Source organism: Streptomyces sp. NPDC002773, assembly GCF_040295605.1.
GTDB lineage: Bacteria > Actinomycetota > Actinomycetes > Streptomycetales > Streptomycetaceae > Streptomyces.
Map to the genome: position 1 here is coordinate 1 of NZ_JBEOVO010000031.1, position 56585 is coordinate 56585.

The following is a 56585-nucleotide window of genomic DNA, read 5'->3' on the forward strand; positions in this document are numbered from 1 at the left end:
CTCATAGCGGAGCTATTCGGGCGTTTCGGCAACGCGGCGAGGTGCCGTGCCAGGCGTCGCGACCCCGGCCATGATCCGCCGGACACGCCCTAGGGCCCTAGGACGCGCGTCCGCCCGGGCGGCGCGAGGCTGCCCGGGCGGAGGTGGCCCTGTGGGGGGGCCGGGCCTCAGGTGCTGTCCGCCGCGCCGGCCATCCTCGTGTGACGGACCACCGCCGTGCCGGTCAGGAGGACGACGGCCACGGCACTCAGCAGCGCCAGGGCCTTGGCCCAGGCGAAGGTGGTGCCCAGGCTGCTGCTCAACAGGTCGACGGTGCGGGCGCTCGCCACTCCGTGGAGCGCTATGACGACGATGGCGAGGCCCGCGACGGCGGCCCAGACGAGCAGGGTGTCCCGTGCGGCGAGCCACACCGCGGCCACCACGCAGAGCACGGTGACGACCACGGACACGGTCTCCGCGTCGCCGCCCGAGCGCAGACCCGCGAGGTCCGTCGGCAGGTGGAGGAGGCCGCAGACGAACAGCGCGACGGCTGTCGGCCAGCGCAGCGCCGACCGCAGCGCCGGGGAGCTGCTGTGGCTGCCGGGCCCCGTGGCGAGGCCGCCGTCCAGCGTCGACTTCGGCTGCTCGGCGGCGCCCCGGCCGCGCTTCGGGCCGGTGGCGGCCGCGGCCGCGGTTCCGGCGGCCTGGCCGGGCGCGGCCTTCCGCTCACCGGGGGGCTGCCAGTCGCTGCTGTCGGTCCCGAGGATGCCGACGAGCCGCACCACGTCCTCGATCGGCCGGCCCACCGCCGCGGCGCGCAGCGTGGTCTCGGCCTGGTGGAGGTCGTACCCCGAGGCGTTCAGGAGCGCGAGCAGCTGCCGTACCTCGTCCAGGGGGCGGGTGACGGCGGCCGCGCGGAGCGCCACGTCGGCGGGGCTGGACACGGCGCCGGTCTCCTGGAGCCGGGCGACGAGTGCGGCGACCTCGGCCACCGGGCGCTCGGTCGCGGCCGTCCGCAGGAGCGTGTGGACCGCCTCGTCACCGTTCTCGTCCTGGGCCTGGGACTCCTCGACCGGGGGCTCCGCCTTGAGCTGGGGCTCCATGACCGGAGGCGCCTCCTTGGCCGGGGGCTCCTCCTTGGCCGGGGACGCTTCCTTGGCCGGACGCTCCACCGCGGCCGGAGGCGCCTCCCCGGCCGGAGGCGCCGTGACCGGCGGCTCCACCGTGACCGGATACGCCGCCCTGGCCGGGTACGGCTGCCTGGCCGGAGTCTCCGTGACCAGAGGCTCCGCCTTGACCTGGGGCTCCATGACCGGAGGCTCCACCTTGGCCGGCGGCTCCTCCTTGACCGGGGTCGCCGTCAGGACCGGGACCGCCGGCACGGTGGGGGGCACCGTCGGCCGGGCGGGGATGGGCGGCGCCCCGGGTGCCGGGGGCGGGGAGACAGCCGAGTGGAGGGTCGGACCTCGGGCGGGCCCTGCGGTCGGTTCTATCTCGTCTTCCGCCGGGCGGGTGGGGGGAAGGTCGGTGGTCATGTCACAGGCTCCATTCGTGAACATTCCGTAGGCGTTCACCGTGGCTGTCTCGTGATGCGCCAGAAACGCACGCTTGAGCACGATTAGCCCCCATCCTGTGACACTGCGCCATCAGGGCGCGGCTTCCTTACGCCGACGGAGCGAACACGGCTGCTAGCCGATCACCGAGAGGCAGGTGGTCGGGGTCGCGCGGGCCGGGTCGAGGGCGTTGGCGACCTCGTGGAAGGTGACCCGGTCGACCGTGCCGATCGCCACGTGCTCGGACAGGTCGAGCGCGCACTTGTCCTGGATGAGGACGTTCGTGACGTTCGGCCCCGACAGGAACTGCGAGCGGTACGGGGTGACGACCTCGTCGTACCGGGTCGCGATGACGTGGTAGCGGACGCCCGCGACGGTGTCGCCGCCCTCGTTGAGCTTGGTCATGAAGGGCGAGCCGGCGATCTGGTCGGCGAGGCCCGGGGTGGTGGCGCTGATCAGGTCCTCGGCGCCGGGGAAGTGCGGGAGCAACTTGGTGAGTCCGAGGAGGGTGGTGCCGTGGTTGTCGGGGGCGATGCCGACGAGCGCGTTCACCTTCTCGGCCCCGCCGAGGAACTTGAGGTACCAGCGGGGCATCATGCCGCCCTGCGAGTGTCCGACGAGGTCCGCCTCGGGGGCGCCGGTGGCGGCGAGAACCCGGTCGACGTAGGCGTCGAGCTGCTCGGCCGACTTCTCGATGGGGCCGAGGCCGTGGAAGAACGGCACGTTGGGCAGCTGGCCGTAGTCGAGCGAGAAGACGCAGTAGCCGCGGTTGACCAGGTACGGCGCGAGGACGAGCCAGTTGTCGACGGAGTTCCCGAAGGTGCCGTGGACGAGGACGACGGGGCGCGGGTGAGCGGCGGAGGGCTTGCAGGAGAAGTCGTTCCAGCCCCGGCTGGTGGCGGTCGCGGAGGCCGTGGCGGTCTCGGCCTGGGCCGAGGCGGCGGCGGTCGGGGCGAGCGTGGCGGCGGCGGTGAGGAACAGGACGGACAGCGCTCTGGCAGCGTGCTTCCAGGGGTTCCAGGGCAGCATCGGGCGATCTCCTTGCGGCTCAAGGGAGAGGTGGGGTGTGACGCCCTGCGGTCCGGACCACAAGTGGGGATGCGCTTCAGCCAAGCTACGCACGAGTAGCCATGGCTGGGAAGTTACGCGTCGGTAAAAAGTGATACGTCATCAAGAAGGCCTAGCGGCAAGGCTGTTAGGCCGCCAGCGAGCCCGGGACGATCGCTCGCGGGCCGTATTTCGCCCGTGCCCGGTCGGCCACCGCCTCGATCCGCCGGGCCTTCTCGTCCGCCGGGTCCAGGGACAGCTGGTGCGCGGCTCCCTCGGCGCCCGCCAGTCCCTCGGCGCGCAGGGCGATGCCCCGTACCCGGGCCCGCTGGAGGCCGAAGGAGTCGTGGACGGCGTACGCGAGGGTGGTGAGCGCGGCGGAGTGGGCGGTGGGTTCGGGCAGGGTACGGCTCCGGGTGGTCGTGGTCCGGTCCGCGTACCGCACGGTGACGGCGAGCCCGCGGCACACCTGTCCCTCCGTCCGCAGCCGGGCGCCCAGCTCCTCGGCGAGCGAGAGGAGGGCCCTGCGCTGTTCCGTCCGGTCGGTCTCGTCGCGCGGGAAGGCGCGTTCGGCCGCGACCGACCGTGAGGCGGCGTGCGGGACGACGGGGGTGCGGTCGATGCCCCGGGCCCGTTCCCACACCTCGCGGCCGGCCTTCGCGCCGATGAGCCGCTGGAGGACGGCGAGCGGTGCGTCCGCGACGCGTCCCGCGGAGTCGAGTCCGTAGCCGCAGAGGGTACGCGCGGTGGTCCGGCCGACGCCGTCGAGTGCGACGACCGGCCGGTCGCGCAGGAAGGCGGCGGGGTCGTCGACGACGAGGGTGGCGCCGGGCCGGGCCTCGCGGGCGGCCATCCGGGCCAGCATCGGGTTGGGTCCGGCGCCGATGACGCAGTCGACGCCGTAGAGGGCGAGTGCCCTGACCCGGATCACGGAGGCGAGCTCGGCCGGGGTCCGGTCGAAGTAGCGCAGCGCGCCGCGCACGTCGGCGAGCGCCTCGCCGGGCGGTGCGGCCTCGACGGTAGGGGTGAACTCGCCGAGGAGGTCGCAGAGTTGGGGGAAGAGCACTTCCCACATCGGTTCGAGTCGGAACCGTACACAGAGGATCATCCCGCGCTCCCCGGACTGCTGTGCCACAGCTTCCTTCCGCTTGGGGCCCCTTCGCCCGCCGGCTTGAGGTCGGCCCAGGGGTTCAGTTCGTAGCCGGTGGGCAGGGTGATGCGGCGGCCGGAGTCGCCGTTTCCGCCGGAAGGACCGGGTTCGGCGAGGCGTGCCCCGACCGCGTCGAGACCGCCGGACGCCCGCAGTTCGACCAGTTCGGCGAGGTTCCAGGCGGCGGCGCCGACCACGCTGACGCTGCGGGGGCCGCGCCGCTGCACCACTCCCCGGACCAGGAGCAGCCAGGAGTGGAAGACGGTGTGGGCGCAGCGCTCGTGGGCGTCGTCGAAGAAGGCGAGGTCGACCAGTCCTGTGCCGTCGTCGAGGGTGGTGAAGATGACCCGTTTGCCGGAACGGATCGGCGGGGTCTGGGTGGCGGCCTTGGCGCCCGCGACGAGGACGGTCCTGCCGTGCGGGGTCTCGCGGAGGCGCTGGGCGGAGACGACGCCGAGCTCTTCGAGGAAGGCGTGGTGGTCGCCCATGAGGTGGCGGGAGGCGTCCATGCCGAGGATGCCGAGTTCGGCGCTGAGGCGTTCCGTCTCGTCGAGGTCGGGCAGGCCGACGGGGGCGGTCCTGCCGCCCTGGGCGAGCGGGAGCTGTCCGCCGTGGGAGGCGGCTCCCCGGTGGACGCGCCGGAGTTCGGTGAGGTGGAGGAGGAGGTCGCGGCGGTTGGCGCCGAAGGCGTCCAACGCACCCACCTGGGCGAGCCGTTCGGCGACGGGGGTGCGGGGGCGGGCGCGTTCCCAGAAGTCGAGGAGGGAGGCGTAGGGCTGTCCGGCCTCGATGCGGGCGCTCTCGGTCCCGCCGATGCCGTGGACGTCGCCGAGGCCGAGCCGGAGTCCCCACCGGGCTCCGGACGGAGAATCAGACACCAGTTCGATACGGTGAGCGACCGCCGACCGGTTCACGTCGAGCGGCAGCACCGGCACCCCGCGCCGCCGCGCGTCCGCGAGCAGCAGCCGCTTGGGGTACATGCCGGGGTCGTGGGTGAGCAGCCCGGCGTAGAAGGCGGCCGGGTGGTGCGCCTTGAGCCAGGCCGACTGGTACGTCGGCACGGCGAAGGCCACCGCGTGCGCCTTGCAGAAGCCGTACGAACCGAAGGCTTCCACGATCTCCCAGGTCCGGGCGACGACCTCGTCCGCGTATCCGCGCGCCGAGGCCTGCCGGGCGAACCAGAGCCTGATCCGGCCCTGCGACTCGGGGTCGGAGAGCCCGCGCCGGACCTGGTCGGCCTCGTCGCGGCGGCAGCCGGTCATGATCCGTACGATCTCGATGATCTGCTCGTGGAAGACGACCACGCCGTACGTCTCCTTCAGGGTCTCCTCCAGGTCGGGGTGCGGGTAGCGGACGGGGGCGCGGCCGTGCCGGGCCTCGATGAAGGGGCGGACCATGTCGGCGGCGACCGGCCCCGGCCGGAAGAGCGAGATGTCGACGACGAGGTCGTGGAAGGTGGCGGGCTGGAGCCGGCCGACCAGGTCGCGCTGGCCAGGCGACTCGATCTGGAAGCAGCCGAGGGTCTCGGTGGAGCGGATGAGCCGGTACGTCTCGGGGTCGCCCTCCGGGATCGCGTCGATGTCCGGCCGGATGCCCGTGGCCCGTTCGACCTCGGTGACGGCATGGGCCATCGCGGACTGCATCCGCACCCCGAGGACGTCCAGCTTGAGCAGCCCGAGGTCCTCCACGTCCTCCTTGTCGAACTGGGACATGGGGAACCCCTCGCCACTGGTGGGCACCACGGGGGTACGGGTGAGCAGCGAGGCGTCCGAGAGCAGTACCCCGCAGGGGTGCATGGCGGTGCCGCGGGGCAGCGCGTCGAGCGCCTCGACCAGCTCCCAGAGCTTCCCGTACTTCTCCTTCTCCCCCGCGAGTTCGCGCAGCTCGGGCAGTTCGTCGAGGGCGGCGAGCGCGTCCCGGGCGCGGATGTGCGGGAAGGCCTTGGCGATCCGGTCGATCTCGGCCGGGTCCATGGAGAGGGCCGCGCCCACGTCCCGTACCGCGTGGCGGACCCGGTAGGTCTCGGGCATGGCGACGGTGGCGACGCGCGCGGTGCCGAAGCGGTCGATGATCGCCCGGTAGACCTCCAGGCGGCGGGCGGACTCCACGTCGATGTCGATGTCGGGCAGGGCGGTGCGGCGCTTGGAGAGGAAGCGTTCCATCAGCAGGCCGTGCTCGACCGGGTCGGCGTGGGCGATGCCGAGGAGGTGGTTGACGAGGGAGCCTGCGCCGGAGCCGCGGGCGGCGACCCGGATGCCCATGTCCCGGACGTCATCGACGACCTGAGCGACCGTCAGGAAGTAGGTGGCGAAGTGGTGGTGGGCGATGACGTCCAGCTCGCGGTGCATCCGGTCCCAGTAGTCGCCCCGCTTCTCGTACCCCTTCAGGACCATGCCGGCGGCGGCCCGGGAGGCGAGGACGCGCTGGGCGGTGCGGTGCTCGGCGCCGACGAGGTGGGGTTCGGGGAAGTGGGCGGAGCCGATGCCGAGGTCGTCCTCGGGGTCGACCTGGCAGGCGGCGGCGACCGCCGCGGTCTGTTCGAGGAGCCGGTGGGCGGTGTCCCGGCGGAAGCCCGCGGCCTCGACGATCCGCTCGGCGGCGGCCAGCATGCCGTCGGGTCCTCCGAGGCCCTTGAGCCAGGCCTCGCCGCTGTCGAGCTCCTTGCGGGGGTCGATCGGGACCAGGCGGCGGGCGGAGTCGAGGACGTCGGCGACCGGGCCCTGGCCGGCGTCGGCGTAGCGGACGGCGTTGCCGAGGACGGGCCGGACGCCCTGCTCGGCGGCGAAGCCGACGGTACGGGCGGCGAGCCGCAGGGAGCCGGGCCCGGCGCCGGTACGGCCGTGGTCGACGGCCATGAGCCGCAGCGCGTCGCCGCACCGCTCGCGCCAGGGGGCGAGCAGCCGGGCGGCCCGGTCGGGGCGTCCTGCGGCGAGGGCGCGGCCGACGTCGGACGCGGGGCCGAGCAGCACGAACACGTCGTCGTCGCGCAGGGCGGACCAGGGCAGCAGGGGCTGCTCCCCGCCACCGGCGTGGGCGGCGGTGACCATCGCGCAGAGGGAGGCCCAGCCGGTACGGGAGCGGGCGAGGAAGAGGGCGCGGGGCGCGGACTCGTCGACGAAGGCCCCACCCCGGACGGGCACCCGCCGGGCGGAGGCGGAATCGGCCGCGGATCTGGAGGCGGCCGCGAATCCGGAGGCGGCTGCGGACCCGGAGGCGGCTGCGGACCCGGGGACGCCCAGGACACCGGGAACACCCGTGACACCCGTGACACCCGAGGCCCCGGGGGTTCCAGCCGCCTCATACGCCAGATCCACGCCGAACAGGGGACGGACGCCCTCCTTCGCGCAGGCCTTGGCGAAGCGGATCGTGCCCGCGAGGGTGTCGCGGTCGGTCAGGGCGAGCGCGTCCATGCCGCGCTCGGCGGCGCGGGCGGCGAGCCGCTGGGGGTGCGAGGCGCCGTATCGCAGGGAGTAGCCCGACGCGGTGTGCAGGTGCGTGAATCCCGGCATGGCGCACCTCCCGCACTCCCGCATCGATTCGTACGTACGTTCCCACCCCCCCGTTCTTCACCATAACCCATTTCGAACGTCCGTACGATAAGCCGTGCGGGGCCACCTCCCGTCAGCCATTCGGGCGTACCCCACCTGCGGAAACATCCCCTCCCCCGGAGCGTGAGGGCATGAGCCTCGTCGACGAACTGAAAAGCGCCGTCACGCCCCGAGCCGCCCTCCTGGTCGTCGGTGTCCTCGCCCTCCAGCTCCTGTTCATCGCCTCGTACGTCGGGGCCCTGCACCACCCCAAGCCGAGAGACGTGCCCTTCGGCGTCGTCGCGCCGCAGCAGGTCTCCGCCCAGCTCCTCGGGCAGCTGGAGAAGCTCCCCGGCGACCCGCTCGACCCCCGTACGACCGCCGACGAGGCCGAGGCGCGGAAGCAGATCCTGAACCGGGACCTCGACGGCGCCCTGATCGTCGACCCCGGCGGCCGCACCGACACCCTGCTCGTCGCCTCCGGCGGCGGCACCGTGCTCTCCTCGGCCCTGGAGACGATCTTCACCCAGGTGGAGGGGGCCCAGCAGCGGACCGTACGGACGGTCGACGTGGCCCCCGCATCGAAGGGCGACTTCGACGGGCTCTCCGCCTTCTACCTCGTCGTCGGCTGGTGCGTCGGCGGCTACATCTGCGCCGCGATCCTGGCGATCAGCGCGGGCTCCCGGCCCGCGAACCGCGAGCGCGCGATCATCCGCCTCGGCGTCCTCGCGCTCTACTCGGTCCTCGGCGGCCTCGGCGGCGCGGTCATCGTCGGCCCGATCCTGAACGCCCTGCCCGGCAGCGTCGCCGCCCTGTGGGGACTCGGCGCCCTGGTCGTCTTCGCCGTCGGCGCCGCCACCCTCGCCCTGCAGTCGGTCTTCGGGATCGTCGGCATCGGCCTGGCGATCCTGCTCATCGTGGTCGCGGGCAACCCCAGCGCGGGCGGCGCCTTCCCGCTGCCGATGCTGCCGCCGTTCTGGAACGCGATCGGCCCCGCCCTGCCGCCGGGCGCGGGCACCTGGGCGGCGCGCTCGATCGCGTATTTCAAGGGCAACGACATGACCGGCTCGATGCTGGTCCTCGCGGCCTGGGCGGTCGTCGGCGCGGCGGTCACCCTGGTGATGTCCTCGCTGAAGCGCGGGCCCGAGCGGGCGGAACCGATCGCCGGGGAGATGGGCGGGGTCCGCGCGTAGGCCCGCCGCGCGTGCCGAAGGCTCCCGTCACTGCGGGGGCCTTCGGCGGGCCTGGTCTCCGCGCTTCCTCCCGCGTGCCGCCTAGTAGAGGCTGACCCGGTACTTGGCGAGGGCCTCCGGCACCGGCTGGTAGAACGTGGTGCCGCCGGTGGAGCAGTTGCCGCTGCCGCCCGAGGTGATGCCGAGCGCCTTGGTGCCGTCGTAGAGCGCGCCGCCGGAGTCGCCGGGTTCGGCGCAGACATTGGTCTGGATCATGCCCCGGACGGTGCCGCCGCCGGAGTAGTGGACGGTGGCGTCCAGGCCGGTGACGGTGCCGCTGCGGGTGCCGGTGGTGGAGCCGGAGCGCCTGACGGGCTCTCCCACGTAGGCGTTGGCCGCGGTGAAGCCGCCCGGGTGGGTCAGCGAGGCGTTGTCGTAGCGGACGAGCGCGTAGTCGTTGCCGGGGAAGCTGGACCCGGTGGTGGCGCCGATCAGGGTGGACTGCGCCGAGTTGGCGTACCAGGTGTTCACGACGTTGCCGCAGTGGCCGGCGGTGAGGAAGTAGTACGTGCTGCCGCTGCGGACGTTGAAGCCGAGCGAGCAGCGGTAGCCGTTGCCGTAGATGGCGTCACCCGCGCCGAGCAGGGGCTTGAAGACGCCGGGCGTGTGCTGGACGCGGAGGGCTCCGGCGTCGGCGCCGGCCGCCTCGCGGATCTTCGCGATCCCCGCGTCGGTGACGGTCGCGTCGGCGGTGACGACGACCCGGCCGGCCGCTCTGTCCACGTACCAGGCGGTGCCGCCGACCCCCGCGGCGTCGACGGCGGCGTCGGCGCGGGCGAGCTGGGCGGCTCCGGCCGGGCCGGGGGCGGGGGCGGCCTGGGCGCCGGGGAGTCCGACGGCGGTCACGGCCGCGATTCCGGCGACGAGGGCGAGCAGACGGGTGCGGGTGTTCCTCACTGTGCTCCTCACGATTCTCCTTCTGGGAAAAGCGGAGGGGCCCGTGGATGGCGGGCCCATGAGGCGCCATCAGGTGACGTGTTCCTGACATGCACCGTCAGCGATAGTGGCCCTCCCTGAGCGGACGCACAAGACCGCCGACCGGACGGGTACCCCCGCCGTCATGGCCGGGGGCACCCGTCATCCGTCATGTCTCCCGTCGAAGCCCTGGTCAGGAGGGGTTCAGCCGCCGCTCCCCCGCCGGGACGGCGGTGTCGAGGGTGTTGCCGGGCGGCGGGAAGGGGCAGATGAAGTGGTCGGCGAAGGCGCACGGCGGGAGCAGCGCGCGGTTGAAGTCCACCGTCACCGAACCGTCCGCCGCCGGGGCCGCCGGGCGCAGGAAACGGAAGCGGTAGCTGTCCCGGCCGCTGGTCGCGTCCGCGAAGACCGCCCACAGGGAACCGTCGTCCTCGACGGCCACCTGGAGGGTGTGCTCGGCGCCGTGCAGGTCGAAGACCAGCTCACCGGTGAGCCCGAGACCGCGCTCCCTGCCGTCGGCGTTCTCGACCCGTACGCTGCGGGTCTCCCCGTACGGGCGGAAGACGCCGGGCACCACCCAGCGCGCGTCGTACGCGGTGGCCTCGATGCCCCGGAAGGCGCGGCGCGCCTCCGAGCCGGGGTCGAAGTCCCGTACGGCCCAGAGCCCTTCGCGTCGAAGGACCACGAGCCGCCGGCCGGCCGACTCGACCCGGGACTCGTGGATCGGGCCGTGGTCGGCGGTGAGCCGGACCGTGCCGGTGAAGGGCTTGCCGTCGACGGTGAGGGCGTCCTCGGCACCCGCCGACAGGAGCACCTCGTCACCGTCCTCCCGCCACTCGCCGGGAACGGCCGGAAGCCGCCCCTCCGGAAAGTCCGCGAGCCAGTGGGTGCCCGAGAGGGAGAGCGGGCCGTACGAGGAGGAGACCGCGGCCTCGCGCTGTTCGTGCCAGTGCTGCCAGTCCTGCTGGGGATCCGTGCTCATGGTGTTCCACCCTTCCATACGGGTTCGGGAAGCCCGAGGTGTGCCCGGAGCGTCGTGCCGGAGTACTCCGTACGGAACACTCCGCGCTCCTGGAGCAGCGGGACGACCCGGTCGACGAAGTCGTCGAGGCCGCCGGGGGTGAGGTGCGGGACGAGGATGAAGCCGTCGGCGGCGTCCTTGGCGACGAACTCCTCCAGGGCCGCCGCCACCGTCGCCGGACTGCCGACGAAGGACTGGCGGGCGGAGGACTCGACCACCGTCTGACGGATCGACAGACCCTTCGCCTCGGAGAGCGCCCGCCACTTCTCGGCCACCGCCAGCGGGTCGGCGACCCGCACCCGGCCCTGCACGAGCGTCGAATCGGGGTCGGGGTCGATGTCCGGGAGCGGCCCGTCGGGGTCGTAGCCGGACAGGTCGCGGCCCCAGATCTGCTCCAGGGCGAGGATCGCGTTCTGCGGGGAGACCTGCTGGTGGCGGATCTCGGCGGCCCGCTCCCGTGCCTCGGCGTCGGTGTCCCCGAGGACGTAGGTCACCCCGGGCATGATCTTCAGGTCGGCCGGCTCCCTCCCGTACCGGGCGAGCCGTCCCTTGACGTCGGCGTAGAACTCCCGGCCGGCCTCCAGGGTGGAGTGACGGGTGAAGATCACATCGGCGGCCGACGCGGCGAACTCCCGCCCCTCGGCGGAGTCTCCCGCCTGGATGACGACCGGGTGTCCCTGCGGGGAGCGCGGGACGGTGAACTCGCCCTCGATCCCGAACTGCGGCCCGCTGTGGGTGAAGGGCCGCGGGGTGCCGTCCGGGGTCCAGGAGTCCCACAGTTCCCGGGCGGTGGCGAGGAACTCGGCGGCCCTGCCGTACCGGTCGGCCCGGTCGAGGTAGCCGCCGCGCCGGAAGTTCTCGCCGGTGAAGGCGTCCGACGAGGTGACGACGTTCCAGGCGGCCCGGCCCGCGCTGAGGTGGTCGAGCGAGGCGAACCGCCGGGCCAGTTCGTACGGCTCGTTGAAGGTGGCGTTGACCGTGGCGGCCAGGCCGAGCCGGTCGGTGACGGCGGCCAGCGCGCCCAGGACGGTGATCGACTCGGGCCTGCCGACGACGTCGAGGTCGTGGATGCGCCCGTTGTGCTCGCGCAGCCGCAGCCCCTCGGCCAGGAAGAAGAAGTCGAACAGACCGCGCTCCGCGGTCCTCGCGAGGTGCTCGAACGAGGAGAAGTCGATCTGTGATCCGGAGCGCGGATCGGCCCAGACGGTGGTGGAGTTGACGCCGGGGAAGTGCGCGGCGAGATGGATCCGCTTCCGGCCCCCGGGGCTGCTCACGCGCCTGCTCCCGTCGTCGCGTACTGGCTGGCGGGGCGGGTGAGCCCCAGGTGGTCGCGGAGGGTGGCGCCCTCGTAGGCGGTACGGAAGAGGCCCCGGTCCCTGAGCCGGGTGACGGTGTCGGCGGTGAACCGCGCCAGGTCCCGTTCGGGCACGGCCGGTACGAGGTGGAAGCCGTCGACCGCGCCGCCGCCGTGCCAGCCGGCGATCAGTTCGGCGAGCGCCGCCGGCCCGCCCTCGTACGTGTCGAGGTCGACGGTCGCGGAGAGCAGGACGCGCAGTTGCCCGGGGTCCCGGCCGTGCGCGCGGGCGCCCTGCCGCAGTTCGGCGCGGAGGGCCGCGGCCTCCTCTGCGGACGATGCCCTGATCAGGGCCACGTCGGCGTGGTGGGCGGCGGTGTCCCGGGCGGCGGGGCGGGTGGCGTCGACGACGGTCACCGGGTTGCCCTGCGGGGGCCGGGGCACGATCGAGGGGCCCTTGACCGAGAAGGTCGCGCCCTGGAAGTTCACGTGGTGCAGCTTGCGGCGGTCGACGAACCGCCCGGTCGCCGCGTCACGTATCTCGGCGTCGTCCTCCCAGCTGTCCCACAGTCTGCGGGACACCTCGGCGACCTCGCCCGCCTCCTGCCAGAGCGCGTCGGTGGGCGGGGCTTCGCGGCGGCCGAAGAGCCGGGCCTCGGCCCCGGTCGGGGAGACCGCGATCCGCCAGCCCGCCCGGCCCCGGCTGACCCAGTCGAGGGTGGCGACGGCGGCCTGGACGTGGAAGGGCTCGGTGTGGGTGGTGGTCACGGTCGGGACGAGGCCGACGGCACGGGTCTCGGGCGCGACCCGGGCGAGGACGGCGAGCGCGTCGAGGCCGGGCCGGGCGAAGGAGTCGTCGTGGGTGAGGAAGTCGAGCGCGGCGGCCTCGGCGAGCCGGGCGAGCGCGACCGTACGCGCGGCGGCGGTCGAAGGGGCGATGCCCGGGGCGCCGGCGGGGGCCGGGGCGCCGGGGCCCGAGGCGCCAAGGCCCGGGGCGCCGGGCCCCGGGGCGAGTTCGGCGGCGAGGTGGAGGGGACGGGTGCTGGTACGGGTACCGATGCTGGTCATGCGGTCTCTCTCGGGACGGAGCGGAGGAGGCGTCAGTTCTTGGTGCGGGGAAGGCCCGGCGGGTTGATCTCCGACTTCTTCACGGCCTCGCCGTCCAGGCCCCACCGCTTGAGGACCTGGCCGTAGGTGCCGTTCTCGATGACGTGGTCGAGGGCGGCCGCGTAGGCGGCGACGAGACCGCTGTCCTTCTTCGTGGTGGCCGCGATCTTGCCCTGGAGTCCGGCGCCCGCCCCGGAGAACCTGCCGACGATCTCGGTCTGTCCGGCGGAGAGCACGTGGTAGGCGGCGACGGGGTTGGGGCCGAGGTAGCCGTCGATCCGGCCGGACTGGAGCGCCAGGTAGTAGTCCGAGGTGTTCTGGTAGTACGTGATGTCGACCGGCTCGCGGCCGGCCTTCTCGTTCTGCGCGGACCAGTCGACGAGGATCTTCTCCTGGTTGGTGCCGGAGCCGACGGCGATCTTCTTCCCGGCCACGTCCTCGGGGCCCTTCACCTTCCAACCGGAGCCCTTCTTCGCCTCGAAGGCGAGGTCGTCCAGGCGGTAGGTGGCGAAGTCGTACTTGTCCTTGCGCTCCTCGGTGACGGTGACGTTGGAGAAGACGGCGTCGTACTTGCCGCTGTCCAGGCCGACGAAGAGGTTCTCCCAGGAGACCCGGTGGAACTCGGGCTTCAGGCCGAGGGCGTCGGCGACCAGGGTGGCGAGGTCGACCTCGACGCCGATCAGGGTCTTGTCGTCGGTGGCGTGGAAGACGAGCGGTGGATTGCCGGTCGCGGAGACGCCGAGGACGAGGCTGCCTCTCGCGCGGACGGCCTCGGGCAGCTGCGCGGCGAGGGCGGCGACCTTGGGGGTGCGGACGCGGTTCTGCTCCGGGCTCAGGTTGATGCCGGGGCCCTTCTGTCCCGCCGGCGTGAGCGTCTCGACGGCGGCGTCACCCGCGCCGCAGGCGGTGAGGGCCCCGAGGGCGGTGAGCGAGGCGAGGGCGGTGAGAACGGTACGGGCGGTACGACGGGTCTTCATCGCGATGCTCCTGGGAGAGAAGGAAAAAGAGCGAAGGGAAAAAGGGGGAGAGTCAGAGGACCTTGGAGAGGAAGGCACGAGTCCGTTCGTGGCGCGGGCTTTCGAGCACCTCGGCCGGCGGTCCCTGCTCGACGATCCGGCCCTCGTCCATGAAGACCACGGTGTCGGCGACCTCGCGTGCGAAGCCGATCTCGTGGGTGACGACGATCATGGTGGTGCCGGAGGCGGCCAGGTCCTTGATGACGTCGAGGACCTCACCGACCAGTTCGGGGTCGAGCGCGGAGGTCGGCTCGTCGAAGAGGAGCAGGCCGGGTTCGAGGGCGAGCGCGCGGGCGATGGCGACCCGCTGCTGCTGCCCGCCGGAGAGCTGCTTGGGGTACGCCTCCGCCTTGTCGGCGAGTCCGACGCGCGTGAGCAGCTGCCGGGCCGCGGCCTCGGCTTCCTTGCGGGGTCGCTTCAGGGCCGAGACGGGGGCCTCGACGATGTTCTCCAGGACCGTCAGGTGCGGGAAGAGGTGGAAGTTCTGGAAGACGAAGCCGATCCGGGTGCGCTGCTTGAGGACGTCCCGCTCGCGCAGCTCGTAGAGCTTGTTCCCGGAGCGGCGGTAGCCGACGAGGGTGCCGTCGACGCTCACGGTGCCGCTGTCGACCTTCTCCAGGTGGTTGATGGTGCGCAGGAGGGTGGACTTGCCGGAGCCGGAGGGGCCGAGGACGACGGTGACCTCGCCGGCGCGGACGTCGAGGTCGATGCCGCGCAGGACGTGGAGCGGGCCGAAGTTCTTGTGGACGGCCCGGATCTCGACCTTGGCGGTGGCCGTCCTCGGGTCCTTGGTGGTGGTGACGGAGCTCATCGGACGCTCCCCTTCGCGTAGTGGCGTTCGACGTAGTGCTGGACGACGGAGAGCGCGGTGGTGAGCAGGACGTACCAGGCGGTGGCGACCATCAGGAGCGGGACGACCCGCCCGTTGCGGCCGTAGACGACCTGCACCTGGTAGAAGAGTTCGCCGATCGCCATGACGGAGACGATCGAGGTGCCTTTGAAGAGCGAGATGATCTCGTTGGCGGCGTTGGGCAGGATCGAGCGCATCGCCTGCGGCAGCACGATCCGCCGCACCTGCCGGAGCTTCGGGATGCCGAGGGAGGCCGCGGCCTCCGACTGGCCCTCGTCCACGGCGAGTACGCCACCGCGGACGATCTCCGCCGCGTAGGCCGCCTGGTGCAGGGCGAGGCCGAGGACGGCGGCGCTCATCTCGCCGACCAGGCCCGTCGTGTCGAAGGAGAGGAAGCTCGGCCCGAAGGGGATGCCGATGCTCAGCTCCTGGTAGAGGTAGGCGAGGTTGAACCAGAAGAGCAGCTGGACGATGAGCGGGATGGAACGGAAGGCCCAGATGTAGCCGAAGGCGACGGACCGCAGGAACGGGCTGGCCGACAGGCGCATGAAGGCGAGCACGATGCCGATGGCGAAGCCGAGCGCGGTGCCGTGGAAGGTGAGCTGGAGGGTGACCCAGACGGCCTGGAGGATCGTCTCCGTGGTGAAGAACGCGGCGAAGACGTCCCATTCCCAGCCGGGGTTGGTGACCAGGCCGTGGGCGAACTGGGTGAGCAGGACGGCGGTGGCGGCGACGGCCACCCAGCGCCAGGGGTGGCGTACGGGGACGACCACGAGTGCGGCGGGGGCGGCGGAGGGTGGGGTGGTGGGGTCTTTCACGCCGACGTCGGCGCTGGTGAGAGACATGGCGGTTCCTCGGAGACGGGTCGGACGGCGGGAGGAGCGGCGCGGACGCCAGGCGAGCGCGCGCGGGGTCAGGCGCTCAGTGGGACCGGGCCTGCAAGCGGGGTCAGGCGCTCAGCGGGACCGGGCGCCGACACTCCCGGTCCTCGCGCAGGAAGGTCAGCGCGGCCCGTGCGGTGACGTCGTTCTGGCCGAAGGCGGCCCCGCCGGTCCGGGGCCGGGTGAAGGCCCCGCCGGTCCGGGCGGTGGTGTGCGGGCCGAGGGCGAAGCGGCGCGGGTGCGGGCGTCCGTCGCGCTCCAGGACCCGGCCGTCGGCGGGGTCGACGACGAGCAGACCGCCGGCGGTGGCCCGCGCCCCGTCCTCGTACAGGGCGCGGAGGAGCGGGCTGCCGGTGCGTTCGAGGGTGGGCTCGGGCAGTCGGGCCTCGACCAGGGCGCGGGCCTCGGTCCACTCCCCCGGCAGCGCGGCGGACGCGGCCCGGAAGAGCCCGTGTTCCTCGTCGGTCCCGACGGTGAGCCCCGGTCCGAGGAAGCGCACCACGCCGGCCCGCGAGAGGGCGAGGAGCTGGTGCAGCCGGGGCCCGGGCGGGCCGGAGGCGAGATAGCTGAAGAAGCCGTGCCACCAGGGGCCGGGGTCGAGGCGCTTGCCGAGCCGCAGGAGCTGGCCGTAGACGGAGAGGAGACCGGCGAAGACGGCGGCGTCGGGGCTGTGGGCGGGGTCGTGGCGGCGGGTCAGGTCGTCGGTGATGTGGTCGCGCAGGCCCTGCTGGAGGGCTTCGGCGGAGGCGAACCGGATCCCGTCCAAGGGGTGGTCGAGGGCGTCGAGGTCGAGCCGGTCGGCGGGGTCGGGGACGGCTGCGGCGACCACGGCGGCGAGTTCGGCCCCGCGCGGCAGCGCTTCCTCGTACGCCCGCTCGAAGTCGCTCCAGGCGAGTGAGGTCCGCTCGGGGTGGGCGGAGAAGAGCCGGTGGTAGTGGGCCCAGCCGAGTTCCTTGTCGACGAGGGGCCACACATCGCGCCGGAAGTCGAGCGGCCCGGTCCGCTTCAGCAGGTCGTCGGTCTGCTCGGTCCCGAAGAACCGTGGCAGCGGGGGCCGTTCGCCGTCGAGGCGGTAGCCGATCTTCGAGTGGTACGGGACTCCCCGCCGCGATCCGACGTGCAGCACCGGCTCCTCGCCCGACGGTACGTAGACGAGCGCGTCGCCCTCGCCCTCGTACCGTCCGCCGCGGCCCTCGGTGAGCAGCACCATCAGGTCGACGAAGGCGAGTCCGAGGCCGCGGACGAGGACGGGTTCCCGGGCGGGCAGTACGGCGAGGTCGGTGTCGGCGGTGAAGCCGGGCGGCAGGTGGACGAGCCGGTGGCGGGCGGCGAAGCCGGCCAGGGCCCGCTGCTCCGGGTCGGGTTCGGCGTCGAGGTGGCCCACGGTGAGGACGACGAGGTCGGCGAGGAGGGGCACGGTGCCGCCTTCCAGCCAGACCCGCTGGCGTCCCTCGCGGGGGCCGCTGACGCGGAGGGCGGTGGTGCGGTGTTCGTGGACGGTGACGGAGGCGGGCAGGGAGGCCCTGGCCTGCTCGTACACCCAGCGCAGATAAGCGCCCTGCTGCGTTCGGGTGGGGAAGGTGCCGCCGTCGATGCCGGCCCATGCGGCGAGGGTGGGCCCCGGCCGGACGGGTCCTTCGAGGTCCACGGTCTCGTCGGTGAACATGGTGACGTCCTCGGCCCGGGAGTTCATCCAGAGCAGCGGGGACTGCCCGGTGCGCCAGATGCGGCCGGGGCCCGGCGGGTGCGGGTCGACGAGGTGGACGTCGAGCGGGCCCTCGCCGTACAGCTCGGGGAGGTTGGCGGCGAGCCGTTCGAGGAGACCGGTCCCCCGCGGCCCGGCGCCCACGATCACGATCGACGGGCGGGGCGACCGGGTGCGCGAGGCGGCCGGGGCGGTCGAGGAGACCGGGGACGGGCTCATCGCGCACCGGCCGTGCCGCGGGCGTAGTGCCGCTCGACGTAGTGCTGGCCGATGCCGAGGACCGAGGTGACGGCGACGTACCAGAGGGTGGCGACGAGGAGCAGCGGGATGATCTCGTACGTGCGGTGGTAGACGAGCTGGGTCGAGTAGAGCAGGTCCTGGACGGCGATGACGGAGACGATCGAGGTGCCCTTGAGGGTGCCGATCAGCATGTTCCCGGCGGGCGGGACGATCGCGCGCATGGCCTGCGGCAGCACGATCCGGGAGAGCCTGCGCCACCGGCCGAGCCCGAGGGACTGTGCGGCCTCGGCCTGGCCCCGGTCGACGGAGAGGATGCCGCCGCGGACGACCTCGGCGGCGTAGGCGGCCTCGTGCAGGGTGAGGCCGATGACGGCGACGGAGACCGGGCCGAGGAGGTTGACCGTGTTCACGCCGAGGATCTGCGGGTAGAGCGCTCCGATGTTGAACCAGAAGAGCAGCTGGACCAGGATCGGGGTGGACCGGAAGAACCAGACGTACCCCCAACTCACCGCCCGCAGGACGGGGTTGGCGGAGAGCCGCAGCACCGCGAGCAGGGTACCGAGGGCGAAGCCCAGGGCCATGACGAGGGCCGTCAGCCACAGGGTGAGGCCGAGGCCGCGCAGGACGGACGCGGAGGTGAAGTACTCGGCGACCACGTCCCACTGGAAGGCCTTGTTGCGGACGACCGAGACGAGGCCGAGCGCGAGGAGGACGAGCAGGAGCCCTGCGGCGGTCCACTGTCCCGCGCGGCGGGCGGGGACGATTCGGAGGGGTGGATCGGCCGGCGGGGCCGTGGAGGGGATCTTGACGAGGGTCGCGGACATGCGAAGGCTCCGTGGATGCCAGGGGACGGATCGAACACGGGGATGCGCCTTCACACGCGCTGAGCACGGATCCGGGCCCCTCAGCCCGATCCGCCCTTCGAGGCTATGCGGTCAACACGGCCCGCTGTCAAGGGTGTCCGCACTGTGAGCCGTACGTCTCATCGCGGTTGACGGGGGAACCGATGCCTGTTCCACTGGGGCCATGCATCCGCAGCAGCAGCTGGTCACGCGCTCCCACATCGACTTCGGTCGTGTGTGGTCCTCTTCCTGTTGAGCCGACCCTCTGTTCTGCCCCGCCCGCGTGCTGTCCGCCGCGGCGCCTTCACATACGGGCCCCTCATGGGTGCCTGAGCTCTCCCCTCCCCTCGCCCTGCCCTGCCGCCCTCCCTCCTTCTGAGGTCTGAGGGACGACGCCGCCCTCCTTCGCCCTGAAGGACCGTCATGACCTTCGCGCTGTCCGTGCACCGGACGACGACCACCGATTCCCTGGCGCGCCCGCTCCTCGACGAGCTGGCGCACGAGTACACGACCCGGTACGGCTCAGCGGACGATCTGAGCCGCTACCCGGCGGAGGAGTTCGCCCCTCCCCACGGCGCCTTCCTGCTCCTCCTGGAGCAGGGCCGGCCCGTGGCGGGCGGCGCCTACCGCCGCTACGACGAGCACACCGCCGAACTCAAGCGGATCTGGACCGATTCGGCACACCGCAGGCGCGGGCTCGCCCGCCGCGTCCTGGACGTGCTCGAACGGGAGGCCGCCGGCCACGGCTACTCCCGCCTCTTCCTGACGACCGGCCCGCGCCAGCCCGAGGCCAGGGGCCTCTACCTGGCGAGCGGCTACCGGCCGCTGTTCGACCTGACCGCCGATCCCGAGTCGATCGGTCCGCTGCCGTTCGAGAAACTCCTGCCGTTCGAGAAACACCTGGAGAAACCGAAGCCATGAGCACGCGTACGAGTACGGGGGCCGGCACCGCTACCGGCGCCGGCCCCGGCACAGCCCGCACGACCCTCGCCTTCGCGCTGATCACAGCGGCCGCGCTCACGCTCACCGCCTGCGCGGGAGGCGAGCCCGCGACGGCTCCGGCCGGGGCGGCGGGCGCCCCCGGGGGAGCGCTACCGACCGAGGACGTGGTGTCGGCGGTGGCGAAGAACGAGGCCGCGGCGAAGCTGCTCCCGGCCGGCGTACGGCAGCGGGGCAGCCTCACGATCGCCGCCTCGGTCGCGACCCCGCCCAGCTCGGCGTATCTGCCGGACGGCAGGACCGTCGTGGGTGTGGACGCCGACTTCGCGGGCGCCGTGGCGAAGGCCCTCGGCCTGGAGCTGAAGCGTGAGGTCGTCGGCTTCGAGGCGATCCTGCCCGCGCTCGGCAGCGGCAAGTACGACGTCGGCACGGGGAACTTCGGCGTGACGGAGGAGCGGCGCAAGGCCATCGACTTCGTCACCTACATCAATGACGGGCAGGGGTTCGCGAGCCGCGCCGACAGTCCGCTGAAGGCGGTCACCGACCTCACGCAGCTGTGCGGCCTGAAGGTGGCCGTGAACGCGGGCACCACTTTCGAACGGACTCTGGAGCAGAACAAGGGCCGGTGCGCGGAGGCCGGGAGGCAGCCGTACGAGGTGAACGTCTACAGCGAGACGGGGGCGATCTGGATGTCGCTCCAGCAGGGCCGCAGCGATGTCGTGATGAACACGATCAACGGCCTGCGGTACGCGGTGACGCAGCAGAAGAACGTGAAGTTCCTGAACGAGTACCGGCGGCTCGACGTCGGTTTCGCCTTCACGAAGGGCACCCCGCTCGCGCCCGCCTTCCAGGCGGCGGTGAACGGCCTGAAGGCGGACGGGACGTACGACAGGATCCTGCGGAAGTGGGGGGTGACGGCCTCGGGGATCGAACGCTCGCGGATCTCCCCGCCGGAGCTCCCGGCACCGAAGAGGTGACGGGCTCCGGCGGGGCGGATCGCGGACGGGGCAGGTCGCGGACGGGTCGTCAGCAGTCGCAGCCGCAGCCGCAGTCGCCGCAGCAGCCCTCTCCCTCGCCGCAGGAGGAGCAGTTGCTGCAGCAGTCACAGCAGTCGCAGCAGTTGCCGGGGTCGCACTGCTGGCAGAGCCCGCCGCGCCGCTCACGGCTCCAGGGGTCCTCGAAGGTCCCGCAGCACATCTGGCAGGTGCAGGCCAGACCGACCCAGAGGGCGCATCCGGCTATCAGGCCGCGCCGGTTCGGCGGGCCGGGCGGGAACGGGCCACCGGGGCCGCCGGGACCGCCCGGGCCGGGGGCGTACGGGCCACTGGGCCCGCCGGGACCGCCCGGGCCGGGGGCGTACGGGCCACCGGGGCCGCCGGGACCGCCCGGGCCGGGGGCGTACGGGTTGCCGGGCACCGGCCCGTGACCGTGAGCGGCCCCATGCCCCTGCCCCGCACCCGCACCCGCACCCGGGGTCACGTGCGAGCAGCTCGTCGTGCCGAAGGCGCGGTTCACCGAGGTGCGCAGCTCGTGGGCGAGGAGGACGTGGGCCAGCTTGCCGTCGGCGAACTCGGCGTCCCGCAGCGCGAGCCGGATGCCGTGGAGGGCGTCGTCGGCGAGCCGGCGGGCCTCCTCGCGGGAGGTGCCGGTCGCGGTGAGCGGGTTCCAGGCGCCGCTCGCCGCGTCGGCGGTCTGGTCCTCGACGGCGTCCAGGAGGTGCGCGAGGCGCCCGAAGAGCCGGCCCGCCTCGGCGAGCGGCTCCGCGTTCCCCGGCCGTCCCGCGAGGACGGCGGTGTGCGCGAAGGCGGCCGCGGTCGCGGTCTCGGTCGGTTCGGTGACGGCGAGCAGGGAGGTACCGGGTCCCGCGAGGGCCTCGATCCCGGTCTGGCGGTCGACGGCGTCGACGAGGACGGCGGTGTCGAAGCCGAGGGCGCGGCCGGTCCTCGCGCCGGCCTTGTCCCAGGAGCGGGCGACCCGGCGGGCCGCGGCGGCGACGGGGCGGCGGGCCAACAGGCCGTCCCGGTCGGCGACGTGGTCCCGTACCTTCGCGGAGGCGAGGACGAGCGAGACGGCGGCGGCGAGACGCGCGCCCTCGCCCTGGGCGACGGGGGCGGTCCGCATCCCGCGCAGGGGGCAGGGTCCGGCGGTGCGCCGCCCGCTGGTCACGGCGCCGGTCTGAGCCTCCGTCAGGACGGAGACGATGAGCCCGTCGTAGTTGGTGACGACCCGGGCGAACTGGCCGTGGTCGGCGCGAAGTGCCAGGCAGAGGCCGCAGAGGTGGGCCATCCACTCGACCTTCAGACCGTCGGTGAGCCGGTGGGCGCAGGGCCTGACGATTCCGAACAAGAGACTCCCCCGTGAACTGACTGCGGCGACGCCGTCGAGCGCCTCGCGGCATGGTAGCGAGCGGGCGTGTTCACCCGTACGCGCCCATCGTCACCCTTCCAGCCCGACTTTCATATTTTCAGCTACATGGCCCTCCCTCAGCCCCCGCATACCGCAAGTTTCCTGACGAATCGCCAGGAAACGGTGCTCACGTTCTGCACCAGTACCGTCACGAATCCAAGGCGCGGCGCCCAACCACTTGGCGCGCGATCCGCATCATGGACGACGATAGGGATATGCGGAACCACAAGTGACCGCGCTGAAAGGAGGCGTCCATGGGATCGGTGCGCAAGGCGAGCGCCTGGCTGGGACTCGTCGAGGACAACGACGAGCGTTACTACGACGACGAGTACGCCGACGGTGCCGAGGGCGGCGACGCCTGGGTGACGGACCCCCGGGTGCGGGTCGCCACGGACACCGCCGAGGACCGGGGCCGCCGGATCGCCACCGTCTCCCCGGACGGCTTCCGGGACGCCCGGGGCATCGGCGAGCTCTTCAGGGACGGGGTTCCGGTGATCGTGAACCTGACCGCGATGGAGCCGAGCGACGCCAAGCGCGTGGTCGACTTCGCCGCCGGTCTCGCCTTCGGTCTGCGCGGTTCGATCGAGCGCGTCGCGACGCGGGTCTTCCTGCTGACCCCGGCCGACACCCAGATCGTCACCGGCGAGAGCGGCCGCCGCCGGCAGGACGGTTTCTTCAACCAGAGCTGAGCGGGCCCGCCGGCCAGGCCGGACACCACCCGGACGACCGGGTCAGTGCGCCGGACGCCCCGAGCCGGCGGGCTCGATCGCTTCCCGGGTCGCGGGCACCCGCGGCTCGGACGACCGGGAGAGCCCGGAGGGCTCCGCCCACGCGGCCGCGGCCTCCACCAGAACGGCCGGCTCCGCCGGACCCGCCTTCGCCGCCGGATCCACCTTCCCCTCGGTCGACGCCGTCTCCTCCGGACCGAACGTCTCCTCCGGATCGACCGGGCACTCCATCACCCGGGGCAGGCGCCGCGCCATCGCCGCGCCGAGGAGCAGCAGACCCGCGCTCACGAAGAGCGTGATGTGCAGCCCGTTCACGAAGGAGTGCCGGGCGGCCTGGTGCAGGGCTCCGCCGGCCGCGCCGCCGAGCTGCTCCGCGACCTGGTAGGCCTCCCCGAGCGAGTTCGCGGCGGCCGTGCTCGCCTCCGCGGGCACCCCGGGGACGGCGGCGAGCCCGGGGGCGTACGCCGCGTTCATCACACTGCCGAGCAGGGCGATGCCCATGCCCGCGCCGAGCTGGTACGAGGTCTCGCCGATCGCGGCCGCGCCACCCGCGCTCCGCTGCGGCGCCTCGCTGAGCATCGACTCGTACGCCGAGAAGAGCGTCGTCTGCAGGCCGAAGCCGAGCAGGACGAAGCCCACCGTGAGCAGCAGCGGCCGGTCGTGCTGCCCCATGAAGGTGAGCAGCAGCACGGCGGCCGCGGTGAGCACGAAGCCCCAGCCGACCATCCGGCGCGGTCCGATCCTGCGCAGGGTGTACGAGCCGGTGGCGCCGGCGGCCATGGCGGCGAAGGTGAGCGGAAGCAGCCGGAGGCCGGTCTCCAGGGGGGTGAGGCCGAGGACGAGCTGGAGGTACTGGACGGCGATCAGCTCCAGGCCGACCAGGGCCAGCATGGCGAGCACGATGCAGCCGACGGAGGTGGTGAAGGCCGCCCGGGAGAAGAGCCGCATGTCGATCAGGGGGTGCGGGCGCCGCTTCTGCCGCCGTACGAAGAGGACGAGGAGCGCGGCGCCGAGCAGCAGCGGGCCCGCGGTCGGGAGGGCGAGGAGCGGGTCGCCGGCCCCGGCCCGCTTGACCCCGAGGACGCAGCCGAGCACACCGGCGGCGGCCATGAGCGCGCCGAGGACGTCCCAGGGTCCGTCGGCGGCTCCCCGGGATTCGGGGAGGAGGCGGCGGCCGAGCGGCAGGATCAAGGCCATCAGCGGGATGTTGATGAGGAAGACGGAGCCCCACCAGTAGTGCTCCACGAGGAAGCCGCCGAGCACCGGTCCCGCGGCGGCGCCGACCGCGGCGACCGCGGTCCAGATGCCGATGGCGGTGGCGCGCTCCCGCCGGTCGGGGAAGACCGTCCGGAGGATGGAGAGCGTGGCGGGCATGATCATGGCGCCGCCGACGCCGAGCAGCGCGCGGGCCGCGATGAGGACGGAGGGTTCGGTGGCGAGCGCGGCGACCGCCGAGGCGACGCCGAAGAGCGCGTAGCCGAGGAGGAGGACTCTCCGTCGTCCGACCCGGTCCCCGAGGGTGCCGAAGAGGATGAGGAGCGAGGCGCAGATCAGGGGGTAGGCGTCGACGATCCAGAGCAGCGCGGTGGAGCTGGGGCGCAGGTCCTCGGTGAGCGAGGGGACGGCGACGTGGAGGATGGTCGCGTCGAGGGCGACCAGGAGGAGACTGACGCAGAGGACGAGGAGGACGACCCAGCGGTTGGCTCCGGCTCCGACGGCGGAGCGCGGTGGTCCTTGGGCCGTGTTCGTCCGCGACATGTCCGTACCTCCCAGTGAAGCTCTCGCGCTCGGCGGGCCCCGACCAGGGCTTATGCCCCTGGGGCGGCCCGGCATCGACGGGCGAGTGAGCCGTCAGCGTACGCGAGTCCACGCCCCGAGCGCGTGGTGCAGCTCTCACCCCGGTGGCCCCGCCGGTGTGGCGTACGCCACTCGGGCAGGGCCGCGCGTCGTATGGAATTCCGTACGGACGTCTGTTTGAAGTAATTCCCGCGCGTTCAAACACCCTTCCGGAATCAGCCCTGCGGCAATAGGGCGGAAGGTCATCGGATTTCCCGACGGACGCCCGGAATAGGTCGGCCATTGAGACCTACTCCACATCACATCAACATCACGAAGGGAGCGGATCGACCGGGTCGGCTTCTCACTCCCTGTAACGTCGATTGGGTGCGTACCGACATCTTTGCCCGGCTGGACCGGGAGCCGGAACCGCCGAAGATAGAGGTCCCGCGGATGACCCGCACGCGTCTCGCCCTCTTCGGCGGGACGTCGGCGTTCTATCTCGCCATGGTCGTCGCCGTGCTGCTCTCGACGTGGCTGGTGACCCTCGACTGGAAGATCATGCTCTTCCGGCCCTACCAGCAGTGGCCGGAGATCCACGGCTTCCTCGACTACTACGTCGTCCTCGGCCAGCGTGGCCCCACGGCCGTCATGGTGGCCGCCTGGCTGGGCTGGCGCTCCTGGCGCCAGCACACCCTGCGGCCCCTGCTCTGCCTCGGCGCCGCCCTGCTGCTGCTCAACGTCTCGGTCGGCTCGGTCAAGCTCGGACTCGGCCGACTCGGCCCCCACTACGCGACCCAGGTCGGCTCCGCCGAGCTCTTCGCGGGCGGCGACATATTCCCCTCGGGTCACACCGCCAACGCGGTGGTGACCTGGGGCATCCTCGCCTATCTGGCGACCACCCCGCGGGCCAGGCGCTATCTGTCGGCGCTCTCCGCCGTGGTCGCGCTCGGCGTCGGGCTCACCACCGTCTACCTGGGCACGCACTGGCTGAGCGACGTCCTCCTCGGCTGGGCGGCCGGGCTGCTCGTGCTCCTCGCGCTGCCCTGGTGCGAGCCGGCCCTGGCCGTGGCCGAGTCCTGGATCCTCGCCCTGCGTGACCGCCTACGGGAGCGGCTGCGGGACCGCCGCCGGCTGGTGCCCTCGCTGCCCGTGGCCTCCGGCGGCCCCCGGCCGGGGTTCTTCCCCGCGCCCGAGGAGCCGGTCAGGGAGACGGTGGGAGTGGCCGGCCGCCGCACTCCGGCGACCGGCGGCTGACCTCCGCCACCTCGGAGAAGTACCCGGAGGTACGGGGAAACGTCCTCGCGGAGGGCCCCGGCCGTCATCGGCCGGGGCCCTCCGCGTTCCCCTCAGCCGACCCAGCAGCGGGTGACCGTGTCGTCCTCGACCTCGAAGTTGATGCGTCCGACCAGGTATTCCATCGTGATGATCGACCCGGGCGGCAGGGACCTGACGGTGCTCCAGCCCCGTGTCCTCGCGAGCTGTGCGGCGCCTTCCGCGTCCAGGCCCACATAGGACTCGGGGGCGTCGCGGGGCGGTTCGGGAGTGCGCGATGTGGGTGCCATGACCCTCACGTTAGTACCTTCGCGGTCACGCTTGTGTCACAAGTTACCGACATATGTTTGCTGCTTCCGCCGTCGCCCGGAGGGATGCTTTCCAGCCGTTTCTCCAGTAATTCCGGGGGACATCCGGCAGTTCGCACGAAGGGTCCGGAATCCGGTGCCGGAGCGTCGATAGCACGGACGTCATTCCGGCTTCCCCCGCATCCGCCCTGAATTGTGTCGGCGACGCGCACGCAGGGCGCTCACTCTTCCCTTACACAATGCTTACGCTGTCCGGACGCCCGGAGACGCGGAGCCGGGACGACGGCGAGGCGGAGGCAGCGATGGGCATCGGGACAGTGACCGCGACCGTCGAATCGGGCCGGCAGCGGCACGGCCGCGTGCTGATCGACTGGCTCACCACGACCGACCACAAGAAGATCGGCCACCTGTACCTGGTGACCTCGTTCGTGTTCTTCCTGATGGCCGGGATCATGGCGATGCTGATGCGGGCCGAGCTGGCCCGCCCGGGGCTCCAGCTCGTCTCGAACCAGGAGTTCAACCAGGCCTTCACCCTGCACGGCACGATCATGCTGCTGCTCTTCGCGACGCCCACCTTCGCCGGCTTCGCCAACGAGCTGGTGCCGCTCCAGATCGGCGCGCCCGACGTCGCCTTCCCCCGCCTGAACATGCTCTCGTACTGGCTGTTCCTCCTCGGCGGCCTGATGGTGGTGGGCTCACTGCTCGTGCCCAGCGGACCGCCCGCCTTCGGCTGGACCGCGTACGCGCCCCTGAACAGCCTCGAACGCTCCCCCGGCATCGGGGCCGACCTGTGGATCATGGGGCTCGCCCTCTCCGGCTTCGGCACGATCCTCACGTCGGTGAACTTCCTGGCGACGATCGTCGGGATGCGCGCGCCCGGCATGACCATGTTCCGGGTGCCGATCTTCACCTGGAACGTGCTCTTCACCGCGGTCCTGGTCCTGATGGCCTTCCCGGTCCTCGCCGCGGCCCTGCTCGTCCTGGAGGCGGACCGGCGCCTCGGCTCGGTGGTCTTCCAGCCGGAGTACGGGGGCGCGCTGCTCTGGCAGCACCTCTTCTGGTTCTTCGGCCACCCCGAGGTCTACATCATCGCGCTGCCGTTCTTCGGGATCGTCAGCGAGATCATCCCGGTCTTCGCCCGGAAGCCGATCTTCGGGTACACGACGCTGATCAGCGCCACCATGGCGATCACCGGCCTCTCGATGGTGGTCTGGGCGCACCACATGTTCGCGACGGGCGCGGTGCTGCTGCCGTTCTTCTCGATGCTGTCGTTCCTCATCGCGGTGCCCACCGGGGTGAAGTTCTTCAACTGGACCGGGACGATGCTGCGGGGCTCCCTCTCCTTCGAAACCCCGATGCTGTGGTCCGTCGGCTTCCTGGTGTCCTTCCTCTTCGGCGGCCTCACCGGGGTGATCCTCGCCTCGCCGCCGATGGACTTCCATGTCACCGACTCGTACTTCGTGGTCGCCCACTTCCACTACACGGTGTTCGGCACGGTCGTCTTCGCGACCTTCGCCGGCTTCTCCTTCTGGTGGCCCAAGTTCACCGGCCGGATGCTCGACGAGCGGCTCGGGAAGATCCACTTCTGGACCCTCTTCATCGGCTTCCACCTGACGTTCCTGGTGCAGCACTGGCTCGGCGCGGAGGGCATGCCCCGGCGGTACGCCGACTACCTGGACGCGGACGGCTTCACCGCGCTCAACACCGCGTCCACCATCGGCGCCTTCCTGCTCGGCGCCTCCACCCTGCCGTTCCTCTACAACGTGTGGCGGACCTGGCGGTACGGGGCGAAGGTCGACGTGGACGACCCGTGGGGCTTCGGTCGCTCGCTGGAGTGGGCGACGTCCTGCCCGCCGCCCCGGCACAACTTCGTGACGGTGCCCCGGATCCGCTCCGAGGCACCCGCCTTCGACCTGCACCACCCGGAGTTCGCGGAGTACGAGCTGGCGTACGTCACGAGTCCGCCGGAGGACCGGCCGGCCGGTCGAGAGCGCGGGACAGAAGGTCCCTGAGCGCCCGCACCCGGTCGACGAGCTCCGGCGGGTCGAGCACCTCGAACTCGAAGCCGAGCATCGCCACGTGGATCGCCATCACGTCGAGGCTGTGGGCGCCGGTCCGCAGCAGACAGGCGTGCTCCCCCTCCGCCGTCAGGACACCGGCGGCGGCGCCGACGGCCGCGGCGGCCTCGTCGAGCGGCACGTGCAGCCGGATCGTCGCCTCGGTCGCGTACACGGCGGTGGACACGCCCTTCGACACATAGGCGGCGAGATCCTCGGCGGGCGGTTCGCGGGGCGGGAAGCGGGGGCCGTGCGGCGGGGTCGGGGTGATCCGGTCGGCCCGGAAGGTACGCCAGTCGGCCCGGTCCACGTCCCAGCCGACCAGGTACCAGCGGCGCTCGCTGCACACGAGCCGGTGCGGCTCGACAGTCCTGCGGGTCGCCGTCCCGCCGTGGTCCCGGTACTCGAAACGCAGCCGCTCCGTATCCCGGCAGGCGTTGGCGAGCTCGGTGAGCACAGCCGGGTCGATCCGCTCGCGCGGGGTGCGCAGCATCGGCACGGTGAAGGCGTTCAGGGCGCTCACCCGGCGCCGCAGCCGCCCGGGCAGCACCTGCTCCAGCTTGGCCAGGGCGCGTACGGAGCTCTCGCCGATGCCCTCGACGCCCTGCCCTGCGGCGGCGCGCAGACCGACCGCGACCGCCACCGCCTCCTCGTCGTCGAGGAGCAGCGGCGGCAGCTCGGCCCCGGCGCCCAGCTGGTAGCCGCCACCGGTGCCGGGGCTCGCGTTGACGGGGTAGCCGAGCTCCCGCAGCCGGTCGACGTCCCGCCGTACGGTGCGGGGCGTGACCCCGAGCCGCTCGGCGAGGTCGGCACCGGACCACTCACGGTGGGCCTGGAGCAACGAGAGCAGACGCAAGAGCCGTGCGGAGGTCTCCAACATGGCGCCGAGTCTGCCAGCCCTCGCGGACGACTTCTGTCCTCAAGGGGCGCGCGATGCGTCAGCGGAAGCGGCGGACCAGCCGGCCGGCCCTGGCCTTCAGGGTGTAGACCGCGTCGACGGCCCGGCCGACCCCCCGGTGCAGCGACGCCCTGCCCTCGGGGTGGGTGCGCCGGCTCGCGCCGCGCTCGACGAGTTCCGTCCAGAGCGTCTCGTGCCGGGCGGCGATCCGGGCCGGGTCGAAGCGCTCGGCGGCCGCGAGCGCCGCCCGGGCCGTCTTGGCGCGCAGCTCGTCGTCCTCCACGAGCCGGCGCAGCGCCCGCGCGAACGCGGCCACGTCGTCGACCGGCACCAGGAGCCCGTCGACCCCGTCCTCGATGATCTCGCGGGGCCCGTGCGGGCAGTCGGTGGAGACGACCGGGAGTCCGCAGCGCATCGCCTCCACGATGGTCATGCCGAAGGACTCCCGCTGGGAGGTCACGGCCGCGATCGAGCCCTTGGCCAGCTCCGGTTCCAGCGGGGTCACCGAGCCCATGAGGAAGACCTGCGCGCCCAGGCCCCGGTCCTTGATCTGCCGGGCCAGGGGCCCCTTGACGTTCTGGACCGCGTCACCGGCGCCGTAGATCCGCAGCTTCCAGTCGGGGTGGTCGGCGGCCACCTCGGCGAAGGCGTCGATCAGCAGGTCGTACCGCTTGACGCGGGTCAGCCGGCCCGCGGCGACGACCGTCTTCGCCGCGGGGTCGGCGGGCGGCCCGGGGGGCGCGGGCACGCTGTTGGGCACGGCCTCGATCCGTACGCCGGGCAGCCCGAGCTTCCGGTAGGCGCGGGCGTCCGCCTCGGTGACCGTCGTGACGGCGTCGAGGAGCGCGTACTCGTGGCCGATGTCCCGGCGCAGCCGGAAGCTGTGGCCGTCGAGGATCAGGTGTTCCTGGCCGACGAGGACGGGGCCGCGCCGGGCCTGCCGGGTGAGGTGCACGTTGAGTCCGGGGCGGGTGCCGACGAGGACGTCGGCCTCCACGCCCCGCAGGTGCTCCCCGATCCGGGCGTCGGTGAGGGCGCTGTACTGCTTCCAGCGTCCGTCGCCGCGCGGGAAGACCTCGGCCGGGCGGCGGAAGTCGGGGTGCTCGCCGTCGTATCCGGGGCTGTCCTCGCGCAGGTCGACGAGGTGGCGCAGGGTCACCCCCGCGGGCAGGCCGAGGAGGGGCCGGTCGCGGTGGCGGAACACCGAGACGATCTCCACCTCGTGACGCTCCGCCAGTTCCTCGGCGAGGGTGAACGTCGTCCGGATCGTGCCGCCGTAGTGGTAGCCGTTGTGGAGCAGAAAGGAGATTCGCATCGCGCCGCCGGTTCCCCCCGGTGAGTTGATCGGTCGCTCGACTGTACTGCCGGTGACGGGCCGCCGTTCACGGGCGCAGCCGAGCGGGGGTCACGGCCGGTAGCCGAGTTGGGGCACGGTCGCGCAGTTCTCCGTCATCTCGCCCTGGCTCACCCAGCCCCGGCCGTCCTGCCAACGGGCCACCGACAGACAGGTGTTCCGGGTCGGGGGCGGTCGCTCCAGGTGTTCGTGGCGGACGGGGAGCAGTAGCCCTCGCGCGGTGTACGGCTCCGGACGGTTCATGAACCGCTCCACGCACGCGCGGGTGAGCCCGCCCCCGGCGAGGCAGGAGCGGGCCGCGTCGGTGAACCACATCGCGGCCGCCCAACCCTCCAGCTGCCACTGGGACAGCGGCCGTCCGCCCATCGCCGCGCGGAACTCGCGGACCGCCGGATGCCCGGCGTCCTGGTGGTTGCGGCTGGCGCCGGTCACCCACAGGGCGTCCCGGCAGCCGGGGGCGCGGGCGTAGTCGCGGGCGACGGACGAGGACCAGTTCTGCGCGTGGGTGACCTTGGCGGCGACCCGTACCCCGAGGGTCTCCATCGCCTCGCACAGGCGCACGTTGCCGTGGGTGTCCATGGCGTCGAAGAGGACGTCGACGCGCTGGGCCCGCAGATCGGCGGCGACCGCCCGGAAGTTGGGCAGCGCGAAGTCCACCTGCTCCTCGACGACCCGGTAGCCCTCGGCGCGCAGCCCCCGGGTGACCAGCCGGGCGTACGCGGCGGAGGCGGCCTGGTTGTACGAGACGACGGCGGCGGTCCTGGCGTCCCGCTCCCGCGCGAACCAGCGGTAGACCTCGGTCCCGCCGTACAGGACGCCGCCCCAGCCGGGCTCCCCGCCGGTGCGCGGCGCGGAGCTGCCGTAGATGCCGTAGAGGTGCGGGTACGTGTCGTACGCGGGGGTGAGGGGCTGGCCGCCGATGTCGGGGACGCCCGCGCGGGCGACGAGGGGGGCACCCGCGTAGTCGAGGGCGGTGGTGGCGACGAGGGCGAAGACCCGGCGCTCGTCGACCAGCCGGTGCACGCAGGTGTTGTTGCCGACGCCGCTGCCGCCGTCGTCGCAGGTCTCCACCTCGATCCGGCGCCCGTCGAGGCCGCCGCGGGCGTTGAGGGCGTCGAAGTAGGCGCGGGCCCCGTCGCGCGGGCCGGTGAGCGCCTGCCCGCCGACGGGGCTGGTGGCGCTGGTGATGATCCCGACGCGGAGCGGCTCACCGCCGGTGGGGTGGGCGGTGGCCCGCGACGCGAAGGCGCGCTCGGGGAGCCGGCTGCCGCAGGCCGTGAGGAGGAGGAGCGAGAGCGCGAGGAGCAGCGCCGCCCACGCCTCAGCAGCCCTGGACGGTGACACCGCTCAGCTCGACCAGGCCGCACAGGGTCTTCACGGAGACCTTCCAGGTGTCGTCCTCAAGGACGGAGGTGCCCCGCGCGTCCGGCAGGGCCGGGGATCCGCCGACCAGCAGGTCGTACGTCACGTCGGCGCCGGTGGCGGAGGTGAACTCGACGCCCTTGACCTTCGCCGAGGTCATGGCCGCGTTCCTGTCGTCGGCGAAGGCCCCGAGGACCTCCCGCATCCGCTCCCCGTCCTCCAGGAGCTTCACCTTGTCGGCGACGGGGGTCTTCGGGTCGAAGAACCTCGTCCAGTTCCCGGTGATCTCCGCCTCGGCCGCGGCGGGGTCGTCGGGCTCGTCGGCGTCGGAGGTGTCGGGGACGTCTGAGGTGTCGGGGACGTCGGGGCTGTCGGGGGCCTCGGCCGTCATCCCGGGCGGGGCCGAGGTCTCCAGGTCCGCGGAGCGGCCCTCGCCGTCGTCGGCGCAGCTCGCGACGGCGGGGGTGAGCACCAGGACGGCGGCGGCCGCGAGCGCGGCGAGCCGGGGGCGTCGGCCGGGTCGTTCGGAAACCATCTGGCTCACCACCGGGTGTCCTTCGGGGCCGTACGGCCGGATGCTTCCAGGGTGGGGCGTATCGGGGCATCGTGCAAAGGAAGAGACGAGGGAGGCCTCCGTGCCGACATCCCGGATCCTGCTGTGGAGCGGTCTCGCGGCGGCCGCCGGAGGCGCGGTGCTCTGCGTGCTCGGCTGGTACGGGATCTCCGGCGAGCGGTTCGCGGAGCGGCAGCTGCCCTATCTGGCCTCGTGCACGGTGCCGGGGGCGGCGCTGCTCGTGGCCGGAGCGGTGCTCGTCACGGCGGCGTACGCCCTTCCCGTACGGCCTCCGGACCCGCGCGGTCCCGAGGCGGACGGGACGCCCCCCGGGCCCCCGTCCTCCGACGGCCCGCCGCTCCGGGTCCCCGGCGGGACCTTGGCGCACCGGCCCGACTGCCCGCTGGTCGCGGGCCGGGCGACGGCGGTGGAGGCGGGGGACGACCCGTCCCTGAGCCCCTGTCCGGTGTGTGAGCCGTGGCCTCCCTGACGTACGAGCTGACGCTCGCCGGCCTCGCGGTCGGCAGCGCCGCCGCGCTCACCGGCATCGGCCTGGTCGTCACCTACCGGGCGACCGGGGTGCTGAACCTGGCGCACGGGGCCGTCGCCATGATCTGCGCGTACGTGCTCCGCCAGCTGGTGGTCGTGGAAGGCTGGCCGCTGCCGGCGGCCGCGCTCGTCACCCTGCTGCTGGTCGCCCCCGGCATCGGGCTCGTCCTGGACCGCTCGGTGTTCCGGCCCCTCGCACGGCGCGAGGCGAACCCGGCGCGATCCCTCGTGGCCTCCGTCGGCGTCTTCGTCCTCCTCGTGGGCGCGGCGCTGCTCCTGTGGGGCCCCGGGGCGCGGGACGACGCTCCGGTGCTCCTCGGCGACGACCCCTGGGCGCAGCTCGGCGCGGTGGTGGCGCTCGGCTGTCTGGTGGGGGCGGTGACCCGGTGGACGCGGTTCGGGCGGGAGCTGCGGGCCGTGGTCGACAACCGGCCGCTCGCGGTGCTGTCCGGGATCGACGCGGACCGGGTCGCGGCGGCCGGCTGGGCGTTCGGCTCGTTCACCGCCGGCCTCACCGGGGTGCTGCTCGCCCCGTACGTACGGCTCGACCCGTACGGGATGCCGCTGCTCGTCGTCGAGGTGATCGCGGTCGCGGTCATCGCCCGGATGCGGTCGCTGCCGGTCGCGGTGGCGGCGGCGCTCGCGATCGGCGTGGCCCAGGCCCAGCTGACCCGGCTGCACCCGGAGGGCTGGGCGGGCCCGCTGCTCCAGGCCGTCGGGGCGAACCTGTTCGTGGTGGCGCTCCTGGTCGCGGCCCTCGTCCTGCCGGGTGTCGGCGGCAGGGGCAGGGACGCGCTGCCGCCGCCGGTGCGCTCCGGGCGGGTGCCGGGGGGCCTGTGGGTCGTCGTGGGCGTCCTGTTCCTCCTCCCGCTCGGCTTCGCGGGCCCGGACCTGCACACGGTGGTCCAGGTACCGGCGCTCGCGGTGATCCTGCTGTCCCTGGTCGTGGTGGCGGGGCGGGGCGGCCAGATCGCGCTGGGGCAGGCGGCGTACGCGGGCCTCGGCGCGCTGTTCACCGGGCTCCTGACGGGGCGCGGGGTACCGGGCCTCGTGGCGCTCGGCCTCGCGGTGCCGCTGGTGGCCGCGGTCGGCCTCCTGACGGGCCGGCCCGCCATCCGCAGACACGGTCTGGCGCTCGCGCTGGTGACGCTCGCGACCGGGGTGGCGGTGAGCCGCTTCGTCCTCACCCAGCCGTACGCGACGGCCGGCCTGACCCTCGGCCGCCCGGCGGGCTTCTCCGACGACCGCGCCTTCTACGCCCTCGAACTGGTCGTCCTCGCGGGCTGCCTGGCCCTGGTGGCGGCGCTCCGCCGGGGCCGCACGGGCAGGGCGCTCGCCGCGCTGCGGGACCACGAGCCGGGCGCGGAGGCGACGGGCGTCGCCGTGCCCCGCCTCAAGCTGCTCGCGTTCGTCCTGGGCGCGGCCCTCGCGGCCCTGGGCGGGGGCCTCCTCGGCATGGGGCTGCGCGCCTTCGACCCGGAGGCGTACGATCCGGTCCGCGGCCTGCAGTGGTTCGCCGCGGTCCTGGTCCTGGGCGCCGACAGCCTCCTCACCCCCCTGGCCGCCGCCGCCCTCCTGACCACCCTGGACGCGGGCCCGCAAGCAGGCACGGCAGCAGCCCTCCTGGGCCTCCTGGCAGCCCTGACGGGCCGCCTCCCCCCGCTGACGAACCTGCTGCCCCAGGGAAGACCCGCACCTCGGTCGATCAGTGGTACGGGTGGCACGGGTGGGAACCCCAGGCCGACCGAAGGCCGGACGCACCCCCGCACACCCGCACCCACCCTCCGCGCCCACCACCTCACCCTCACCCACCCCGGAGGGATCACCGCCCTCGACGACGTCACCCTCACCCTCACCCCCTCCCGCATCACCGCCCTCGTCGGCCCCAACGGCGCCGGCAAGTCCACCCTCTTCGACTGCCTCGCCGGCACCGCCCGCCCCCGCCACGGGCGGATCACCCTCGACGGGGCCGACATCACCTCCCGCCCCGCCCACGCCCGGACCCGCCTCGGCATCGCCCGGACGTTCCAGCGGCTCGCCGTCTTCCCCTCGCTCACCGTCGAGGAGAACGTCCGCCTCGGCGAGGAGCGGGGCCACGTCCGCGAGGACCCCGCCGCCGTCGAACGCAGCCTGCGTCTCCTCGGGCTCGCCGGGCCCGTACGGCACGAGACGGCGGCGGACCTGCCCACCGGGACCCTGCGCCGGGTCGAGCTGGCCCGCGCGCTCGCCGGGCAGCCGCACACCCTGCTGCTCGACGAACCCGCCGCCGGTCTCGACGCCGAGGAGACGGCCGCGCTCGCCCGGATCCTCGCCGCCCTCGCCGCCGAAGGACTGACCGTCCTGGTGGTCGAGCACGACCTGGACCTCGTCGCCGGGATCGCGCACACCGTGCACACCATGGAAGGCGGCCGGATCGTGTCATGAGCGTCGAGATCGCCCTGCGCGCCGCCCGGGTCCGCTACGGCCCCCTGGAGGCGCTGCACGGCCTGGACCTGCCCGTCCCGGCCGGTACGGTGACCGTCCTCCTGGGCCGTAACGGCTCGGGGCGTACGACGGCCCTGCGTGCCCTCGCGGGCACGGTACGGCTCTCCGCGGGCCGGGTCGTGTGGCGCGGCACCGACGTGACCCGGCTGCCGGCCCACGAACGGGCGCGGCGTGGGCTGTGCCTCGTACCCGACCTGGAGGCGGTGTACGCGAACCTGACCGTCGCCGAGAACCTCGCCCTGAGCACGCCCGGAGCCGCACCGGGCGCGGTGACTCCCCCGTACCCGGAACTCCTCCCCCTGCTCTCCCGCACCGCCGGGACCCTCTCCGGCGGGGAGCGCCGCATGCTGGCGCTCTCCCGCGCCCTGCTCGCCGTACGCGCGCGCGTGGTGCTGGTCGACGAGCCGTCGCTCGGTCTGGCCCCGCCGGTCGCGGCCCGGACGTACCGGAGCCTCGCGGCGCTCGCGGTGGAGGGCGGCGCGGCCGTGGTCCTGGCGGAGCAGCGCGTACCGGACGGGCTGCCGCCCGGGTCGCTGGTGTACGAGCTGCGGCGCGGCTCCCTCGCGTTCAGCGGGGAGCCGGCCGAGCTCACCTGACCGGGGCGGGCGGCGTCAGAGCGGGTCGATCCGCAGCATGGTCCCGACGGCGATCCGGTTCGGATCGGCCCCGATCAGGCTCCGGTTCGCCTCGTACAGCGCCTGCCAGCCGCCCTTGATCCCGAAGCGGCGGGCGATGGAGCTGAGCGTGTCGCCCGGCTGGACGGTGTGGACGCGTCCGCTGAGTCCGTACCGCTCGGAGCAGACGGGCCAGGCCTTCCACCCCTGGGTGCGGAGGACCTCCTCCGCGACGGTGATCTGCTGCGGGCGGGTCGCCAGGTCGGCGCGCGGCGCGTACTTCAGTCCGCCGTGCTCGACCCAGGTCGGATGCCAGAACTGGAGCCCGCCGTAGAAGCCGTTGCCGGTGTTGATGTGCCAGTCGCCGCTGCTCTCGCACTCGGCGATGCAGCCCCACGGCCACTGGTCCTTCGCGCAGGGGTACGAGGGCACGCCGGACGCGACCCCGGGCCCGCCCCGTGTCTCCCGGGCCTGGGCGGGTGCCGGGGCCAGGGTCAGCAGCGCGGCCGCGGACGCCACCACGAGGGAACCGGTCGTCCAAAATCGGATCTTCGACATCGGTGCAGGCTAGGCAGCGCCCCGCCGCCCCGGTCCGAGCCGCGCGGAACACCGTTCACACCCCACCCGGTCGGAGTCACCCGCCCCGCCGCACGAGCCGCCGGCAAGTTGCCTCGCTTCCGCGCGTGACCCCGGCCGAGCCTGACCCGTTGAACTCGGCATGAGACGACCGGGATCGGCCCGGCGTCCCCCCGTACCGAGTCCAGGGAGCCCCCCGTGCCGCGCATGCTCGACGTCAGCGAGGACGTACGCGCCGAGATCGGCGACGAAGAAGCGGACCGGCTGCTCGCCGGCGACAACGCCCCGGGCAGCTACGACTGCACCTCCTGCCGCACGCCGGGGGACTCCGAGCAGGAGCGGACCAGCACGGTGCTGTTCGTCGGCGAGGAGACCGCGGTCCTCGCGTTCGCGCACGCCAGCTGCATCCCGTCGCAGGTCGTCCGGGTCGCCGAGGAGCAGCTCCAGGGCGCCGTCGCCTCCATCACGGCCGCGGACACCGCCGACGCGCTGTCCGCCGCCCACCCCGAGCAGGCCGTGCTCGGGGTCACCAGCGGTCTCGTCCTGATCGAGGGCGAGCTGCACCCGGCGCTCGTCGTGGAGCCGACCGCCCCGGTGGCCCGCCCGGGTTCGGACGGACTCACCGACGAGTTCCTGCCGCTCCTGGCCGAGCAGGGATTCCACCAGGTCATGAACCTGGACGAGAAGCCGGCGGTGCTGCCGGGCTGGTCGGTCCTGGTCGCCATGGGCCAGCTGCACTCCGTCCTCCAGCCGGGCCCCGGCGGCGCCGGTCAGGCCGCCTGGTGGCAGGCGCACCAGCCGCTCCAGGTCACCGAGGGCTGGCGCGCGGCGGCCAACAAGTCGCACACGGTGCTCGTCTTCGCCGCCCCCGTGGGCTCGATCGGCCAGCAGCCGCGTGAGGACCTGCTGCGCGACGCGCTGGAGAAGGCCGCGGCGAACGGGCGCCTGGTCGCCGCCGCGATGCCGCTGGCCGGTACCTGATGGACGAGGGCCGGCCGGGCATAGGGTGGGCGCGGGTCCCGGGCGTACCGACGGGCTCCGGGGCGCCGGGGGTCCCGACCGTGCCGCGTCCCCGGCGGGCGTCCCATTCGGAGAGCCGCCCGCATCCGACGGGCGGCGGGGTCGTTGGCACCTACGTGCACCCATACGACCCCTTCCCCCAGCCGTATCCGAGTCAGATCCCTTCGATGCGCCCCGCGCAGGACGTCACGGCGGGCGCGTCGCCCACGCCGATCTACGACGCCTTGTACTCGGAGTTCCGCAGGTCGTTCCGCACGCTGCCGGGTGACCGCAGCGGCGAGGAGGACGTGGCCTTCCGGGCCTTCGGTACGACGGTGAGCACGGGCGTCTACGGACACGGGCAGGGGCACCGCTACGCGACGGCGTATCCGACGGCGTGGTCGGCGCAGCACTCCCCGACGCCGACGCAGGCGGCGCTGCCGCCGGCGCCCCGCAGGGGCTTCTAGGAAAAAGCAGCACGGGGGACACGGCTGAGGGCCGGGGCGATCAGCCCCGGCCCTCAGCCGTGTGTCACCTCGCGCGCGCGTGAGGCCTACTTCTTGCGGCCGCGCTTCTCGCGCACCCGTACCGAGATGTGGATCGGGGTGCCCTCGAAGCCGAACTCCTCGCGGAGGCGGCGCTCGATGAAGCGGCGGTAGCCGGCCTCCAGGAAGCCCGAGGCGAAGAGCACGAACCGGGGCGGCTTGGTGCCCGCCTGCGTACCGAAGAGGATGCGGGGCTGCTTGCCGCCGCGGATCGGGTGCGGGTGGGCGGCGACGATCTCACCGAGGAAGGCGTTGAGCCGGCCGGTGGGGACGCGGGTCTCCCAGCCGGCGAGGGCGGTCTCGATGGCCGGGACCAGCTTCTCCATGTGGCGGCCGGTCTTCGCGGAGACGTTGACCCGGGGCGCCCAGGCGACCTGCTGCATCTCGGTCTCGATCTCGCGCTCGAGGTAGTAGCGGCGCTCCTCGTCGAGCTCGTCCCACTTGTTGTAGGCGATGACGATGGCGCGGCCCGACTCGACCGCCATCGTGATGATGCGCTGGTCCTGGACCGAGATGTTGTCGGTGGTGTCGATGAGGATGACGGCCACCTCGGCCTTCTCGACGGCGGCAGCCGTCCGCAGGGAGGCGTAGTAGTCCGCGCCCTCCTGGAGGTGGACCTTCTTGCGGATACCCGCGGTGTCGACGAACTTCCACGTCACGCCGCCGAGCTCGATCAGCTCGTCGACCGGGTCGCGGGTGGTGCCGGCCAGCTCGTTGACGACGACGCGGTCCTCGTTCGCCACCTTGTTGAGCAGGGAGGACTTGCCGACGTTGGGACGACCGATGAGGGCGATGCGGCGCGGGCCGCCCACCGCGTTGCCGAAGCGCTGCTCGGGGGCCTCGGGCAGCTTCTTCAGGACCTCGTCGAGGAGGTCGCCGGTGCCGCGGCCGTGCAGCGAGGAGACGGGGAACGGCTCGCCGAGGCCCAGGGACCACAGCATGGCGGCGTCGGCCTCGCCGGACTGGCCGTCGACCTTGTTGGCGGCGAGGACGACCGGCTTCCCCGCGCGGCGGAGCAGCTTGACGACGGCCTCGTCGGTGTCGGTGGCGCCGACGGTGGCGTCCACGACGAACAGGCAGGCGTCGGCGGCCTCGATGGCGTACTCGGCCTGGGCGGCGACGGAGGCGTCGATGCCGAGGACGTCCTGCTCCCAGCCGCCGGTGTCGACGACCTTGAAGCGGCGGCCTGCCCATTCGGCCTCGTAGGTGACGCGGTCACGGGTGACGCCCGGCTTGTCCTCGACGACGGCCTCGCGGCGGCCGATGATGCGGTTCACCAGGGTCGACTTGCCGACGTTCGGGCGGCCGACGACGGCGAGGACGGGGAGCGGGCCGTGGCCGGCCTCCTCGATCGCGCCCTCGACCTCTTCGGCGTCGAAGCCCTCTTCCGCGGCGAGCTCCATGAACTCCGCGTACTCGGCGTCGCCAAGTGCCCCGTGGTCGTGCTGGTCGTTCATGAAGTCCGTTCCTTGATCATTCGTGGTCGGTGGGTCCCCGGGCCGCGGGGCCCACTACTGAAAGTCTCGCTCAGCGCCCGGTGAGGCGCCTGGCGTTTTCCAGGTGGTCGGTGAGCTTCCCCTGGATTCGTACGGTGGCCTCGTCGAGCGCCTTGCGGGTGCGCCGACCGGAGCCGTCACCTGCCTCGAAGGCGTCACCGAAGACGACGTCGACGCGTCCGCGCAGCGGAGGCAGTGCCTTGACCAACCGTCCGCGGCGCTCGGTGCTTCCCAGGACGGCGACGGGGACGATCGGTGCGCCGCTGCGGACGGCGAAGTAGGCGAGGCCGGCGCGGAGCGAGGCGAAGTCGCCATCACCCCGGGTGCCCTCGGGGAAGATCCCGAGGACGCCGCCCTGCTCCAGGACGCCCAGGGCGTTGCCTATCGCGTTCCGGTCGGTGCTGTCGCGGTCCACCTTGACCTGCCCGATGCCCTCGAGGAAGGGCCCGAGGGGCCCGACGAAGGCTTCCTTCTTGATGAGGAAGTGCACGGGACGCGGTGCGGTACCCATGAGCATGGGTCCGTCGATGTTGTGCGCGTGGTTGACGGCGAGGATGACGGGGCCGGAGGCCGGCACCCGCCAGGCGCCGAGGACGCGCGGCTTCCAGAAGCCGTACATCAGCCCGATGCCGATGCGGCGGCCGACGGCGGCGCCCTTGCCGGAGGGCAGGGTCACTTGGCAGCCGCCCGCTTCTCGTCCACCAGGGTGACGACGCACTCGATGACCTGGTCCAGGGTGAGGTCGGTGGTGTCGACCTCGACGGCGTCGTCGGCCTTGGCGAGCGGGGAGGTCTTACGGCTGGAGTCGGCAGCGTCCCGCTTGACCAGCGCTTCCTTCGTCGCCTGCACGTCGACGCCCTTGAGCTCGCCGGAGCGGCGGGCGGCGCGGGCCTCGGGCGAGGCGGTGAGGAAGATCTTCAGGTCGGCGTCGGGCAGGACGGTGGTGCCGATGTCCCGGCCCTCGACGACGATGCCGTGCTCGGCGCCGCGGGCGATGGACCTCTGGAGCTCCGTGATCAAGCTCCGCACCTCGGGCACGGCGCTGACGGCGCTGACCTTGGAGGTGACCTCTTCGGTACGGATGGGTCCGGCGGCGTCGGCCCCGTCGACGGTGATGGTGGGCCGGGCCGGGTCGGTGCCGGAGACGATGACCGGCTTGGCAGCGGCGTTGGCGACGGCATCGGCGTCGTGCACGTCGACGCCGTTGCTGATCATCCACCAGGTGATCGCCCGGTACTGGGCACCGGTGTCCAGGTAGCTCAGCCCCAGCTTGGCGGCGACCGCCTTGGAGGTGCTGGACTTGCCCGTGCCGGAGGGCCCGTCAATGGCGACGATCACGGATTCCACGGTGGGAACACCTTCCTGGGTGAGGGGCGGGACCCGGCGGAGATGCGGGGGGCCACCACAAGGTTACCGAGTCCCCAGCACCCATTCGGCCCAGCACCCACGGCCCGGGGCCACACGGGACCACATGACCGCCCGGACACGACACCACCGCCCCCACCGCACGGACACCGCCACCACTGCCTCCGCGCGAACAACCGCCCCACGCGCCCCGTGCGGGCAGTCGCCCGCGCACCCGCCCACCCCCCGTGTGGGCAATCGCCCGCGCACCCGCCCACCCCCCGTGCGGGCAATCGCCCGCGCCCCCGCCCACCCCCGTGTGGGCAATCGTCCCGCAGGGCGGGACGGGTGGGCACACGGGACGGCGCCCTTGGCGGCGCCCCCGCCCCTTGTGCCTGAACCCGCACCAAGCAGTGCGGCGCACACCGGGTGCGGGTCCAGGCGCGGGGAGCCTAGGCCCGGCAAGGGGCGCCGTCCGTTGTGCCCACCCGTTCCGCCCCAGCGGAACAGTTGCCCACAACGAGGGGGCGGGGCGGGTGGGCGCCGGCCCAGCGGAACGAAGGCCCACAACGAGGGGGCGGGAGCGGGGCGGGTGGGTACCGCCCCAGCGGAACAGTTGCCCACAACGAGGGGGCTCGTGCCCGTAACGGGACGGCGCTGGCCCCGTGAGGCCAGGGCTCTCGACGGGCCGCAGGCACGCGGGGCGCCGCCCCGCGCGGCCGAGGCTCTCGACGGGCGGCGGGCGCCCCGGCCGAGGCTCTCGGCGGCGGGGAGGTGTCAGCTCGTGCGCAAGGACCAGCCCAGTTCCTGGAGGGCCGCTCCCAGCACCGCCGCCGCCGACGGCTCCACCATCAGCTGCACCAGACCCGCCTGCTGCCCGGTCGCGTGCTCGATGCGTACGTCCTCGATGTTGACCCCCGCCCGACCCGCGTCGGCGAAGATCCGGGCCAGCTCGCCCGGCCGGTCGCTGATGAGGACGGCGACGGTCTCGTAGACCGCGGGCGCGGCGCCGTGCTTGCCGGGAACGCGCGCGCGCCCCGCGTTGCCCCGGCGCAGGACGTCCTCGACGCCAGAGGCACCGTCCCGGCGCTTCTCCTCGTCGGCGGACTGCAGGGACCGCAGAGCGCGGACCGTCTCGTCGAGGTCGGCGGCGACGCCGGAGAGGACGTCGGCGACGGGCCCGGGATTGGCGGAGAGGATGTCGATCCACATGCGGGGGTCGGAGGCCGCGATCCGGGTGACGTCGCGGATGCCCTGCCCGCAGAGCCGTACGGCGGACTCGTCGGCCTCCTCGAGCCGCGCGGCGACCATCGAGGACACCAGTTGCGGGGTGTGGGAGACGAGGGCGACGGCCCGGTCGTGGGCGTCGGCGTCCATGACGACGGGCACGGCCCGGCAGAGGGCGACGAGTTCCAGGGCGAGGTTCAGGACCTCGGTGTCGGTGTCCCGGGTCGGCGTGAGGACCCACGGCCGCCCCTCGAAGAGGTCCGCGGTCGCCGCGAGGGGCCCCGAACGCTCCTTGCCGGACATCGGGTGCGTACCGATGTACGCGGTGAGGTCGAGGCCCAGCGCCTCCAGCTCCCGCTTCGGCCCGCCCTTGACGCTCGCCACGTCCAGGTACCCGCGCGCGAGACCGGCCGACATCGCCTCGGCGAGAGTCGTGGCCACGTGCGCCGGGGGTACGGCGACGATCGCGAGGTCCACGCGCCCCTCGGGCGTCTCGTCGGTGCCGGCGCCGAGCGCGGCGGCCGTCCGGGCGCGCGCCGGGTCGTGGTCGCGGAGGTGGACGGTGACGCCCCGGCCCGCGAGGGCGAGCGCGGCGGAGGTGCCGATCAGTCCGGTGCCGATGACGAGCGCTGTTCTCACTGGGCGATGTCCTTGCGCAGGGCGGCCGCGGCACCGAGGTAGACGTGCGCGATCCGGGACTTGGGCAGATCGGTCTCGACGTGGGCGAGGAGCCGGACGACCCTCGGCATGGCGCCCTCGATGTCGAGTTCCTGTGCGCAGATCAGGGGTACGTCGACGATCCCGATGCCACGGGCCGCGGCGGCCGGGAAGTCGCTGTGGAGGTCGGGCGTGGCCGTGAACCAGATGCTGATGAGGTCGTCGGCGGTGAGGTCGTTGCGCGCGAGGACGGCGGTGAGCAGTTCCTCCACCTGCTCGCGCATGTGTCCGGCCTCGTCCCGCTCCAGCTGGACGGCTCCTCGGACCGCTCGTACCGCCACGTCGTGCTCCTTCGCCTGCGTCAGTGCTCCGTTCAGCCTAGTCAGCGGTGGGGGCGGCGCGTCGCGGCGCCCGCCCTCCGAGACGGCGGCGGGCGCGCGCCGGGCTGTCGGAGCTGGCGCCGTCGGACGAGCTCCTCCAGGGACCCGCCATGGTCCTGCCGTCCGTCCGGCACGGAGCACGGCCAATCTCACTCGTACCGCCCCATTCCGCCACTCGGGGTACACACCGGCGCACGCGACCGACGGGACCGCGGACGGCCGTGCGAGGGAGCCGACGCCCCGGGTCCAGGCGTGTTGCGGGCCCCCGGCCCGGCCCGCCGCCAAGCTGAGCGGCATGACCTCACGCGCCACGAACCGCCGTACCGTCCTCTTCGCCGCCGCCGCCCTGACGACGGGCTGCGGCTCCGACGGCGGGGGTGACGGAGGCGACGGCGGTACGACCACCAGCGCCCCGGCCACCCCGAGTGACACCCCGAGCGCCCCCGCGACCTCCTCCACGGCGACCTCCGCGGCGTCCCCCGCGTCGCCCTCTCCGACCGGCACCCCGCCCCTGGCCGCGACCTCCGAGATCCCGGTCGGCGGCGGCAAGGTCTTCGCCGAGCGGAAGGTGGTCGTCACCCAGCCCGCCGCCGGCGAGTTCAAGGCCTTCTCCGCGGTCTGCACCCACCAGGGCTGCCTGGTGAACAAGGTCGCGGACGGCACCATCGACTGTCCCTGCCACGGCTCCAAGTACCGCGTCGCCGACGGCTCGGTGGTGAACGGCCCGGCCACCCGCCCGCTCCCGGCCGAGCAGATTATTGTCTCGGGAGAATCGATCACCCTCGCCTAGTCTTCTCCGCATGACCCCGGACGAGTTGGTGCGCGACCGCACGATCTATTCCTGCGTGATGGGCTCGCGCGCCTTCGGTCTCGCGACCGATGGCAGCGACACGGACGTGCGGGGCGTCTATGTCGCCCCGACGCCCCTCTTCTGGCGCTTCGACAAGCCCCCGGCCCATGTGGAGGGCCCGGGCCAGGACCAGTTCAGCTGGGAGCTGGAGCGCTTCTGCGAGCTGGCCCTGCGCAACAACCCGAACGTCCTGGAGTGCCTGCACTCCCCCGTCGTCGAGCGCGTCGACGACCTGGGCCGGGAACTCCTCTCCCTGCGCGGGGCCTTCCTCTCCCGGCAGGCCCACCAGACCTTCGTCCGTTACGCGGACGGCCAGCGACGCAAGCTCGACGCGGACGTGCGCCAGTACGGGCACCCGCGCTGGAAGCACGCGATGCACCTGCTGCGGCTGCTGACGAGCTGCCGCGACCTGCTGCGCACCGGCGAACTGCGGATCGAGGTGGGCGAGGCCCGCGAGCGTCTCCTGGCGGTCAAGCGGGGCGACGTCTCCTGGCCGGAGGTCGAGTCCTGGATGAACCGCCTCCAGGACGAGGCGGACGCCTCCCTCACCGGTTCCCCGCTGCCGGCCGGCCCGGACAAGGCACGCGTGGAGGACTTCCTGATACGCGTCCGCCGAGCGGCCGTCTGAACGCGTCCACGGGAACCGACATGACGGAACACGCCGCCGTCGCGGCCATGCTGGCCGAGGAGAGCAGACGGCACCTCAAGCTGCCCGTGCGCGAAACGGACGTGGACGTCGCGGTGTCCGCCTCCGGGGTCGTCCTCCACGGCCTCCTCGTGGAGCACGCGGCCGCCCGGCCCGCCTGGGAGTGGTGGCGAGGCCGGCACGGCCGGTCCCGTCTCGTCCCCTTCGTGAGCGGCCAGAGCCCGTCCCTGGTGGTCGAGCGCGACGGCGGCGGTGGGCCCTGGAGCGGGGGCAGCCGGGAACTCCTCGCGTCGGCGCTCCGGTCCGTGCCCGCGGACGTCGTGGCGGAGCTCAAAGCCGCGCGCCTGCGCGAGATGATCGACATCTACGTCCCGCCCCGTGGCGACGCCGATCGCCGGGAGATCGCGGAGTGGGAGCTGTTCCTCGATCCGGTGGCAGTGGCGGCGGAGCTCTCGGCCGCCCCTCGGGAGACGGTGCCGGATCGCCTCCGGCGGGGGTACGGGAAGGAGCCCGTGTGGCTCACCTTCGTCGAGGCGGCGGCGAGCTACGAGCTTCCCGCGCTGCTCCCGCGGCTGATCTCGACTCCGAACTGGTCGGGACACCCCGACCGGGAGCTGCTCCCCGCCGACCACGTCGCGGTGCTGAGGCACTGGCACGAGCGGTACGGGGCGGAGTTCTTCTCCGCCGACTCGGCCAGTCTGCACCTCGTCGTCGCGCGCCCTCCCCGTACGCCGGGAGAGCGCGCCGAGGCCGCGGTGGAGCAGTACGTCTACTGTCCGGACCTCGGAGATCCCTGGCTCGTCGGCAACGGTCAGGCAGGGGCCACCGAGTGGGCCTTCTGGTGGGACTGACGGACGGGTGGACAGCGAGGGACCGCCGGACTCACCCGTCCCAGAGCGCGCCCAGGGTCAGCAGGTCGCTCCGGTACTCGATGCGCTCCTCCCACTCCTTCGGCCAGGCGTCGGCGCCGAGGTGGGCCCCGGCGAAGGCGCCCGCGAGAGCGGCGATCGAGTCGGAGTCGCCGCGGGTGCAGGCGGCCCTGCGCAGCGCGGTGAGCGGTTGCTCGGGGAAGAGGAGGAAGCAGAGGAGACCGGTCGCGAGGGCCTCCTCGGCGATCCAGCCGTCACCGGTGTACGTACAGGGGTCGAGCTCCGGGTCGGCGGTGCGCTGGACGGCGTCCAGGCGCTCCAGGATCGCCAGGCACTCGTCCCAGCCGCGCTGGACGAAGGAGACGACGGAGGCGTCCTGGGAGCGGGTCCAGAGGTCGCCGAGCCACTGCTCGTGGTAGCGGGAGCGGTTCTCGTACGCGTACGAGCGCAGCTGTCCGACCAGGCCGGCCGGGTCCACGCCCTGGGCGAGCAGGTACACGGCGCGGGCGGTGAGGTCGGAGGCGGCGAGCGCGGTGGGGTGCCCGTGGGTGAGGGCCGACTGGAGCTGCGCGGCGCCCGCCCGCTGCTCGTCGCTCAGTCCGGGGACGAGCCCGATGGGCGCGACCCGCATGTTGGCGCCGCAGCCCTTGGAGCCGATCTGGGAGGCGTCCTGCCAGGGCGTGTCGAGCATCAGGAGCCGACAGGCGCTGAGGCAGGTGTTGCCGGGGGCGCGGTTATTCTCCGGGGAGCGGTACCAGGCGATGAACTCCTCCCGGACGGGCCCGGCGAGCCGCTCGGGGTCCAGCACTCCGTGATCCATGGCGGTGCGGATGCCCCGGGCGAAGGCCAGGGTCATCTGGGTGTCGTCGGTGACGTACGCCGTGCCTCCCGTGACGGGCAGCGCCATCTCCCGCCAGGGCCCGGCCTTCGCGAGGATCGACGGCACATCGTTGAACTCGGTCGGGAAGCCCAGCGCGTCACCGAGCGCCAGCCCGATCAGGGAGCCGGTCGCGGCCTGCTTGGTCGTCGTGCGTGCGAGGTTCACGTGGATCGTCCTTCCGGTCGCAGGAGGGGCGGGTGGAGGGCCGTGGCCTCGCCCGCCCGGTAGAGAGCGGCCGGTTTCCCCCGTCCGCCGGTGAGGCGCGGAGGTCCTTCGACGGCCTGGACGAAGCCGGGCGTGGTGAGGACCTTGCGCCGGAAGTTGGGGCGGTCGAGTTCCACGCCCCAGACCGTCTCGTAGACCTGCCGCAGCTCGCCCAGGGTGAACTCGGGCGGGCAGAACGCGGTCGCGAGGCAGGTGTACTCCAGCTTGGCGCCGACCCGTTCGTGGGCGTCGGCGAGGATCCGGTCGTGGTCGAAGGCGAGGCCCCGGACCGTGTCGTACGGCAGCCACCGCGCCTGGGCCGCATCGCCGCCGCCGCGCGGTTCCGGCGGGTCGGGTACGAGCGCGGTGAAGGCGACGGAGACGACCCGCATCCTCGGGTCGCGGTCGGGCTCGCTGTAGGTGCGGAGCTGTTCGAGGTGGAGCCCGGCGACGGTTTCCTCGGAGAGGCCGGTCTCCTCCACGAGTTCGCGGCGGGCGGCCTGCTCGGCGGACTCGGGCGGGAGCACGAATCCGCCGGGGAGCGCCCAGGATCCGGCGTACGGCTGCTGGCCGCGCTCGACGAGCAGGACGTGGAGGCGCTCCTCGCGGAGGGTGAGGACGGCGAGGTCGGCGGTGACGGCGAAGGGCTCGAAGGCGCGCGGGTCGTAGCCCTCGGGCACGCGGTGTCCGGTCATCGGCGCTCCGACAGGGGGTCGGTGAAGTGCCAGCCCTCGGCGAGCAGCGCGTCCACGGCGGCGACGGCGGACGCGAGCCGCTCCTCGTGGGGCCCGCTGAGGACGGCCGTACGGCGGCCGCTGTGGGCGAGCTGGGTGAGGAAGCGGGCGGTCATCCAGGGCCGCAGGTGCTCCCCGTCGCGCGGTGCGGCGCCCTCGGTGTTCTCGGGGTTCTCGGGGTTCTCGAATTCGACGCCCCGGTGGTCGGTGAGCAGCCAGAGGTGCTGCCGGCCGTGGGCGGCGATCCCGCCGGTGGCGGGGCTGGTGGTGCCCATGTACCGCTCGTGCCAGATGGTGGCGGCGAAGGCGTCCGTGTCGCAGAAGAGGACGGGTGAGCCGTCGCGGGCCGCCTCCTCCTCCAGTTCGGCCTGGCGCTGGGCGATGACGGGAAAGTCGGCGGAGCGGAAGGCGACGTCGGCGCAGGTCGCGTCGGGGCGTTCGGCGCGGAGTTCGGCGAGTTTGAGTGCGCTGTACTCGCGGCCGTACTCCGGTACGCACCGGGTGCGGGCCCAGACTCCGCCGCGCCGCCGGTAGTGGTCGGCCAGGGCGAGGGCCATGGTGGTGGTGCCGGTGGACTCGGCGCCGAGGACGACCACCCGCCGGGTGAGCGCGGCCCGCACCGGCGCTGCCAGGAAGTCCCAGGAACCGGCGGGGTCGGCGCGGACGACGGCGTCGGAGACGGGGAATCGGGTGCGGTCCGGGTCGACGCGGACGGACTCGGCGCCGAGGGCGCGGGCGAGCCCCTCCCCGTACGGCTCCGAGGAGAAGACGGCGTCGACGGGCTCGGGCACGGCGGCCCGGACGACGGCCATGCGCGCGTCCCATCCGTCGACGGGGACGTCGTCGACTGCGCCGACGACGAGGGCGTCGGGGTGGATCTCGCGCATCCAGGCGACGCGGTCCTCCAGCGGGAGGCTCTCCTCGGAGGAGGCGCGGACGAGCACGGTGAGGCGCTGGCAGCGGGCGACGGCGGTGCGGACGAGGTGGTGGTGGCCGGCGTGCGGCGGCAGGAACCTGCCGGGGACGAGGCCATGGTCGTATCGCTTCACGCTGTCACCTCCCCCGCGCTCGGGACCCACCGCCCCGGCCGTGACCGACCGCGTCCCCTCGGTGCGCGTGCTGCGGCGCACCGGGAGGACGCCGGAGCCTGGTCCACCCCCGTGGGTCCAGGTCCACCGGCCGTACACGGTGGGACTCAGATCCACCCTTTAAGAGTCACCTTGACTATAAAGCAGGACGGGCGTCGGCCACAAGGCCGGAAAGGACGGGGCACGGCCCGAAGGGGGCACGGCCCGAACGCGGCACGGGCGGGAACACGGCGAAGCCCGTGACCGCCGAGCGGTCACGGGCTTCGCCTTACGGTGGGCAGGGGCCCTACATGCCGACTTCCTTCATCAGCATGCCGACCTCCGTGTTGGTGAGCCGGCGCAGCCAGCCCGACTTCTGGTCGCCCAGGGCGATCGGGCCGAACGCCGTCCGGACGAGCTTCTCGACCGGGAAGCCGGCCTCGGCGAGCATGCGGCGCACGATGTGCTTGCGACCCTCGTGCAGCGTGACCTCGACGAGGTAGTTCTTGCCGGTCTGCTCGACCACGCGGAAGTGGTCGGCCTTGGCGTAGCCGTCCTCCAGCTGGATGCCGTCCTTGAGCCGCTTGCCGACCTCGCGGGGCAGCGGTCCCGTGATGGCGGCCAGGTAGGTCTTCTTCACGCCGTACTTCGGGTGCGTGAGGCGGTGGGCCAGCTCACCGTGGTTGGTGAGCAGGATGATGCCCTCGGTCTCCGTGTCGAGCCGGCCGACGTGGAACAGCCGGGTCTCGCGGTTGTTGACGTAGTCGCCGAGGCACTGGCGGCCGTCCGGGTCCTCCATGGTGGAGACGACACCGGCGGGCTTGTTCAGCGCGAAGAACAGGTGCGACTGGGTGGCGACGGTCAGGCCGTCCACCTTGATCTCGTCCTTCTCCGGGTCGACGCGCTTGCCCTGCTCCAGGACGATCTCGCCGTTGACCTCGACGCGGGCCTGCTCGATGAGCTCCTCGCAGGCGCGCCGCGAGCCCATGCCGGCCCGGGCGAGGACCTTCTGCAGCCGCTCGCCCTCCTGCTCGGCGCCGGGGAAGGTCTTCGGGGTCTTGATCTCCGGGCGGCCTTCGTACCGCTCCCGGTTGCGCTGCTCGATCCTGGCCTCGAGCTCGCGCGAGCGGGCCGGGGCCTGCCGCTGCCCGTGCGGGCCGCGACGGGGCGGGGTACCGCCCTGGGGTGCCTTGGGGCCGCCCTTGGCGCCGCCGCGGGCCGCGGTGCCGCGCCCCTTCTTCGGGGGCTCGGAGGGGGGGCTCACGTCGTAGGAGCGCTCCTCGGGGCGAGGCCGGCGCGGGTTGCTGGGGCGCTGGTCGTCACGACCGCCGCCACCGGCACCCCGGTAGCCACCGCCGGAGCCGGAGCCGCCGGAGCCGCTGCCGCCCCGGTAGCCACCGCCGCCGGAGCCGGAGCCGCCGGAGCCGCTGCCACCGCGGTAGCCACCGCCACCGGAGCCGCTGCCGCCACCGGAGCCCCGGTAGCCGCCACCGCCGCCGGAGCCGCCGCTGCCACTGGAGCCCCGGTAGCCGCCACCGCCGCCGGCACCGCTGCCACCCCGGCCGCCACCGCTGCTGCCGCCGCGGCCGCCGCTGTTGCCACCACGGCTCCCGCCGTTGTTTCCGCTGCTGTTCCTGCCGCTGCTGCTTCGCATCAAACTTCCGTCTTGTCGTCGTCGTCCTCACGATCCGGTGCATCCGGATCGAACGACGGAACCCCTTCCAGCGAGTCCGGCTCGACCGCCTCCGCCTCGGGGAGGAAGGGCGCCAGCTCGGGGAGCTCGTCCAGACCGCGCAGGCCCATCCGCTCCAGGAAGTAGTTCGTCGTCCTGTACAGGATCGCACCTGTTTCGGGTTCCGCGCCCGTCTCCTCCACCAGACCCCGCTGGAGGAGGGTCCGCATCACGCCGTCGCAGTTGACTCCGCGGACCGCGGAGACCCGGGAACGGCTGACCGGCTGGCGGTACGCGACGACCGCGAGCGTCTCCAGGGCCGCCTGGGTGAGCCGGGCCTGCTGCCCCTCCAGGACGAAGGCCTCGACGGCCGCGGCGTGCTCGGGGCGGGTGTAGTACCGCCAGCCGCCGGCCACCTGGCGCAGCTCGAAGCCGCGGCCCTGGGCGGTGTACTCGTCGGCGAGCTCGCGCAGGGCGTCGGCCACCTCGCGGGGGGTGCGCTCCAGGACCTTGGCCAGATGGGCCTCGGTGGCGGGCTCGTCGACGACCATGAGGATGGCTTCGAGTGCGGGCCTGAGGTCGCTCACGCGGTGTCCTCCTGGTCGAATTCGTCTGTCACGGCCCCGTCCGGGGCCGTGTCCCCGCCGGTCCAGGAGACCGTGAGGTCCCCCAGGGCGGTCTCCTGGTCGAGGGCGACGGCCTTCTCCCGGTAGAGCTCCAGGAGGGCCAGGAAACGGGCGACGACGGTGAGGGTGTCGTCGCCCACGTCCTCGACCAGCTCCCGGAAGAGCGCGGACCCGCGCTCCCGCAGCAGCGCGACGACGACGGCGGCCTGCTCGCGGACGCTGACGAGCGGGGCGTGGATGTGGTCGACGTACACCTGGGGCGCGGCCTTCGGCTGCATGGCCTTGGCGGCCAGCCTGGCGAAGCCCTCGGCGCCGATGGAGATGACGACCTCGGGGAGCAGCGCGGCGTGGTGCGGCTCGAGTCCGACGGTACGGGGGTGCCGGCGGCCCTCCGCCTCCCAGCGCTCCTCGAAGATCGCCGCGATGCGCTTGTACGCCCGGTACTGGAGGAGCCGGGCGAAGAGCAGGTCGCGCGCCTCCAGGAGCGCGAGGTCGGCCTCGTCCTCCACCTCGGCGGCGGGCAGCAGCCGGGCGGCCTTGAGGTCGAGCAGGGTGGCGGCGACGACGAGGAACTCGGTGGTCTGGTCGAGGTCCCCGTCGGGCCCGAGGGCGCGCAGGTGCGCCATGAACTCGTCGGTGACCCGGGAGAGGGCGACCTCGGTGACGTCGAGCTTGTGCTTGGTGATCAGCTGGAGCAGCAGATCGAAGGGCCCCTCGAAGTTCGAGAGCCGCACGGTGAACCGCCCACCACCGTCGACGTCCGCGCCACCGCCCTCGCCCGCGCCCCCGCCGTCATCGCCCGCGCCGCCCCCGGCGTCGCCCGGCTGCGCACTCCCCGCGTCGGGGACGGCGTCGGGGGTTGCGTCGGGGGTGGCGGCGCTCGCCTCGGGGTGGCCGGCCTCCTCCCCCGCGTCCGGGCCCCGCCCCAGGACGCGGCGGCGCGGTGGGCGGGACGTTTCGTCGGAGGCGTGGTGCATGGAGGTCCAGGGGGAACGGGGAGCGCGGTAGCCCGCAGGCTACCGTCAGCGGCCGCGCAGGCGGCGGACGAGGATGCTCGCGTCGCCGCGGGACTCCAGATCCGCCAGGACGACCGCGACGGCCTCCCGGACGATCCGGCCCCGGTCGACGGCGAGACCGTGCTCACCGCGCAGCACGAGCCGGGCGTGCTCCAGGTCCATCAGCTCCTCGGCGGAGACGTAGACCGTGATCTTCTCGTCGTGGCGCTCGCGGCCGCTGGGCCGCCGGTTCGGGGCGCGGCCGCCGCGCCGCCGCGCCGCGGGGGCGGGTACGGCGGCGGTGGGCGCGCCCTTGGGGGCGGCTCCCTCGGGCTCAGCCGTCCGGGCGCGCGGTTCCGCCGCCTCGGAGTCCGCCGCCGTGTGCTCCGCCGTGCCGGAGCCCTCGGCCGCCGCCGGGTCGCTCTCGCCCGCCGGTGCGGGAACGGCCCGGCGGGGTGCGGACCCCTGGAGCGCCATCCCCCCGGTCGTACGGAAGAGTTCGTCGGCGCCGGGCAGACTCACTCGGCGTGACACCGGGCGAGCACCTCCCTGGCGAGCTGGCGGTAGGCGGCGGCGCCCACGGAGTTGGAGGCGTACGTGGTGATGGGCTCGCCGGCGACCGTGGTCTCCGGGAAGCGCACGGTCCGCCCGATGACCGTGTGGTACACGTGGTCGTCGAAGGCCTCGACGACGCGCGCGAGGACCTCACGGCTGTGCACGGTCCGCGAGTCGTACATCGTGGCGAGGATGCCGTCGAGTTCGAGCTCGGGGTTGAGCCGCTCCTGGACCTTCTCGATGGTCTCCGTCAGCAGCGCCACTCCGCGCAGCGCGAAGAACTCGCACTCCAGCGGCACGATGACCTTGTGAGCCGCCGTCAGGGCGTTCACGGTCAGCAGGCCGAGCGAGGGCTGACAGTCGATCACGATGTAGTCGTAGTCGTTCATCAGCGGCTTGAGGGCGCGCTGGAGCGTCGACTCGCGCGCGACCTCGCTGACGAGCTGGACTTCGGCGGCCGAGAGGTCGATGTTGCTCGGCAGCAGGTCCATGTTGGGCACGGCGGTCTTGAGGAGGACCTCGTCCGCCGACATGCCCCGCTCCATGAGCAGGTTGTAGACGGTGAGGTCGAGCTCCATCGGGTTCACGCCGAGGCCGACCGACAGGGCTCCCTGCGGGTCGAAGTCGACGAGCAGCACCCGTCGTCCGTACTCGGCGAGCGCGGCACCCAGGTTGATGGTCGACGTGGTCTTGCCGACGCCGCCCTTCTGGTTGCACATCGCGATGATCGTCGCGGGTCCGTGGTCGGTCAGCGGACCCGGGATCGGGAAGTACGGCAGCGGCCGTCCGGTGGGGCCGATCCGCTCGCGGCGCTGGCGGGCAGCGTCGGGTGCGAGGGTGGCCGCGTACTCCGGGTCGGGCTCGTACTCGGCGTCGGGGTCGTAGAAGTGCCCCTCGGGCACCTCGTCAAAGGCGGCGAAGTGGGTGGACTCTCGGCCCATCTCGTTGCCGGCCGTGGCGTTCACGTGTAGGCCGTCCATCGTCTTCATCGTGTGGGCTGTCGTCATGGGCTGGTGCGTCGCGAAGGTCCGCACCGCGACGGAGCCGATCGGAGCACCTGGCGCACCGCTCCCGGGAGTAATTGTCGACTCATTCACAAGTCGTCTTACCTCCTTGGATGTCACCAGGAACATTTATCGATAGGTCAGCGTGGCACCATGCCGACGGTTGGCGACTCTATGGCGTGTCACCGGTCCGCAGCAACACAATCCGCCGGACCCGGCCCGATGTGTCGGCAACCGAACACCTCTCTGTCAAGGGTGCGCAGGCATGCATCCACACGTTTCAGGGGTGTGCGAAACGGTTAAACAGTTACGTTCGAGGCGAGTTGGCCGAACGTTCCGCCGGGTCCGGACACACGTCCGGCCGGACCTTGTCGAACAAGGTCCGGCCGGGGCGCGGATTGACGGCACGCGTTGACGGCGATGCCGCGAGCGTCAGCCCAGGAGGCTGCTCAGCTCGACGTGCTCGAGGCCGTGCGCCTCGGCGACCTCCTTGTAAACCACCTTGCCGTCATGGGTGTTGAGGCCCAGACCGAGCGCGGCGTCGCGGCGCAGCGCCTCGACCCAGCCGTTGTTCGCCAGCGACACGATGTAGGGCAGCGTGGCGTTGGTGAGGGCGTAGGTGGAGGTGTTCGGGACCGCGCCGGGCATGTTGGCGACGCAGTAGAAGACCGAGTTGTGGACCTGGAAGGTCGGCTCGGCGTGGGTGGTCGCGTGCGAGTCCTCGAAGCAGCCGCCCTGGTCGATCGCGATGTCGACAAGGACACTTCCGGGCTTCATCTTGGCGACGAGCTCGTTGGTGACCAGCTTCGGGGCCTTGGCGCCCGGGATGAGGACGGCGCCGATGACGAGGTCGGCCTCGACGACGGCCTTCTCCAGCTCGAAGGCGTTGGAGACGATCGTCTTCACCTTGGTGCCGAAGATCTTGTCGGCCTCGCGGAGCTTGTTGATGTCACGGTCGAGCAGGGTCACGTGGAAGCCCATGCCGACGGCGATCTGGGTGGCGTTCCAGCCGGAGACGCCGCCGCCGATGACGACGCACTCGCCGGCGTGGGTGCCGGGGACGCCGCCGGGGAGGACACCGCGGCCGCCGACCGAGCGCATCAGGTGGTACGCGCCGACCTGCGGGGCCAGACGGCCCGCGACCTCGGACATCGGGGCGAGCAGCGGGAGCGCGCGGCCGGCGGTCTCGACGGTCTCGTACGCGATGGCGGTCGTGCCGGAGGCCAGGAGCGCGTCCGTGCACTCCTTCGAAGCGGCGAGGTGCAGGTAGGTGAAGAGCGTCTGGTCCTTGCGGAGGCGGTGGTACTCCTCCGCGATCGGCTCCTTGACCTTGAGCAGCAGGTCGGCGATGGCCCAGACCTCGTCGGCGGTGGGGAGGATCTCGGCGCCGGCGGCGACGTACTCCGCGTCCGTGATCGAGGAGCCGACACCGGCGTTCTGCTCGACGAAGACCTGGTGGCCGTGGCGGACGAGCTCGTGGACACCCGCAGGGGTGATGGCCACGCGGAACTCGTTGTTCTTGACCTCGCGGGGGATGCCGACCTTCATCGTCGATCACGGTCCTTGAATCAGGGGGGATATCTGGGGCACTGCGATACATACCCGGATGCACTGCGGCGCACCGGGGCAGACCACGTTCGAACGCGGCGCACCCAGTCTAATGAAGGAGTTCCCGCTGTCTAGCCTTTCAAAGTACTAATCTTCGCCGGACCCACTGCGGATTTCGTAGGCGGATCTTGGTGTTTCCAGCAGTCTGTCGGCGGCGGCCCGGTGCAGCCGGGCGGCCGCCGGGTCCCCGAGCCGGTCGAGGGTGTCGGCGAGCCGCAGCTGCAGCGCGGCCTGGAGCCGGGTGTCCTGGGCGCGCCGGGCCCACTCCACCGCCTCCTCGCAGGTCCGCAGGGACTCCTCGGGCCGCCCCGCGTACTCCTGGACCCGGGCCGCCTCGCTCAACGCCCGTGCGTAGCCCGGGAGATCGGCGAGCCGCCGGTAGCCGGCCGCGGCGGCGCGCCAGTTCCGCAGGGCCTCGCCGTACCGGCCCGCGTAGGTCTGTACGGCGCCGAGGCGGGCGTAGAGCCGGGCCTGGTCGGCCCGCTCGTCCCGGGCGAGACGCTGGGCGAGCGCCCGTCCGTACCAGTCGCCTGCCCGCTGCCAGTCCCCCAGCTCCTGATAGGAGCCACCTACGGATTCCATTGCGCGACCGGTCGCGTACGGGTCATTTGCTGTGCGTCCGGCCTCCAAAGCCGACCGATATCGCAGAAGTGCGTCCTTCGTCCTGCCGGTCCTGGCGTCGAGATCGGCCAGGTTGAGCAGGGCGGCGGCCCGCTCCCGGTGCAGCCCGCGCCGCTCGGCCACGTCCAGGACCAGCTGGTGGAGGCCGTACAGCTCCGGCGCGGCCGTCTCGGCGCCCAGGTGCGCGGCGAGCGCCCTGACCAGGGACGCGACCAGGCGTCGAGCGAGGGTGTCGAGCTCGCCGTCGGCGACGGCGAGCCGGGCGGAGGCGAGGAGGACGGGCCGCCGGGAGCGCAGCCAGAGGGCCCCGGCGGCCGCGTTCGGGAAGCGCAGGGCGCGCGGCAGCCCGGCCAGCTTCCGGCGGGCCGGCGAGCCCTCGGGTTCGGTGACCGCACGGCAGGACTGGAGGAGCCGTACGGTCCGCTCCAGCATCCGGGCCCGCGCGAGCTGCACCTCCGCGGGCCGGTCGCTCTCCTCAAGGCGGGCGCGCAGGAGGGGGACGAGATGGCCGGGGACCTCGTACTGCCCGTCCTCGTGCTCTTGGAGGAGCCCCAGGGCGGCGAAGTCGGCGAGGGTGGTGGCGGCCGCCGAGACCGAGCAGCCGGCCAGGGCGGAGGCGGTGTGGGCGTCTGCCCGGCCCAGCGGGGCCAGGGACAGGTAGCGCAGTATCCGGGCGGCGGTGGCGGGCAGCGCCTCGTGGGCGAGCAGGAAGGCCCGGGTGAGCGGGTCGCCGCCGAGCCCGCGCAGCTGCTTGGCGAGGTCGGCGACGGAGGTCTTGGGGTGGGTGGAGAGCCAGCCGCCGGCGAGGACGACCGCGCCGGGCAGTCCGCCGCACTCCTCGACGAGGGCCTCGGCGGCCTGCGGGTCGACGGTGATGCGTACGGAGCCGGTGAAGGCGGTGAGCAGCTCGATGGCCGACTTGGGGTCGAGCCCGCCGAGCGTGCAGGGCCGTACGTCGGCGATGCCGGTGAGCGGGCCCCGGGAGACGCCCACCACCAGGGCGTCGGGGTTGTCGGGGATCAGCGGATCGGCCTGTTCGGCGTCCACGGCGTCGTCGAGGACGAGGACGGCCCGGCGTTCGGCGAGGGCGCCGCGGACCAGTTCGGTCAGCTCGTCCTCGGCGGCGCCGGGGGGTTCGGCGACACCGAGGACGGCGAGGAGCTCCTGGGCGACGCGGGCGGTGGGGACCGGGTCGCCGCCGGGCTCGGTGAGCCGGGCCCGGAAGATCCCGTCGGGGTAGCGGTCGGCGAGCCCGGCGGCCAGTTCCTCGGCGAGCGCGGTGCGTCCGGAGCCGGGCTTGCCCGCGATGAGCAGGACCCGGGCGCGGGGCGCCTTGCGGCCGGTGAGGGTGTCGAGGCCGGTCCGCTC

50 protein-coding genes and 1 pseudogene (1 of these 51 running past the window's edge) are annotated in these 56585 nt (G+C 73.1%); 14 read left to right on the forward strand and 37 right to left on the reverse strand.

What is annotated here, in order from left to right:
- Positions 1–167: 167 nt before the first annotated feature.
- From ABT034_RS28295 to ABT034_RS28310, 4 genes are all read right to left on the reverse strand, one after another.
- Positions 168–1514: a hypothetical protein gene (locus tag ABT034_RS28295; RefSeq protein ID WP_351219887.1), complete on the reverse strand. Its 1347-nt coding sequence runs from the start codon at positions 1512–1514 to the stop codon at positions 168–170.
- A 153-nt stretch (positions 1515–1667) separates the two neighbouring features.
- Entirely contained in the window at positions 1668–2561 is an 894-nt protein-coding gene (locus ABT034_RS28300) for an esterase/lipase family protein (RefSeq protein WP_351219888.1), read from the reverse strand.
- Positions 2562–2727: 166 nt separating this feature from the next.
- Positions 2728–3687: a DNA polymerase Y family protein gene (locus tag ABT034_RS28305; protein ID WP_502973075.1), complete on the reverse strand. Its 960-nt coding sequence runs from the start codon at positions 3685–3687 to the stop codon at positions 2728–2730.
- Complete coding sequence (locus ABT034_RS28310; protein ID WP_351219889.1) at positions 3684–7238, reverse strand: DNA polymerase III subunit alpha; 3555 nt, start codon at positions 7236–7238, stop codon at positions 3684–3686. Before ABT034_RS28310 ends, ABT034_RS28305 begins: the two co-directional genes overlap by 4 nt.
- Positions 7239–7408: 170 nt before the next feature.
- Between ABT034_RS28310 and ABT034_RS28315 the strand changes: the two genes are divergently transcribed.
- Positions 7409–8449 carry a DUF3533 domain-containing protein gene (locus tag ABT034_RS28315; protein WP_351219890.1) on the forward strand — a complete coding sequence of 347 codons (1041 nt, stop codon included), beginning with the start codon at positions 7409–7411 and terminating at the stop codon, positions 8447–8449.
- Positions 8450–8530: 81 nt separating this feature from the next.
- Here the strand turns inward: ABT034_RS28315 and ABT034_RS28320 are convergent, their stop codons facing one another.
- From ABT034_RS28320 to ABT034_RS28360, 9 genes are all read right to left on the reverse strand, one after another.
- A complete protein-coding gene (locus ABT034_RS28320; RefSeq protein WP_351219891.1) occupies positions 8531–9445 on the reverse strand; it encodes a S1 family peptidase in 915 nt (304 codons plus the stop codon).
- Between the two features lie 151 nt (positions 9446–9596).
- The gene (locus ABT034_RS28325) at positions 9597–10385 is read right to left on the reverse strand and encodes a DUF1684 domain-containing protein (protein WP_351219892.1); all 789 of its coding nucleotides are present in this window, start codon (positions 10383–10385) and stop codon (positions 9597–9599) included.
- Positions 10382–11671: an NtaA/DmoA family FMN-dependent monooxygenase gene (locus ABT034_RS28330; protein WP_502973077.1), complete on the reverse strand. Its 1290-nt coding sequence runs from the start codon at positions 11669–11671 to the stop codon at positions 10382–10384. Before ABT034_RS28330 ends, ABT034_RS28325 begins: the two co-directional genes overlap by 4 nt.
- A gap of 23 nt (positions 11672–11694) precedes the next feature.
- Positions 11695–12786, reverse strand: a complete 1092-nt coding sequence (locus tag ABT034_RS28335; protein ID WP_351219894.1) for an LLM class flavin-dependent oxidoreductase — start codon at positions 12784–12786, stop codon at positions 11695–11697.
- Positions 12787–12818: 32 nt separating this feature from the next.
- The gene (locus ABT034_RS28340; protein WP_351219895.1) at positions 12819–13802 is read right to left on the reverse strand and encodes an ABC transporter substrate-binding protein; all 984 of its coding nucleotides are present in this window, start codon (positions 13800–13802) and stop codon (positions 12819–12821) included.
- Between the two features lie 52 nt (positions 13803–13854).
- On the reverse strand, positions 13855–14652 hold the full coding sequence (locus tag ABT034_RS28345) for an amino acid ABC transporter ATP-binding protein (protein ID WP_351219896.1): 798 nt from the start codon (positions 14650–14652) through the stop codon (positions 13855–13857).
- Positions 14649–15536, reverse strand: a complete 888-nt coding sequence (locus tag ABT034_RS28350) for an amino acid ABC transporter permease (protein WP_351219897.1) — start codon at positions 15534–15536, stop codon at positions 14649–14651. Before ABT034_RS28350 ends, ABT034_RS28345 begins: the two co-directional genes overlap by 4 nt.
- 103 nt (positions 15537–15639) lie before the next feature.
- A complete protein-coding gene (locus ABT034_RS28355) occupies positions 15640–17496 on the reverse strand; it encodes an FAD/NAD(P)-binding protein (protein ID WP_351219898.1) in 1857 nt (618 codons plus the stop codon).
- A complete protein-coding gene (locus ABT034_RS28360) occupies positions 17493–18341 on the reverse strand; it encodes an amino acid ABC transporter permease (RefSeq protein WP_351219899.1) in 849 nt (282 codons plus the stop codon). Before ABT034_RS28360 ends, ABT034_RS28355 begins: the two co-directional genes overlap by 4 nt.
- Positions 18342–18782: 441 nt before the next feature.
- Here ABT034_RS28360 and ABT034_RS28365 point away from each other — a divergent pair, with 441 nt between their 5' ends.
- Positions 18783–19280: a GNAT family N-acetyltransferase gene (locus ABT034_RS28365; RefSeq protein WP_351219900.1), complete on the forward strand. Its 498-nt coding sequence runs from the start codon at positions 18783–18785 to the stop codon at positions 19278–19280.
- The gene (locus tag ABT034_RS28370; RefSeq protein WP_351219901.1) at positions 19277–20275 is read left to right on the forward strand and encodes an ABC transporter substrate-binding protein; all 999 of its coding nucleotides are present in this window, start codon (positions 19277–19279) and stop codon (positions 20273–20275) included. Before ABT034_RS28365 ends, ABT034_RS28370 begins: the two co-directional genes overlap by 4 nt.
- Before the next feature lie 49 nt (positions 20276–20324).
- Here the strand turns inward: ABT034_RS28370 and ABT034_RS28375 are convergent, their stop codons facing one another.
- Entirely contained in the window at positions 20325–21644 is a 1320-nt protein-coding gene (locus tag ABT034_RS28375; protein ID WP_351219902.1) for a DUF5685 family protein, read from the reverse strand.
- A gap of 314 nt (positions 21645–21958) precedes the next feature.
- Between ABT034_RS28375 and ABT034_RS28380 the strand changes: the two genes are divergently transcribed.
- On the forward strand, positions 21959–22393 hold the full coding sequence (locus ABT034_RS28380; protein WP_351219903.1) for a cell division protein SepF: 435 nt from the start codon (positions 21959–21961) through the stop codon (positions 22391–22393).
- A 42-nt stretch (positions 22394–22435) separates the two neighbouring features.
- Here ABT034_RS28380 and ABT034_RS28385 read toward each other — a convergent pair whose 3' ends face one another.
- A complete protein-coding gene (locus tag ABT034_RS28385; RefSeq protein WP_351219904.1) occupies positions 22436–24190 on the reverse strand; it encodes an MFS transporter in 1755 nt (584 codons plus the stop codon).
- Between the two features lie 405 nt (positions 24191–24595).
- On the opposite strand from ABT034_RS28385, the gene ABT034_RS28390 reads away from it, so the two are divergent.
- Positions 24596–25465, forward strand: a complete 870-nt coding sequence (locus ABT034_RS28390) for a phosphatase PAP2 family protein (protein WP_351219905.1) — start codon at positions 24596–24598, stop codon at positions 25463–25465.
- A gap of 92 nt (positions 25466–25557) precedes the next feature.
- Here the strand turns inward: ABT034_RS28390 and ABT034_RS28395 are convergent, their stop codons facing one another.
- The gene (locus tag ABT034_RS28395; protein ID WP_351219906.1) at positions 25558–25773 is read right to left on the reverse strand and encodes an I78 family peptidase inhibitor; all 216 of its coding nucleotides are present in this window, start codon (positions 25771–25773) and stop codon (positions 25558–25560) included.
- A gap of 320 nt (positions 25774–26093) precedes the next feature.
- Between ABT034_RS28395 and ctaD the strand changes: the two genes are divergently transcribed.
- Complete coding sequence (gene ctaD / locus ABT034_RS28400; protein WP_351219947.1) at positions 26094–27803, forward strand: aa3-type cytochrome oxidase subunit I; 1710 nt, start codon at positions 26094–26096, stop codon at positions 27801–27803.
- On the opposite strand, the gene ABT034_RS28405 is transcribed toward ctaD, so the two are convergent.
- From ABT034_RS28405 to ABT034_RS28420, 4 genes are all read right to left on the reverse strand, one after another.
- Positions 27745–28728 (reverse strand): helix-turn-helix transcriptional regulator, encoded by a 984-nt coding sequence (locus tag ABT034_RS28405; RefSeq protein WP_351219907.1) that lies wholly within the window; start codon positions 28726–28728, stop codon positions 27745–27747. The genes ctaD and ABT034_RS28405 overlap by 59 nt on opposite strands.
- A gap of 58 nt (positions 28729–28786) precedes the next feature.
- Entirely contained in the window at positions 28787–30061 is a 1275-nt protein-coding gene (locus ABT034_RS28410; protein WP_351219908.1) for a glycosyltransferase, read from the reverse strand.
- A gap of 90 nt (positions 30062–30151) precedes the next feature.
- The gene (locus tag ABT034_RS28415) at positions 30152–31444 is read right to left on the reverse strand and encodes an ABC transporter substrate-binding protein (protein WP_351219909.1); all 1293 of its coding nucleotides are present in this window, start codon (positions 31442–31444) and stop codon (positions 30152–30154) included.
- Entirely contained in the window at positions 31422–31997 is a 576-nt protein-coding gene (locus tag ABT034_RS28420; protein ID WP_351219910.1) for an MTB12 C-terminal domain-containing protein, read from the reverse strand. Before ABT034_RS28420 ends, ABT034_RS28415 begins: the two co-directional genes overlap by 23 nt.
- 100 nt (positions 31998–32097) lie before the next feature.
- Here ABT034_RS28420 and ABT034_RS28425 point away from each other — a divergent pair, with 100 nt between their 5' ends.
- From ABT034_RS28425 to ABT034_RS28435, 3 genes are read left to right on the forward strand one after another with little or no spacing between them, the layout of a single operon-like run.
- Positions 32098–32505 carry a hypothetical protein gene (locus ABT034_RS28425; protein ID WP_351219911.1) on the forward strand — a complete coding sequence of 136 codons (408 nt, stop codon included), beginning with the start codon at positions 32098–32100 and terminating at the stop codon, positions 32503–32505.
- A complete protein-coding gene (locus tag ABT034_RS28430) occupies positions 32493–34988 on the forward strand; it encodes an ABC transporter permease subunit (protein WP_351219912.1) in 2496 nt (831 codons plus the stop codon). Before ABT034_RS28425 ends, ABT034_RS28430 begins: the two co-directional genes overlap by 13 nt.
- Positions 34985–35644: an ATP-binding cassette domain-containing protein gene (locus tag ABT034_RS28435; RefSeq protein ID WP_351219913.1), complete on the forward strand. Its 660-nt coding sequence runs from the start codon at positions 34985–34987 to the stop codon at positions 35642–35644. The genes ABT034_RS28430 and ABT034_RS28435 overlap by 4 nt, the downstream gene beginning before the upstream one ends.
- Positions 35645–35659: 15 nt before the next feature.
- Here ABT034_RS28435 and ABT034_RS28440 read toward each other — a convergent pair whose 3' ends face one another.
- On the reverse strand, positions 35660–36220 hold the full coding sequence (locus ABT034_RS28440; RefSeq protein WP_351219914.1) for a transglycosylase family protein: 561 nt from the start codon (positions 36218–36220) through the stop codon (positions 35660–35662).
- A 216-nt stretch (positions 36221–36436) separates the two neighbouring features.
- On the opposite strand from ABT034_RS28440, the gene ABT034_RS28445 reads away from it, so the two are divergent.
- Both ABT034_RS28445 and ABT034_RS28450 read left to right on the forward strand, forming a co-directional pair.
- Positions 36437–37219 carry a DUF8842 C-terminal domain-containing protein gene (locus ABT034_RS28445; RefSeq protein ID WP_351219915.1) on the forward strand — a complete coding sequence of 261 codons (783 nt, stop codon included), beginning with the start codon at positions 36437–36439 and terminating at the stop codon, positions 37217–37219.
- 206 nt (positions 37220–37425) lie between these two features.
- Positions 37426–37704 (forward strand): hypothetical protein, encoded by a 279-nt coding sequence (locus tag ABT034_RS28450; RefSeq protein ID WP_351219916.1) that lies wholly within the window; start codon positions 37426–37428, stop codon positions 37702–37704.
- An 86-nt stretch (positions 37705–37790) separates the two neighbouring features.
- Here the strand turns inward: ABT034_RS28450 and der are convergent, their stop codons facing one another.
- The 5 genes from der to aroH form a co-directional block, all read right to left on the reverse strand.
- Positions 37791–39239 carry a ribosome biogenesis GTPase Der gene (der, locus tag ABT034_RS28455; RefSeq protein ID WP_351219917.1) on the reverse strand — a complete coding sequence of 483 codons (1449 nt, stop codon included), beginning with the start codon at positions 39237–39239 and terminating at the stop codon, positions 37791–37793.
- A 70-nt stretch (positions 39240–39309) separates the two neighbouring features.
- Positions 39310–39954, reverse strand: coding sequence for a lysophospholipid acyltransferase family protein (locus ABT034_RS28460; protein ID WP_403600932.1), 645 nt, complete (start codon positions 39952–39954; stop codon positions 39310–39312).
- Positions 39951–40625 carry a (d)CMP kinase gene (gene cmk, locus ABT034_RS28465; RefSeq protein WP_351219918.1) on the reverse strand — a complete coding sequence of 225 codons (675 nt, stop codon included), beginning with the start codon at positions 40623–40625 and terminating at the stop codon, positions 39951–39953. The genes ABT034_RS28460 and cmk overlap by 4 nt, the downstream gene beginning before the upstream one ends.
- 774 nt (positions 40626–41399) lie before the next feature.
- Positions 41400–42488: a prephenate dehydrogenase gene (locus ABT034_RS28470; protein WP_351219919.1), complete on the reverse strand. Its 1089-nt coding sequence runs from the start codon at positions 42486–42488 to the stop codon at positions 41400–41402.
- Entirely contained in the window at positions 42485–42847 is a 363-nt protein-coding gene (aroH, locus tag ABT034_RS28475; RefSeq protein ID WP_351219920.1) for a chorismate mutase, read from the reverse strand. Before aroH ends, ABT034_RS28470 begins: the two co-directional genes overlap by 4 nt.
- Before the next feature lie 334 nt (positions 42848–43181).
- On the opposite strand from aroH, the gene ABT034_RS28480 reads away from it, so the two are divergent.
- The 3 genes from ABT034_RS28480 to ABT034_RS28490 are packed head-to-tail and all read left to right on the forward strand — an operon-like array spanning position 43182 to position 45233.
- The gene (locus tag ABT034_RS28480; RefSeq protein WP_351219921.1) at positions 43182–43676 is read left to right on the forward strand and encodes a Rieske (2Fe-2S) protein; all 495 of its coding nucleotides are present in this window, start codon (positions 43182–43184) and stop codon (positions 43674–43676) included.
- 10 nt (positions 43677–43686) lie between these two features.
- Positions 43687–44364, forward strand: a complete 678-nt coding sequence (locus tag ABT034_RS28485; protein WP_351219922.1) for a nucleotidyltransferase domain-containing protein — start codon at positions 43687–43689, stop codon at positions 44362–44364.
- Positions 44365–44384: 20 nt separating this feature from the next.
- Positions 44385–45233 (forward strand): DUF4253 domain-containing protein, encoded by an 849-nt coding sequence (locus tag ABT034_RS28490; RefSeq protein WP_351219923.1) that lies wholly within the window; start codon positions 44385–44387, stop codon positions 45231–45233.
- A 31-nt stretch (positions 45234–45264) separates the two neighbouring features.
- Here the strand turns inward: ABT034_RS28490 and ABT034_RS28495 are convergent, their stop codons facing one another.
- The 11 genes and pseudogenes from ABT034_RS28495 to ABT034_RS28545 form a co-directional block, all read right to left on the reverse strand.
- Positions 45265–46296, reverse strand: coding sequence for an ADP-ribosylglycohydrolase family protein (locus ABT034_RS28495; RefSeq protein WP_351219924.1), 1032 nt, complete (start codon positions 46294–46296; stop codon positions 45265–45267).
- Positions 46293–47030, reverse strand: coding sequence for an NUDIX hydrolase (locus tag ABT034_RS28500; protein ID WP_351219925.1), 738 nt, complete (start codon positions 47028–47030; stop codon positions 46293–46295). The genes ABT034_RS28495 and ABT034_RS28500 overlap by 4 nt, the downstream gene beginning before the upstream one ends.
- Positions 47027–48118 (reverse strand): AAA family ATPase, encoded by a 1092-nt coding sequence (locus ABT034_RS28505; protein WP_351219949.1) that lies wholly within the window; start codon positions 48116–48118, stop codon positions 47027–47029. The genes ABT034_RS28500 and ABT034_RS28505 overlap by 4 nt, the downstream gene beginning before the upstream one ends.
- A 24-nt stretch (positions 48119–48142) precedes the next feature.
- Positions 48143–48253 (reverse strand): annotated as a pseudogene (locus tag ABT034_RS28510) (nicotinamide riboside transporter PnuC); the annotation flags it as partial.
- Between the two features lie 190 nt (positions 48254–48443).
- Positions 48444–49790, reverse strand: a complete 1347-nt coding sequence (locus tag ABT034_RS28515; RefSeq protein WP_351219926.1) for a pseudouridine synthase — start codon at positions 49788–49790, stop codon at positions 48444–48446.
- Positions 49790–50395 carry an SMC-Scp complex subunit ScpB gene (scpB, locus tag ABT034_RS28520; RefSeq protein WP_502973076.1) on the reverse strand — a complete coding sequence of 202 codons (606 nt, stop codon included), beginning with the start codon at positions 50393–50395 and terminating at the stop codon, positions 49790–49792. The genes ABT034_RS28515 and scpB overlap by 1 nt, the downstream gene beginning before the upstream one ends.
- Positions 50392–51411 (reverse strand): segregation and condensation protein A, encoded by a 1020-nt coding sequence (locus tag ABT034_RS28525; RefSeq protein WP_351219927.1) that lies wholly within the window; start codon positions 51409–51411, stop codon positions 50392–50394. The genes scpB and ABT034_RS28525 overlap by 4 nt, the downstream gene beginning before the upstream one ends.
- A gap of 45 nt (positions 51412–51456) precedes the next feature.
- Complete coding sequence (locus tag ABT034_RS28530) at positions 51457–51963, reverse strand: hypothetical protein (protein ID WP_351219928.1); 507 nt, start codon at positions 51961–51963, stop codon at positions 51457–51459.
- Positions 51948–52973 (reverse strand): ParA family protein, encoded by a 1026-nt coding sequence (locus ABT034_RS28535; protein ID WP_351219951.1) that lies wholly within the window; start codon positions 52971–52973, stop codon positions 51948–51950. Before ABT034_RS28535 ends, ABT034_RS28530 begins: the two co-directional genes overlap by 16 nt.
- 447 nt (positions 52974–53420) lie before the next feature.
- Positions 53421–54536, reverse strand: coding sequence for an alanine dehydrogenase (gene ald / locus ABT034_RS28540; RefSeq protein WP_351219929.1), 1116 nt, complete (start codon positions 54534–54536; stop codon positions 53421–53423).
- 147 nt (positions 54537–54683) lie between these two features.
- Positions 54684–56585 carry the 3' portion of an AAA family ATPase gene (locus ABT034_RS28545; RefSeq protein ID WP_351219930.1) on the reverse strand. The gene runs 84 nt beyond the window's last position, so only the last 1902 of its 1986 coding nucleotides appear in the window; the start codon falls outside the window, past its right edge; its stop codon occupies positions 54684–54686.

Coding starts and splice junctions, on each gene's coding strand:
- ABT034_RS28535 (WP_351219951.1), bottom strand. CDS start 52,973: ATGAAGACGATGGACGGCCTACACGTGAACGCCACGGCCGGCAACGAG.
- ABT034_RS28420 (WP_351219910.1), bottom strand. CDS start 31,997: ATGGTTTCCGAACGACCCGGCCGACGCCCCCGGCTCGCCGCGCTCGCG.
- ABT034_RS28380 (WP_351219903.1), top strand. CDS start 21,959: ATGGGATCGGTGCGCAAGGCGAGCGCCTGGCTGGGACTCGTCGAGGAC.
- ald (WP_351219929.1), bottom strand. CDS start 54,536: ATGAAGGTCGGCATCCCCCGCGAGGTCAAGAACAACGAGTTCCGCGTG.
- ABT034_RS28305 (WP_502973075.1), bottom strand. CDS start 3,687: ATGATCCTCTGTGTACGGTTCCGACTCGAACCGATGTGGGAAGTGCTC.
- ABT034_RS28300 (WP_351219888.1), bottom strand. CDS start 2,561: ATGCTGCCCTGGAACCCCTGGAAGCACGCTGCCAGAGCGCTGTCCGTC.
- ABT034_RS28525 (WP_351219927.1), bottom strand. CDS start 51,411: ATGCACCACGCCTCCGACGAAACGTCCCGCCCACCGCGCCGCCGCGTC.
- ABT034_RS28315 (WP_351219890.1), top strand. CDS start 7,409: ATGAGCCTCGTCGACGAACTGAAAAGCGCCGTCACGCCCCGAGCCGCC.
- ctaD (WP_351219947.1), top strand. CDS start 26,094: ATGGGCATCGGGACAGTGACCGCGACCGTCGAATCGGGCCGGCAGCGG.
- der (WP_351219917.1), bottom strand. CDS start 39,239: ATGAACGACCAGCACGACCACGGGGCACTTGGCGACGCCGAGTACGCG.
- ABT034_RS28500 (WP_351219925.1), bottom strand. CDS start 47,030: ATGACCGGACACCGCGTGCCCGAGGGCTACGACCCGCGCGCCTTCGAG.
- ABT034_RS28440 (WP_351219914.1), bottom strand. CDS start 36,220: ATGTCGAAGATCCGATTTTGGACGACCGGTTCCCTCGTGGTGGCGTCC.
- ABT034_RS28365 (WP_351219900.1), top strand. CDS start 18,783: ATGACCTTCGCGCTGTCCGTGCACCGGACGACGACCACCGATTCCCTG.
- ABT034_RS28435 (WP_351219913.1), top strand. CDS start 34,985: ATGAGCGTCGAGATCGCCCTGCGCGCCGCCCGGGTCCGCTACGGCCCC.
- ABT034_RS28335 (WP_351219894.1), bottom strand. CDS start 12,786: ATGACCAGCATCGGTACCCGTACCAGCACCCGTCCCCTCCACCTCGCC.
- ABT034_RS28325 (WP_351219892.1), bottom strand. CDS start 10,385: ATGAGCACGGATCCCCAGCAGGACTGGCAGCACTGGCACGAACAGCGC.
- ABT034_RS28295 (WP_351219887.1), bottom strand. CDS start 1,514: ATGACCACCGACCTTCCCCCCACCCGCCCGGCGGAAGACGAGATAGAA.
- ABT034_RS28360 (WP_351219899.1), bottom strand. CDS start 18,341: ATGTCCGCGACCCTCGTCAAGATCCCCTCCACGGCCCCGCCGGCCGAT.
- ABT034_RS28310 (WP_351219889.1), bottom strand. CDS start 7,238: ATGCCGGGATTCACGCACCTGCACACCGCGTCGGGCTACTCCCTGCGA.
- ABT034_RS28370 (WP_351219901.1), top strand. CDS start 19,277: ATGAGCACGCGTACGAGTACGGGGGCCGGCACCGCTACCGGCGCCGGC.
- ABT034_RS28410 (WP_351219908.1), bottom strand. CDS start 30,061: ATGCGAATCTCCTTTCTGCTCCACAACGGCTACCACTACGGCGGCACG.
- ABT034_RS28385 (WP_351219904.1), bottom strand. CDS start 24,190: ATGTCGCGGACGAACACGGCCCAAGGACCACCGCGCTCCGCCGTCGGA.
- ABT034_RS28345 (WP_351219896.1), bottom strand. CDS start 14,652: ATGAGCTCCGTCACCACCACCAAGGACCCGAGGACGGCCACCGCCAAG.
- ABT034_RS28340 (WP_351219895.1), bottom strand. CDS start 13,802: ATGAAGACCCGTCGTACCGCCCGTACCGTTCTCACCGCCCTCGCCTCG.
- ABT034_RS28450 (WP_351219916.1), top strand. CDS start 37,426: ATGCGCCCCGCGCAGGACGTCACGGCGGGCGCGTCGCCCACGCCGATC.
- ABT034_RS28405 (WP_351219907.1), bottom strand. CDS start 28,728: ATGTTGGAGACCTCCGCACGGCTCTTGCGTCTGCTCTCGTTGCTCCAG.
- ABT034_RS28485 (WP_351219922.1), top strand. CDS start 43,687: ATGACCCCGGACGAGTTGGTGCGCGACCGCACGATCTATTCCTGCGTG.
- ABT034_RS28515 (WP_351219926.1), bottom strand. CDS start 49,790: ATGCGAAGCAGCAGCGGCAGGAACAGCAGCGGAAACAACGGCGGGAGC.
- ABT034_RS28350 (WP_351219897.1), bottom strand. CDS start 15,536: ATGTCTCTCACCAGCGCCGACGTCGGCGTGAAAGACCCCACCACCCCA.
- ABT034_RS28490 (WP_351219923.1), top strand. CDS start 44,385: ATGACGGAACACGCCGCCGTCGCGGCCATGCTGGCCGAGGAGAGCAGA.
- ABT034_RS28395 (WP_351219906.1), bottom strand. CDS start 25,773: ATGGCACCCACATCGCGCACTCCCGAACCGCCCCGCGACGCCCCCGAG.
- ABT034_RS28320 (WP_351219891.1), bottom strand. CDS start 9,445: ATGGGCCCGCCATCCACGGGCCCCTCCGCTTTTCCCAGAAGGAGAATC.
- ABT034_RS28355 (WP_351219898.1), bottom strand. CDS start 17,496: ATGAGCCCGTCCCCGGTCTCCTCGACCGCCCCGGCCGCCTCGCGCACC.
- ABT034_RS28480 (WP_351219921.1), top strand. CDS start 43,182: ATGACCTCACGCGCCACGAACCGCCGTACCGTCCTCTTCGCCGCCGCC.